Origin of the sequence: Streptomyces sp. NA04227, from assembly GCF_013364195.1 — a bacterium.
Lineage (GTDB): Bacteria > Actinomycetota > Actinomycetes > Streptomycetales > Streptomycetaceae > Streptomyces.
Map to the genome: position 1 here is coordinate 4,489,038 of NZ_CP054918.1, position 56,508 is coordinate 4,545,545.

Consider the following 56,508-nt stretch of genomic DNA (forward strand, 5'->3'; position numbering starts at 1 on the left):
GGTGGCGGGCTTGAGGTCGGGGGCGCCGCTCGCCTTGATCAGCGCGAGGTCCTTGGCGCTGTCGGTGCCGACGACCTCGGCCCGGTACGACTTGCCGTCGTTGGTGGTCACCTTGATCTGCGAAGCGCCCGCCACGACATGGTTGTTGGTGACGATCTCGCCGTCCTCGGTGACGATCACCCCGGACCCGGTCGACTTGCCGCCCGGCGTCGCCGCCGTCACCTCCACGATGCTCGGACTGACGGCCGCGGCCACTCCCGCCACGGTGCCCTTGCCGCCGGTCGCCACGCTGGTGCCGTTCACGGTCTGCGGCGAGCCCGCCGAGGACGAGACGGAGGCCGACTCGCCGGTCAACTCCTGTACCGCGTAGGCCGTTCCGCCGCCCACCGCGGCGGCCACCAGGGCCACGGCGGCGAGCAGGGCGACGGGGCGCCGGGCGCGCGGGGCCGCCGGACTCGCGGATGCGGCCGCCGGGCCCAGGTGGCCGAAACTCGCTCCCGACCCCGCGTCGGCTCCCGCTCCCGACTCCGCGTCGGATACCGCTCCCGCCTCCGCGCCCCGGGGTGCTCCCCAGGCCTGCGGGGACCACCGCGGGTGGTGGGCCGGGGGTGCGGGATACCCGCCCCAGCCGGTGCCCGGGGCCGGGCCGCGCTGCTGCTCGGAGGGCGACGACCCCACAGGGTCGCCCTGGTCGTGGGCGCCGCTCAGGCGGGAGTTCTCGTTCATGGTGACCACGCTCGTCGCCGGAGATGAGAACTGTCTGAGTACCGCCTGAGAAGCCCGGCAGAAGTGTGTATGCCCCATATAAGGGGCGGCACCTCGCGGGGGAGTGCGCGGAGGGGCGGGGCCTACGGGGGGAGGGGTGCGGGCGGGCGGTTCCCACGAAGGTCCGGAGGTCGGCCCCGGAGGTCGGGCCCGAGGCCGCACAGCGCCCACGGCTCGCTCAACTCCCGGAAGGGCACATGACTTGAGCGCGCCGATAGCGGCGTAAGGCGGGATTTCCGGCCGACTTCTGTGAAGTTCCTGTGCTGGCATGTCCTCGCCACTTAAGCTCACCGCGCCGAAGACGGCTCCGCGCTCCGGAGCCGCGCCGGTCCACCACTTTCACCGCGTCCTCCGCCACCTTCCGCTGGTACTGCGCCCTTCCTCCCCGGTGACCGCCGGGAGCCGGGCGACGGCCGGGAGGCAGGGCGAGGGGACGTCGACCCACTCGGGAGACTGCGTGAAACCTGTTCTGCGTGGTCGTGGCAGACGGGCCCTTACGGGACTGTCCGCCGCCACCGTCGCCTTCGCCCTGGGCTGTGCCGGTGCGCTCGCCGCCGTCCAGCCCGCCGCCGCGGCCGACGGGCCGCACGGCCTGCCGGAGGCGGGGCTCGACCGGCCCGCCCCGCCGCGGCCGTCGAAGGCCACCGAGAAGGAACTGCGCGAGCGGCTGCTCGCCGCGCAGGAGCACAACGCCACCCGGGAGCCGGACGGTTCGGCCCGCAAGAAGCCGGGCGTGAGCCCGTACATCATCGGCGGCAGCGAGACCACCATCGAGCAGGCGCCGTGGATGGTCCAGCTCGGCTACCACGACGAGGCCACCGGCGACTCCTACTTCTGCGGCGGCGCCCTGGTCGCCCCGAACAAGGTGCTCACCGCCGCGCACTGCGTGGCCGGTCTGGACTGGGCGCGCAACGGTGCCGTGCTCGCGGGCGCCACCGACCTGGACGACACCACGAACGGCACCCTCGTCGGCGTCCACGGCCAGTGGAGCCACCCGCGCTACAACCCGCAGACCATCAAGGACGACATCGCCGTCCTGACCCTCTCCACCCCGCTGGACCGCGCCTGGCTGCGCCTGGCCGCCTCCCACGACAGCGGCCTGTACAAGCCCGGCACCACCGGCACCGTCTACGGCTGGGGCCTGACCTCCGGCTCGGGCCAGCTCGCCACCAAGCTGCGCAAGGCCCAGCTGCCGATGGTGGCCGACTCGACCTGCGACTCGGCGCTCGGCGGGATCATCGGCGAGGACGTGTTCGCCGAGGGGTCCATGGTCTGCGCGGGCACCCCGGCCTCCGGCGGCGACGAGGGCACCACCAGCCCCTGCAACGGCGACTCCGGCGGCCCGCTCGTCGTCAACGGCCGGATCGCGGGCGTCGTCTCCTGGGGCGTCGAGGGCTGCACCGCCAAGGGCGCCTACCCGGTGTTCTCCAAGGTCAGCTCGTACACCTGGGCCGCGCAGCCGCGCATCGACGACGCCGACCTGACCTTCGACGGCCGGACCGACCTGCTCGCGCGTACGCCCTCGGGCGGACTGTTCCAGCAGAACAGCACCGGCAACGGCCTGACGCAGCGCGAGTTCCAGAGCCACGGCTGGGAGACGGCCAGTTGGGGTCTCCAGGCCGACCTGGACCGCGACTGGTACCAGGACCTGATCATCCGGGACAGCGTCGACGGACGGCTGTACCGCAGCTACCTGGACCATGGCAGCTGGACCTGGAAGTGGGCCCGGATGACCAGCGTCTGGGGCGGCTACCGGTCGTACGCGATCCCGGGCGACCTGACCGGCGACGCCCGCCCGGACCTGGTGGCCGTGGACGCCAACGGCGACACCTACCTCTACCCCGGCAAGGGCAACGGCGAGTTCAACGCCAAGATCAAGGTGGTCAGCGGCTCCTGGAAGGGCGTCAAGGTCTACGGCCACGGCGACCTGACCGGCGACGGCAAGCCCGACCTGCTCGCCAAGGACAGCGCCAACACGGTCTGGCTGTACCGCGGCACGGGCAACGCCAAGGACCCGTGGTCCGGCCGTATCAAGGCCCGTACCGGCTGGAACTTCTCCGCGATCGTCACCAGCGGCGACCTGACCGGCGACGGCATCGCGGACCTGCTCGCCCGCGACCCCGGCTCCAACGGCACCCTCTGGCTCTACAAGGGCACCAACAAGGCCTCGGCCGACCTCTTCGCGCCGCGGGTGAGCCTGGGTACCGGGTTCAATCAGTACAACCTGTTGTTCTGACCGCACTGTTGGGCGTTGAGCGGCTTGTCCCATGGGTGCTTGTCCCAAGGATGATCGTCCCAAGGGTGTTCGTCCGATGGGCCGCTCATCGGGTGGACGTTCACCCGCTTTGCATTCCGACCGTCAATTCGCTTGTTCTTCAAGCGGGTTGGCGGTCGGGCGCATTTTCGGGCGGTCAGTGGTTTCGGGGCTTTCGACGCGCGTCGAATCGGGGGACTCGTACGACGAACGCCGGTCGCACGAGTCGTACGAGTCTCATGGGTGTGCTCATCCCATGGACGTTCATGGGCTCAACGCCCGAGGAGATCGTCGTTCATGGGATTGGCGCTCATGGGATCGGTGCTCGTGCGATCGACGGTCATCGCACAAAGACTCAAAAGCTTCATCGGACCGACGGTCATGTCATGAACGTCCATGTCATGAACGCCGATCCCATGAACGCCGATCCGATGAACGCCCGGAGGTGAGTCGGCGCGGCTCGGCCGGCCCCGCCTCAGCCCCCGCAGCCGCAGGACCGTCGTACGACCAGCCGGGACGGGAAGAGCTTGAGGCGTTCGCGGCGGGAGCCCGCGACGCGCAGGTTGTCGTCGAGGACGAGGTCGACGGCGGCGCGTGCCATGGCCGGGCGGTCGCTGGCGACGGTGGTCAGCGGCGGGTCGGTGAGGCCCGCCTCCTTGACGTCGTCGAAGCCCGCGACCGCGAGTTCGCCGGGTACGTCGATACGCAGCTCGCGGGCCGCGCGCAGGACGCCGATGGCCTGGTCGTCGGTGGCGCAGACGATCGCGGGCGGGCGGTCCGGTCCGGCCAGGAGGCCCAGCGCGACCTGATAGGCGTCGTAACGGTTGTACGGGGCCTGGAAGAGGCGGCCCTCGGTGGAGCGCCCCGCGTCCCGCATCGCGCGCCGCCAGCCCTCGATGTGGTCGGAGACCGGGTCACCGACGGCGGGGGTCTCCTCGGTGCCGCCGAGACAGGCGACGTAGGGGTGGCCGTGGTCGAGCAGGTGCTGGGTGGCGAGTTGCGCGCCGCCCACGTCGTCGGTGACGACGGCGACGTCCTCGATGGCCTCGGGGCGGCGGTGAAGCAGCACGACCCGGGCGTCCCAGGCGTCTATCTCGACGGCGGCGGTCTCACTGGGGCCCTGGCTGACCAGGATCAGACCGGAGACCCGCATCCCGAGGAAGGCGCGGAGGTAGTGGACCTCGCGCTCGTCGAGGTAGTCGGAGTTGCCGACGAGGACCATCTTTCCCCGCTCGGCGGCGGCCTGTTCGACCGCGTGCGCCATCTCCGCGAAGAACGGCTGGCGCGCGTCCGGGACGATCATGCCTATGAGATCCGTGCGGCGCGAGGCCATGGCCTGCGCAACACGGTCCGGCCGGTACCCCAGCTCCTTGATCGCGGCGAGTACTCGCTCACGTGTTGCCGGGGCGACCGGCCGGGGTCCGTTGTTGATGACGTAGCTCACGACCGCGGTCGAAGTACCCGCCAGTCGCGCCACATCGTCCCGCGTCACCTTGGCCACCCGGAAAGTCTACGCGGACGCCCCTACTTCTTTGCAGGCCGGACCGCTGCTTCCGCTTCCGCGACGACCCGCGCGGCCGCCGCCTCATCCACCTCGCCCCGGTTTGCCCCGGACTTGTCGGCCGAGCCGCCGGACTTCGCCTCACCTGCGGAAGCACCGCGATCGGGCTTCTCGGGGGTGACGAAGCGGTAGCCGACGTTGCGGACGGTGCCGATCAGCGCCTCGTGCTCGGGGCCGAGCTTGGCCCGCAGCCTTCGCACGTGCACATCGACCGTGCGGGTGCCGCCGAAGTAGTCGTACCCCCAGACCTCCTGGAGGAGCTGGGCGCGGGTGAAGACCCGGCCCGGGTGCTGGGCGAGGTACTTCAGGAGCTCGAACTCCTTGAAGGTCAGGTCGAGCACCCGGCCCTTGAGCTTGGCGCTGTAGGTGGCCTCGTCCACGGAGAGGTCGCCGTTGCGGATCTCCATCGGGGAGTCGTCGGTGGCGATCTGCTGGCGGCCCATCGCGAGCCGCAGCCGGGCCTCGACCTCGGCCGGGCCCGCGGTGTCGAGCAGCACGTCGTCGATGCCCCAGTCGGCGGTGACGGCGGCGAGGCCGCCCTCGGTGACGACCAGGACGAGCGGGCAGCCGGGTCCGGTGGAGCGCAGGAGCTGGCACAGGCTGCGTACCTGCGGCAGGTCGCGGCGGCCGTCGATCAGGATGACGTCGGCGCCGGGGGTGTCCACCAGCGCGGGCCCCTCGGCTGGGGCGACCCGGACGTTGTGCAGCAGCAGGCCGAGCGCGGGGAGCACCTCGGTCGAGGGCTGGAGTGCATTGGTCAGGAGCAGGAGAGAGCTCATCGGTCCCCACCCGCCCCGGTGGTCATGTGCACGGTTCGCTCGCCCATCACGTCGGTTCCTCCTCGGTCCCTTCGAAGGCGTTACCTCCGGGCCGCCGGGCCCGGCTGGTGCGGCACTGCTTCCTACGGTGCGGCGCGGTGCTGCCGCTGTGCCTGGCGTCGGCGCCCTTGCCGACCGACGGTCCGTTCCGTCGTCACGCTGCTCTTCACACGAAGGTGTCCGGCTCGTCATACCGCGGATTCCCCGGGGAAACCCCCGCGACGCCGCTCGTATACGAGTCCTTGGCACCGTCTCACCAAGCACAAAAGGACCCGGGGGCTTCGCTGCCCGGATCCTCTGCCCAGCAGAATAGCCCACATGGGTTGCGGTGCGGCAGGTCGAATCGAGGGCTCTTCTGTGCGGCCTGTCACTGCACATGCCCAGCTCGGAGCGCTCCATACCTCGGACGGGGTGGCCCTGGAGGCCGCCCATCACCCCGGTCCCGAGCCCGGCGGCGACCTCGCGGTGGTCCTCGCACACGGCTTCACCGGCGCCCTCGACCGCCCGCATCTGCGCCGCGCCGCCGGGGTCCTCTCCCGCTACGCGCCCGTGATCACGTTCTCTTTTCGCGGCCACGGAGGTTCCGGCGGCCGCTCGACCGTGGGCGACCGCGAGGTGCTCGACCTGGAGGCGGCGATCGCGTGGGCGCGCGAGCTCGGTTACCGGCGCATCGTGTCCATGGGGTTCTCGATGGGCGGGTCCGTGGTGCTGCGGCATGCGGCTCTGGAGCGGGAGCGCCGCGCGGGCGAGTTGAGGGACGAGGGAGAGCAGAGGGATCAGGGAGCTGAAGGAGCTCAGGGAGCTGAGGGAGATCAGGGTCGGGCGGGGCATCGGGGGCACGAGGGGTGCGAGGGGCGTGCGGGGGGCGCGCGAATTGTGGCCGTGGTGTCCGTAAGCGCCCCTGCGCGCTGGTTCTACCGGGGGACGGCGCCGATGCGGCGCCTGCACTGGATGGTGCTGCGCCCGGAGGGCCGGATCGTCGGGCGGCTTGGTTTCGGTACCCGGATCCACTCGCGCCACTGGGACCCCGTCCCGCCGTCCCCCGTCGAATCGGTCCCGCACATCGCGCCGACCCCGCTGCTGCTCGTGCACGGCGACCGCGACCCGTACTTCCCGCTCGACCACCCCCGGATGCTGGCCGCCGCGGCCGGTGCGAACGCCGAGCTGTGGGTGGAGCCCGGCATGGGCCACGCGGAGAACGCGGCGCCCGACGCGACACTGGCGCGGGTCGGGGAGTGGATACTGCGGGCGGCGGCGCGGGACCGGGACGGACCCGAACCCGAACCGAAGTGAACCGAAACTGAACCGATCCAACGCGTAACGCATACCGACGGAAATGAAGGAGGCGCGGCACATGGCGACCGGGACCATCCGCTACTGGGCGGCGGCGAAGGCCGCGGCCGGTGTGGACGAGGAGCCGTACGAGGCGGCCACGCTCGCCGAGGCACTGGCCGCCGCGCGCGAACGGCACCCCGGAGAGTTCGTCCGCGTGCTCCAGCGCTGTTCCTTCCTCGTCGACTCGGCGCCCGTGGGCGGCCGCGAGCATGAGACGGTACCGCTGGCCGAGGGCGGCACGGTCGAAGTGCTCCCGCCGTTCGCAGGAGGATGAGCACGCCATGACCAACCAGCCCTACGAGGGTGCGGGCCCGGTCCCCGGCACCACCCCGTACGACGACCCCGCCTACGGCACCCCACCCCACGCCGCACCGCCCGCGCCCGCCCCCGGCTACGAGGGCGGGGTCCCGCAGGCCCGGTACGAGGGCCAGACGCAGGGGCAGCCGCAAGGCCGGACACAGGGTCAGCCGCAGGGCTACGGCTCCGAGCAGGCTTACGGCTCCCAGCAGGGGTACGGCCCGGAGCAGGGATACGGCCAAGGCGGCGGCTACGGGTGGAACGGACAGGCCCAGTCCGGGTACGAGGGCGCGTCCGGCTATGAGGCCCCGCCCGGCTACGAGGCCCCGCCCGGCTATGAGGACCCCGGCAGCCAGGCGGCGTACGCAAACGCCGCCGGTGACGGGTACGCGACGGACCCCGCCTATCCGGCCGCCGAGTCGTACGGCGCCGCGTCCGCCGACCCGTACGCCCAGGGCGGCACGCAGACCGCCGCGTACGCACAGCCCACGTACGAAACGCCCTACGAAGAGCCCACCGCCCCCACCACTGCCGACCCCAGCCCCGCCCCCGGACCCGACCCCGGACCGGATCCCGAACCCGCCCCCGCCACCCCCCTCACCGCCGCCCAACTCGCCCGTGCCGAGGGCCGTTCGCCGATCATCGAGCCGGGGTTGCAGCCCGCGGGGCTGACCGCGTTGCTCGCGCTGCTGCTGTGCGGGACGGCGGCGGTGCACGAGCTGGCGCTCGTGGTGCCGCTGGTGGTGCTCCAGGCGGTGACGGCGGCGGGCTGGTTCCGGCTCAACGGGATGTGGCCCGCGCGGCAGGGCATCCTGCTCGCCTTCGTCGGCGGGCTCACCGCCGATGTGGCGGTGCTCGCGGGCGGGCGCGGGAACGCGCCGGTGGCGATCCTCGGTTCGGTGGCCCTGTTCACGCTGTTCACGCTGGTACTCCAGCTCCGCAGCGGAGCCGGTGCCGACGAGCGGATGACGGCGCTGATGGCGACGATCACCTCGGCCGCCCTCACCATCGTCGCGGCCGGGCATCTCGCCGCGGAGCCGGAAGCGGTCGCGATCGGCGGGGCCTCGGTGGCGCTGGTGATACTGGTACGCGCGCTGCCGCTGCCGACCGCCGCCTCGGTCCTCCTCGCCCTGATCGCCGCCGGTGTGATGGGCGCGCTGACGGCGGGCGTCGGCTCGCTGGCCGGAGAGACCAGCGCCGTCGACGGCACGGTGACCGGACTGGCGGCGGGCCTGTGCGCGCTCGTCGGCCACCGGGTGGCGAGCTACGACTACCCGTCCCGCTTCGTCCACATGACCGCGGGCGTCGCCCTGCCGCTCGCGGCCGCCGCCCCCGCGGTCTACCTGACGGGTCAGCTCCTGGGCTGAGACGGATCGGTGCCGGAAGGCGATACGGGGCCGGAGGCGAGCCAACTCCCGGGCCGAGAAGGTCATTTGGGTACGCACCGTCCGTGAGCCTTCACGGACCGTACGAGCGCACCCGTCCGCAACCCCCTTCCGTCACAGCTGATCGACAAGATTCGGTCACCCCGGGCCGGGCCCCGACCCCGGGTTAGGCTCGCCCGGGCAATGACCTCTGAGGTGGGGGAAAACGGAACATGCGCGCGCTGCGAATAACGCTGATCGTTCTGACGGTCTTCGCGGGCCTCTTTGTGGCGGCCGACCTGATCGCCGTCAACTACGCCGAGGGCAAGGCGGCCGAGAAGGTGCGCGTGAACGAGGGTCTGGACAAGGACCCGGACGTCTCGATCAAGGGCTTCCCCTTCCTGACGCAGGCGCTGGACGGCACCCTCGACGAGGTCGAGATCGGGATGGACGACTACCGCGCCGAGAACCAGAACCCGGACGGCAAGGGCCCCGACACGATCCTGATCAAGAGCCTCGACGCGACCATGCACGAGGTGAAGTTCTCCGACGACTACAGCTCGGCCACCGCCAAGAGCGCCACCGGCACCGCCACCATCGACTACCCCGAACTCCTCAAGGCCGCCCAGGTCGAGCCCATGGAGCTGGCGCCCGGTGTGACCGCCCATGTGGTGGGCCTGTCCGACGGCGGCGACGGCCGGATCAAGGTCGAGGTGCGCGCCACGGTGTTCGGCCAGCCGCTGCCCGACCCCCTCTATGTGATGAGCACCGCACGCGTCGAGAACGACGTGGTGAAGGTGCACGCCGACGCGCTGCCGAAGATCCCGGTCAAGGTCGCCGAGGGCAAGGTCCGCAGCATCACCGACTTCCAGCAGCCGATCACCGGCCTGCCCACCGGCATCCACCTGGACAAGGTCGAGGCCGCGAAGGACGGCGTCGAGGTGTCCGTGAAGGGGACCGACGTCCGACTGGTGGGCTAGCCCACAACCACTGTGTTCGCCGTTCGCCGTTCGCCGTTCGCCGTTCGCTGTGAGCCGGGCCCGTCTCGTACGGGGCCCGGCTCCCTCGTTTTCACCTGCTCCTGTGCTCCGGTACTCGCCCGTTTCCGCGTACGAAACCTCCAAGCCGTCCGTATCCCGAGACGGTCCCGTCCGCACCTCAGATGTGAAGCGGATTACGGCGGGCGGCGACCCCGTGGAGGCTTGGCCTCCGCGGGTGGTGGTCTCGAAGTGCGGATGATCGCGTCTCAGTATCCGACACGCCGGTGACACGGCCGCCCGTCCATCCCTACGATCGCACTCATGCAGTGCACCCAGAGCCGTTCCCGTCACCGGGGACAGGCGGACCTCACGAAGCGGCGGGCAGTCGACCTGTGTCGCGTCGCCGCCATGCTCTGTCGCACTTTCTGAGCGGACCGCGAGGTCCGCGCCCTCACCGGCCCGCCGCCGTGCTGGCCTTCCCGGTACCCCCGTACCTCCCCTGTACGCACACCGTCGTGCCCCCCGACCGGGCGCCGACGCCCCGTACACCCTTGTAGCGCACGCCCCGCCGCCCACTGCCCCGGAGGAGAAGAAGTATGAGCCGCAGCGACGTCCTGGTAGACGCCGACTGGGTCGAGGCCAACCTCGACGACCCGAAGGTTGTCATCGTCGAGGTGGACGAGGACGCCTCCGCGTACGACACGAACCACATCAAGAACGCCATCAAGATCGACTGGCAGAAGGACCTGCAGGACCCGGTCCGCCGCGACTTCGTGGACCAGGCGGGCTTCGAGAAGCTGCTGTCCGAGCGCGGCATCGCCAACGACGACCTCGTGGTCCTCTACGGCGGCAACAACAACTGGTTCGCCTCGTACGCCTACTGGTACTTCAAGCTGTACGGCCACGACTCCGTCAAGCTCCTCGACGGCGGCCGCAAGAAGTGGGAGCTCGACGCCCGCGAGCTCGTCGCCGAGATCCCGTCCCGCCCGGCCACCGAGTACAAGGCCAAGGCCCAGGACACCTCGATCCGCGCCTTCCGTGACGACGTCGTCGCCGCGATCGGCAAGCAGAACCTGGTCGACGTGCGCTCGCCCGACGAGTTCAGCGGCAAGCTGCTCGCCCCGGCGCACCTCCCGCAGGAGCAGTCGCAGCGCCCCGGCCACGTCACCGGCGCCCGCAACATCCCGTGGTCCAAGAACGCCAACGACGACGGCACCTTCAAGTCCGACGAGGAACTCAAGTCCCTCTACGAGGAGGAGAAGGTCGACCTCGGCACCGACACCATCGCGTACTGCCGCATCGGTGAGCGCTCCGCGCTGACCTGGTTCGTGCTGCACGAGATCCTCGGCGTCCAGAACGTCAAGAACTACGACGGCTCCTGGACCGAGTACGGCTCCCTCGTGGGCGTGCCGATCGAGCTCGGCGCCAACAAGTAATCCGCCGACCCGTACCAACACAGAGAAACGGAAAACCAGACATGTGTGGAGCGAAGGCCGGCGGCCCCGACCCCTCGACGATCAAGCCCGGTGAGACCACCATCCAGGGCCAGGTGACCCGCGACGGCGAGCCCGTCACCGGTTACGTCCGCCTCCTGGACTCGACCGGCGAGTTCACCGCCGAGGTGCCCACCTCGGCGACCGGACAGTTCCGCTTCTACGCGGCCGAGGGCACCTGGACCGTGCGTGCCCTGGTGCCCGGCGGCACCGCGGACCGTACCGTCGTCGCCCAGACCGGCGGCCTCGCCGAGGTCGCGATCGCGGTCTGAGACCGGATCCGGGACCGACACCGGGGCCGCGCGAGCGGCCCCGGCAGTGGCCGGGCCTGAGCCCCGCCGCTCACCATCTGGCCGCCCCACGGCGGTCGGGAGCGTGCCCCTCCCCGGAGCACGTTCCGCAGCACGGTCGCAGGGCCGCACCCCAGGGTTGGACGCCTGGCGGGGGTGCGGCCCTGCGGCATGTCCGCGGGCCGGGCCGTAGGACGTGTCAGCCGTAAGAGGTGTGAGCCGTAAGGTGTGTCGGCCGTGAGACATGTCAGTGGAACATGCCAATCGAGAGCGGGCCGGACATGTCCGCGCACCGGTCGCGACGCGGCCGCCGGTCCGCCCTACCCTGGAGACATGTACGCGCGCAGGCGGCATGTGTACTTCACGATGATGGGGATCTGTCTGACCCTCTTCGTCCTGGCCTGGGCCCTTGTGTCCAGGTGGTCGACCACGGCCGCCGTCGCCATGTGCGCGGTGGCCATGGTCATCCCGCCGGTGGCCGCGATCGTCGCCAACCGCAAGGGACCCGAGGACCGCTGGTGGGACGAGGAGCCCGGGCAGCCACGCGGCACCGGCCGCTCCGGCGACACCGCGAAACGCCCCCCGGACTCACCCGACAAACTCCGCCCCGGCCCCCACCGCGACCCCGAGTCCGAGGCCTGGTGGGAGGAGCTGGACGGCAAGAAGCGCCGCCGCTGAGTCCGTGAGCAGCCGGTGAGCGGCCCGCGAGCCCGGGGCCGCCCCTGTCGCCGTTGCGTCCGTCGTGCCGCCCGTCGCTGCCGTCCGCCGTCGCCTCCCGTCAGTAGACGAGCGCCTGGGTTCCCTCGCCGAGCGCCTCCTGTACGAAAACCTGTGCACCCGCAATCCGTACACCCTTGAGTACGTCGTCCTCGGTGATGTCCCGACGGGCCGCGCACTGGGTGCACAGCGTGACCTTGCCGCCCGCGAGGAGGGAGTCGAGCAGGTCGGGGAGGGGTGCCGCGTGCGGGAGTTCGAACTCGGCGGCCCGGCCGGGCAGCGCGAACCACGCCGACTCGCCCGTCAGCCACAGCGAGACGTCGACCCCGCTGGCCACGGCCACCGAGGCCACCGTGAAGGCCTGCGAGCAGCGTTCGGGGGCATCGGCCCCCGCGGTCACCTTGATTACCAGCTTCTTCGCCATGACTCCGCATCGTAGCGACGCCCGTACGGCGGTACCTCGGGAGGAAGGCCGGGGCCCGGCGGATTAAACTGTCCGCGGATGCAAACGTTCGCCGTGCGACCCCCAGACACTTACGGAGCACCCTGTGCTTGAGGCCTTCTTCTCCGCCCTGCTGATCCTGGTCTGCCTCGCCGTTCTCGGCTTCGCGGGCCTGACGGTCAAGAAGCTGTACCAGGGCCAGCGCTGACCGGGCACCCGTAAGATCGGGGTCGAGCCCACAACCGACCCAGGGAACGACTGCACCTGATGATCGAGATCCCGTCCGACCTGAACAAGAACCTGGTCCCCCTCGCCTTTCTGCTCGGCGACTGGGCGGGCGCGGGCGTCTTCGACTTCCCCGGCGCCGAGAAGTGCAACTTCGGCCAGGAAGTCAGCTTCCACCACGACGGCCGGGACTTCCTGGAGTACCGCTCGCACACCTGGGTCCTGGACTCCGAGGGCAAGAAGGTCGCCCCGCTGGAGTCGGAGTCCGGCTACTGGCGCATCGACGACAACCGCAAGGTCGAGGTCGTCATGGTCCGCGACCAGGGCATCGTCGAGGTCTGGTACGGCGAACTGGCCGACAAGAAGCCCCAGATCGACCTCGCCACCGACGCCGTGGCCCGCACCTCCGCCTCCGGCCCCTACAGCGGCGGCAAGCGCCTGTACGGCTACGTCAACGGCGACCTGATGTGGGTCGGCGAGAAGCAGACCCCCGACGTCACGCTCCGCCCCTACATGTCCGCCCAGCTCAAGAAGGTCGTCACGCCCGAGGACGTGGCGGCGTGGGCGAAGGACCTGGGGGACCTGCCGGACGACGGGATCGCGTTCTTCAAGTAGTACGGGTACAGACCCCCGGCCGCGTTGTGTGCGGCCGGGGGTTCGGCGTGCCTCAGGCGGCATGCGGACGGACAGAGGCGGACCTGAGGCGTTCCCCCGCGCTGCGGCGCACGACCTCAATGTCTCGGCAGAGACTCGATGTCCTGCGCCCGCGCGTCCCATTCCAGGCCGCCGCCCGGTGGCCGGAGCTGGAAGAGGCCGCCTTCTCGGCCCATGACCACGCCGACACGGTCACGGTTGGTGTCGCGAACGGTCTCGCCGACGACGGGAACGTCACTCATGAGCTCGGCCCTGCCCCGCACGGGCGCCCGGAGCTGTTCCCCCGCCCTCATCGGCCTCCTCGTCTCCATCAAAGTCATCGACGTCATCGAAGTCATCGGCGGTGGGGACGCCGAGCCGCGTGCCCCGACTGTGCGCGATGCGCAGGGAGTTGCGCAGGGACTCGGCGAGACCGTTCATCAGCCAGGGGAGATCCTCCGTAGGCAACTCGCCATTACGGCACAGTAGTTCGCGCAGGTAGGCCAAGTACTCGGCCCCGGCGTCCAGTTGTTCGGCCTCCATCTTGTCGGCAAGACGGGACACCACGCCGTTGCCGCCCTCGTCGGGGATCAGGTAGCTGGGGCGACCCAGGGAATCGGACCAGGGCAGCAGTCGTACGGGGCGGGCGTGGCTGATCATGACGGCGCCTCCTCGCGATGCTCGAAGAACCAGCCGTTGCCGTGGTTCACGTCGTCAACCTCCCGGGAGCCGATGCTCACCCCCGGACATGCAGCGAGTCGCGGGGGTCTTGTGAGGCCAGACGCTAAAGCGACCGTACGAGGTGGAACAGTGACGCACTGTGCCACTTTGGGTCGGCGCTGGGACGCTGTGTCCTACCCGTCCAGATTGAGACGGTCCGCCAATTCCGTAACCGGTGAAGTACGGCGCCGCTCGCGGCTGCGCAATTCGGCAACGATGCGCCGTGAGGTGGCGTGGTAACGCATCCATTCCGGCGCGTCGCCCTCCGCCCGCAACAATGCCTGGGTGGCTGCTTCCTCGTTTCCTACGTCCGTATGGGCCAGGGCCCGGTCTACGTGAAAACGGGCGCGCCAGGTGGGGGGCAAGGTGTGAAGGTTCGGGACTGAGCGGGCGGTGCGTAGCGCTTCGGTGCTCTCTTCCATTTCGACATAGAAGTTCACCTTCGCGACGCCCATGTTCGCAGGACCGAAGGGAGTGGCGTAGTCGAGTCGGTCCTCGCCGATTCGCGCGGCTGCCGCACCGGCCATGTTCAACAGCTCGTGTACCGCGGCCTGTTTCTCCTGCCGGACCGCCGCTGTCGCCGCTCGCAGGAGCAGAATCCCCCACAGCGCCAGATCTGCCGGATCCGAGTGAAACCCTGGATTCATCAGCTCGGCACGGCTCATCGCCACGCGCTCAGCGTCTTCAAGTCTTCCTTGCTTGGTGAAGATCCATGAGAGGCATGAGATCGCCACCACTTCCAGATGGGGGTCGTCGCCCTTGCTCGCGGCAGCCATTGAACGTTCAAGCGCGGTGAACCCGGCATCTTCCCTGCCGAGAGCCGCCAGGGTGGTGGCAGCTACCTGATACGCCTCGGCGAGAACCGAATAGGCAGCCGCGGAATCGGCGCCGGTGTGAAAGTGCGCCGCAGCCCTGGCGTCAGTAATGAGCTGCGGCAGCAGAAGACCGATTTCTGCCATACGGCCATCGCGGCGGATTCGCTCGGTCGATTTCAGAGACCTTCGCAACGCCGCGACACTCGGGGGAGTTTCGGGATCCGGCTCCGATCCGAAGAAGTCGGACACAGGGGAGATGGCTTGGCGTAGTGCCAGTACGGAGGGCAGCTCGGCTTCGTTGTTCACCTCGAAGGTGACAGGTTGGCCGACCAGTATGGACGGCTCGACGTCCAGGGCACGGGCCAGCGAATTCAGCGTGGCGAGGCGGGCTGTCTGTCGACGTCCTTGTTCAAGTTTTCGCACGATATCGACGGACAGCCCGGCCCGTTCGGCCAGTTGTTCCTGCGTCAGCTTGCGCCTGAGCCTCAGCCGGGCGATCCGGTCCCCGATGCCGGTTTCCTCGCGGAACTCCATAGCCACTCCCGCCGGAAGGTCGTGGCTCCCCAGACTACGCATGGGCCCGGTACCCGCCGAGACCATGCCTCTGCCACACCCTCAAGTCGCCCCTGTACGGACAGAGTTGCGCGAGTTGGGCACTGCACTGTGGACTCCCGGCATGACGAAGCCGGTTCTGTACCTGATCGCGTGCGCCGCCGGACCCGCGCAGTACGTCGACGAGGGAGTGCGCGCAGCTCAGGCGGCAGGTTGGGATGTATGTCTGATCCTGACGCCGTCGGCTGCCCGCTGGTGGGAGTCGCGTATCGGCGAGCTGGAGGAGCTGACGGGGCGGCCGGTGCGCTCGCAGTACAAGTTGCCGTGGGAGTCGGACGCGCTGCCGAAGGCGACGGCGATGCTGGTCGCACCGATGTCGTGCACCACGCTGAACAAGTGGGGCGCCGGGATCTCGGACACCCTCGCGATCGGGCTGCCGTCGGAGGCCGTGCACATGGGTGTGCCCGTGGTGGCGATGCCGTACTTCAACCAGGCTCAGGGGGCACAGCCCGCGGTCGCGCGTTCCGTGGCGACACTGCGGGAGCAGGGGGTGGTGGTGCTCGACGGACCGCAAGGGTACGAGTCGCACCCGCCGAAGCAGGGCGACCCGCGCAGTTTCCCGTGGAGGCGAGCAGTGGATGCGGCGGGACACGCAGTCAGCTCGCGCCCGGTATGACGGAAGGCTCTCACCACCCGGTCTGCATTACTTTCCGTGACGCTCCGCCACGGAAAGTCCCTCCGCACCCGAGCGTAGCCCCTTCTACACTGGCCTCGTGGTGGACACCGACTGGAAGACCGACCTGCGGCAGCGCGGATACCGGCTGACCCCGCAGCGCCAGCTCGTGCTGGAGGCCGTCGACCACCTGGAGCACGCGACGCCGGACGACATCCTCGTCGAGGTGCGCAGGACGGCCTCGGCGGTCAACATCTCCACCGTGTACCGGACCCTGGAGCTCCTGGAGGAGCTGGGGCTGGTCTCGCACGCCCACCTCGGGCACGGGGCGCCCACGTACCACCTGGCGGACCGGCACCACCATCTGCACCTGGTCTGCCGGGACTGCTCGGACGTGATCGAGGCCGATGTGGGCGTGGCCGCCGAGTTCACCGACAAGCTGCGCGGGGCCTTCGGTTTCGACACCGATCTCAAGCACTTCGCGATCTTCGGGCGCTGTGCGCGGTGTACGGCGAAGTCGGCCGGTGGCGACCCGGTGGCGGGTACGGACCCCGCGGCGGGCGAGGACCCCATTCCGGCCAGTGGCGACGAGTCGTAGGCTGGCGGGGTGGATATGAAGAGCCCTCTGCTCAGCCTGCCCGGTGCGGTACCCGGTGAAGGCGCCGACGAAGGTGTCGCCGCGCACTACGGCGATCTGTTCCGCGAGCAGCGTGAGCTGGCCGCCGGGAACGGGTTCGTCGACCTCTCGCACCGCGGAGTGGTCAGCGTCTCCGGCGACGACCGGCTGAGCTGGCTGCACCTGCTGCTCACCCAGCACGTCAGCGACCTGCTGCCCGGCCGGGCGACCGAGGCGCTGATCCTGTCCGCGAACGGGCACATCGAGCACGCGCTCTACCTCGTCGACGACGGCGAGCGGGTGTGGATGCACATCGAGCCGGGCACCCAGGAGGCGCTGATCGCCTATCTGGAGTCGATGAAGTTCTTCTACCGGGTCGAAGTCGCCGACCGTACGGACGAGTTCGCGGTGGTCCAGCTGCCTGCCGGCTCCATCGTCGAGGCCCCGGCGGGGACGGTCGTACGCGAGACCGCGTACGGGCGCGACCTGTTCCTGCCGCGTGCGGAGCTGGAGTCGTTCGCTGCCGCGCACGGACCGGCCGCCGGGCTGCTCGCGCACGAGGCGCTGCGGGTCGAGGCGCACCGCCCGCGGCTCGGCTTCGAGACCGACCACCGCACCATCCCGCACGAACTGGGCTGGCTGGACACGGCCGTTCACCTCCAGAAGGGCTGCTACCGGGGGCAGGAGACCGTCGCCCGGGTGCACAACCTCGGCAAGCCGCCGCGCCGTCTGGTCTTTCTCCACCTGGACGGCAGCGAGGTCCATCTGCCGCCGCACGGCGCCGAGATCCGTCTCGCCGCCGACGGCCCCGACGGCCGCAAGCTCGGCTTCGTCACCACCTCGGTACGCCACCACGAGCTGGGCCCGATCGCCCTCGCCCTGGTCAAGCGCAACGTTCCCCTCGACGCGGAACTCCTCGCGGAGAACACGGCCGCGGCACAGGAAGTCGTCGTCGAGCCCTGAGGGGCGTGCGCCGAGCCCTGAGGGGCGTCGGCGGTACGTCGGCACGCGTCCCCCTGGATCCGGAACCCGGAATCCGGAATCTTCCGGGTTCCGTGGGCGCCCCGACTCCTTCATTCTTTACGCGCGAGTCTCACGAGTTGAGAACGCCGAAGATGCTGAGAGCGTCCGGTGCGGGGCGGGGCGGGAGTCGGCTGCACGGCTATGATCCACTCGCTTGTTCACGGGGGAATGAGGCGGGGGATGGACGTGCGGGGAGAGATCCGTGCGGCCGCGATCGGGCCGTTTCGGCCGCTCGCGCCGCTGGGTCAGGGCGGGATGGGCCAGGTGCTGCTCGCGGCGGCGCCGGACGGCAGGCTCGTCGCGGTCAAGCTGGTGCACGAGGACCTGGCCGAGGACGAGGGGTTCCGGGAGCGTTTCCGGCGCGAGGTGGCGATCTCCCGCCAGGTCGCGGGGGTCTACACCGCGCCGGTGGTGGACGCGGACCCGCAGGCGCCGGTGCCCTGGCTGGCCTCCGCCTTCGTACCGGGGCCCTCCCTCGCGCGGGCGCTGGAGGTGACCGGTCCGCTGCCCGTGGAACCGGTGCGGCAGTTGGCCGCCGGGCTGGCGCAGGCGCTGGCCGAGGTGCACCGGGCCGGACTGGTGCACCGGGACCTGAAGCCCTCGAACGTGCTGCTCGCCGAGGACGGCGTACGCGTCATCGACTTCGGTATCGCCCGGGCCGCGGAGGGCCAGACCAAGCTGACGCACACCGGGGCGATGGTCGGCTCGCCGTTGTTCATGGCGCCGGAACAGGTGCGGGGCGAGCCGCCGACCGCGGCCACCGATGTGTTCGCGCTCGGCTCGACCCTGGTCATGGCCAGTACCGGACGCTCGCCCTTCGAGGCCGGTTCCGTACCGGGAATCCTGTACAAGGTCGCCCACGAGGAGCCCCAACTCGACGGCGTGCCAGTGGAGTTGCTGCCGCTCGTCGAAGCCTGTCTGGCCCGGGACCCGGAAGCCCGGCCCACTCCCGCGGAACTCCTGGAGCGGATCGGGCCGGTGTCCTTGGGCGTTCGCCCCTGGCCGGGTGAGGTGTACCGGCTCCTCGACGAACAGCGCACCGAGATCGCCGGGTTGACCTCGGCAGCGGAGGCAGAGGCACAGGCGCGGGCACAGGCGGCGGAGGCAACACAGGGGATTGGAGCGGGACTTGGGTCTGTACCGGGGCTCGTACCCGGCCCCGGACCGGTCCCGCCGCCCCCCGCCGTGCCACCCGCCGTACCCGCTTCGGAAGTCGCGTCGTCCGCCGGGCATCCCCGGCGCGGTGGCCGGTTCGCGGCGATCGCCACCGTCGCCGTGGTGGCGGCCGTCGCCCTGCTGCTCGTCCTGCTCGAACCGTGGGCGGGCAACGGCGACGACGCCAACGACCGGGCGGACCGGGGCGTACAGGAGGGGCAGTCGGCGGGGCCGAGCGGTTCGCCCACCGGTGAACCGTCCGGCGGATCGTCCGCGGCACCCGAGGGGCCCGCCCCCGAGGAGAGCGTTCCCACGCCCGGGACCACACCGCTGTCGAAGGTCCCCGACCGCTACGGCCGCGACCTGCCCGAGTGCAAGGGGGTGAACGCCAACCTTCCGGTCACCGCCCCGGACGGCTTCGGGCCGCCGGCCGGGAACGGCCTCTCCGACCAGGACGTGGGCGGCCAGAAGCACCGCGAGAGCATGTGCGTCTGGGACAGCCGGGTGGGCGACAAGCTGTACGTGGTCTGGTACTCGTACGCCTCCGTGCCGGGCGGCGCCACCGGCGCCGAGCAGGCAAAGGAGAACTACGAGACCTTCTACCAGACGGACGGAACGGCCGAAGGGCGCCTGAAGGACCCCGGGTTCGCCGAGGAGGGGTTCGAGGCCGGGGCCGGTGTCGGTGACACCAACTGCGTGTCCCACTACCGGGACGTGAACATGCGCATGTTCGTCTCGGTGCACGGCAACACCTATCCGCCCGGCAAGTGCGAGGCCGTCGCCACCGCGCTCGCCGAGTCCGCGATGGCGGCGGTGAAGCGCACATGAGGCCGCTGCGTACCTCGGACCCGGCGACGGTGGGGCCCTACCGGCTGCTCGCGGAGATCGGCCGGGGCGGGATGGGCCGGGTGCTGCTCGCGGCGGCGCCCGACGGGCGGCTGCTCGCCGTCAAACAGGTGCATGCCAGGTTCGCCGCCGACGAGGGCTTCCGGGCCCGGTTCCGGCGCGAGGTCGCGGCCACCCGTAAGGTCTCCGGCGCCTTTACGGCGGCGGTGCTCGACGCCGACGCGGACGCCGAACGGCCTTGGCTGGCCTCGGTGTTCGTGTCCGGGCCCGCGCTCGGCGGCGCCGTGGAGCAGTCCGGTCCGCTGCCCGTGGAGGCGGTACGACGGCTGGCCGCGGGACTGGCGGCGGCGCTCACCGAGATCCACCGGGTGGGCCTGATCCACCGGGACCTCAAGCCGGAGAACGTGCTGCTCGCCGAGGACGGCGTACGCGTCATCGACTTCGGTATCGCCCGCGCCGCCGAAAGCGCCGACGCCACCGGACTGACCGGAACCGGCTGGGTGGTCGGCTCGCCCGCCTTCATGTCGCCCGAGCAGGCACAGGGCGAGGAGCCGACTCCCGCGAGCGATGTCTTCTCACTCGGCGCGGTACTGGCCATGGCGGCCACCGGCGCCAGCCCCTTCGAGGGCACCTCGGTGCCGCAGACCCTCTACCAGGTCGTCCACTCCGAGCCCGAACTCTCCGCCGTACCAGCGGAGTTGCTCCCGGTCATCGAGCCTTGCCTGGCCAAGGACCCCGGCGCGCGTCCGGCTCCGGCGGAGGTGCTCGCCCTGGTCGGCGCTCTTGCGCCACGGCAGCACCCCTGGCCGGAGTCCGTGCATCGGATGATCTCCGGGCGGCAGGCCGAGATCGATGGGTTGTCGGGGCGGTCAGGGGAGGCGGGTGCGGCAGGTGGGCCGGGCGGGACAGGCGGGATCGGTGAGACGCTCGGCCTCCGGCCCGCGTCAATGACCCCGACCCCGACTGCTCTCGCGACCGCGTTCGTCGCCGAGCACGAGCAGGCGACCGTGAGCGCGCCCGCCGCACCCGGCACGGCGGTGCTCACCCAGCTGTCCGGCTCCTCCCCGTCCTTCCCGTCGTCCCCGTCGTCCCCGTCGAGTACGGGCCGGAGGCGAAGTGCCCGATGTACGGCGGCACTTGTGGCCCTCGGACTCGTCCTGGTGGCGGGCGCCGGGGTGGGCGTCTACGCGGCGACGGCGGACAGCGGGTCCGGCGAACCGCGCGCCGGGGCGTCCGCGCCGGGCGAGCACGATGCCGGGCCCGCGGCCGACCAGCAGCCCGAGGACGAGAATCTCTCAGACCAGCATCCCGCCGACCAGCAGACCGAGTCCCCGTCGACGACGCCCGACAAGTACTCGATGGCACCGGTGTGCGCGGAGGCCGCGCCCCAACTCCCGCTGCCCGAGCGGGACAAGAGCCGGGACCGCTACAACGAGCTCTCGCAGGGCGCCAACACCACCTGCGGCTGGGCGGAGCCCGGCGTTTACTCGGCGGACGCGGTGGTCAGCTGGGAACTCAACCGCACGGTCCGGGGCAGTACGGACAGCGGCACCGAAACCCAGCGCGCGCGGTTCCGCGACCTCGCCGAGGGTGAACGGCCGGAAAAGGGGCTCGACTTCGGTGACGAGGCCTTCTGGGACCAGCCCGACGCCTCGGACTCCTACGGGTCGGATTTCACCTGCGACCTGACCGTGCGCGACGGGAACCTACGGGTGAGCGTGGGCCTCGGCGGCGAGACGTTCCCCGCGGGTGACTGCGAGGGGCGCGCCGAGGAGATCGCCCGTGCGGCGCTGAAAGCCATGCCGCGAGGGTGAGTTGGGGCTCGCCCCCTCGGATCCCGCCGCCGTCAGATCTCGACGAGCACCGTGAACGGGCCGTCGTTGGTGAGCGAGACGCGCATCTGCGCGCCGAAGCGGCCGGTCTCCACCGAGGCGCCCAGGGCGCGGAGTTGGGCCACCACCTCGTCGACCAGGGGCTCGGCCACCGGGCCGGGGGCGGCGGCGTTCCAGGTGGGGCGGCGGCCCTTGCGGGCGTCGCCGTAGAGGGTGAACTGGCTGATCACCAGGAGGCCCGCGCCCGTGTCCGAGCAGGAACGCTCGTCCTTCAGGATGCGAAGCGACCAGAGTTTGCGGGCCAGTTGGGCCGCCTTCTCCTTGGTGTCCTCGTGTGTGACGCCGACCAGGACGCACAGGCCCTCGCCCTTGATCTCTCCGGTGGTGACCGGTCCGTCCGCGCCGTCCACGACGACGCTCGCCCCGTCCACCCGCTGTACCACTGCACGCATGGCCCCCATCATGCCGTGCGCCCCCGCCCGCTCCCCGTACGCGTCCCGTTGCCCCGGTAACCCCCGTACGGCGGCGTGGGCGGATGGACGGACGGCCATCCGGGGATGATCCGGGTGACTCGGACACATGGGACCCACCCGGAGTGGCACCATGCACACACTCGGTGCCGAGGGCGCCGGGAGGGGACGGCTGCGGCCGGACCGCGCGGGCGGGCCGGGCAGCGGAGGCGAAGGCGGAGGCAGGGGCAGAGATGAGCAGACCGACCACCGGGCAGCGCCCGGACGCGTGGGCGCGTCCGGTACCGGGATCGACAGCGGCATCGACACCGGCATCGACGCCGCAGCCACCGCGGCAGCGCACCGTGAGCCCCGCCGGGAGCGCGGCGGCGGCGAGTGTGACAGCGGCGAGTGCGGCGGGGCCCGCCGGGCCGGGCGCGGGGGAGGAGATGCTGCGGCCGGGCCATCCGCGTGCGCTGGAGCTGGCCGAGCTGCGGTCGCTGCGGCAGGAGGCACAGCGGGCGGAGGCCGACCTCAGCTACGTACGGCGGCTGCTCCAAGGCCGTATCGACATCCTCGGCGCGGAGCTGACCCGCCGGGCCTCGCCGTGCGGGCGGGAGTGGGCGCCCGCCGAGGCGGGTTTCTCCGGCCGTACGAGCGCGGGCGAGGGGACGAGTACGAGCGTGGGTGTGGGCATGGGCACGGGTGCGGCGGACCGGCTGCTGTCCGCGCGGCTCTCGCTGATCCTCGCGGACAAGGGGGCGCCGCAGCGGTCCTCCGCGCGGCATGTGCGGGTGGGCGCTCCGCAGGGCGAGGAGTACCGCAGGCTCGCGCACGAGACGCTGGACGAGGTGGGGCTCTCCGACCTCGGGGCCCGTACGGACGAGGAGCTGCGGGCGGCGCGCGGGCGGCTGCTGCGCTGTGAGCAGGAGGTCTCCGGGCGGCGCCAGGAGCTGCAGCGTACGGCGGACGAGTGCGGGGCGGAGATCACCCGCAGGTACCGTGAGGGGGAAGCCCAAGTAGACGACCTGCTTGCGTGAGCCGTACGGAGATCCCGGGCGGTGGTGCGCCGCGGGTCCCGCCCAGGACCTGTGGTCCCCCGACCGGAAAGGCCCACCATGCCCCCGTCGTTCGCAGCAGGCAGCCTCGACGAGAACGCCGAGATATCCGGCCCGGCGCCGGTGCTCGCCGAGGTCGTCCGCTCCGGGTTCCTGGAGGGACGGCACCGCGGTTCCCTGGTCGTACTCGACGCCGGGGGCGAGGTCGAGTTCTCGCTCGGCAACCCGTCCGCGCCGGTCTTCCCGCGCTCGACGAACAAGCCGATGCAGGCGGCCGCCGTACTGCGGGCCGGGCTCGCCCTCGCGGGCGAGCGGCTGGCGCTGGCCGCCGCGAGCCACTCCGGGGAGGCCTTCCACCTCGAACTGGTCCGGCGGATGCTGGCCGAGCAGGGGCTGCGCGAGGACCAGCTCCAGTGCCCGCCCGATCTGCCGCTGGACCCTCAGGAGGCGGAGAACTACCTCGCCTCCGGCCAGGTGCGCGACCGCGTGGCCATGAACTGCTCGGGCAAGCACACCGCGATGCTCGCCGTCTGCCTCCAGGCGGGCTGGCCCACCGAGAACTACCTCGCCGAGGACCACCCGCTCCAGCTCCTGGTGCGCACCGTGATCGAGGAGGCGGCAGGTGAGCAGGTCACCGCGGTCGGCACCGACGGCTGCGGCGCCCCGCTGATGGCGCTCTCGCTCACCGGCCTGGCCCGTTCGTACCGCCACTTCGTGAGCGCCGCCGACGGCTCGGCCGAGCGCCGGGTCGCCGACGCGATGCGGGCCCACCCCGAGTACGTGGCCGGCACCCGTCGCCCCGACACCTGGCTGATGCGCGCGCTGCCGGGCACGCTGTCCAAGATGGGCGCCGAGGCCGTACAGGTCGTGGCGCTGCCGGACGGCCGCGCCCTCGCCTTCAAGATCGACGACGGTTCACTTCGGGCACTCGGTCCGGTACTCGCGCGGGCGCTGCGGATCGCCGGGGTGGACGACCCGGTGCTGGAGCGGATCGGCCGGGCGCCGTTGCTGGGTGGCGGGGCCGAGGTGGGGGAGATTCGGGCGGCGTTCTGAGGTGGCGCTCTGAGTTGCGGGCAGGGCAGATGTTGGCTGCGTGGTGCTGAGCCGGGCGGGCAGGGCGTCGAACCTGCGTCCCTCTGCGGACGGTGCCAGCAATCGAAGGGGCCCGTACGACTCGTGGGAGACCACGGGGGTACGGGCCCTTGTTGTCGTTTTCGGCACCTGCTCTTTCCTCGGCGCCGAACGCGCACTTCTACTTCCAACTCACGTGCGCACCGCACGCATGGCCTCGTCCAGTACGGCGCTCAGCTCGCGCAGCGCTTCCTGTGCGACGACGGAATCCTCGTGCTCCAGGTGTTGCTCGGCATGGGTGTAGCGGGCGGACAGGTCCGGGCGGCGGGCGATCTCGATGTCTCTGGCCCAGCGGAGAATCCAGCCCCGAACGGGGCTCAGCGACTGCCACTCGACAGCCTTGGCGAAGGCGTCGTCCTTGGAGGCGCGCATTTCCTCTAGGCGCCCGGGCGCGACCACCGCCAGAGCGGCGCGCAGTGCCTCGGGGGTCTGCTCCGGGCGTGGAATCAGCTCATGCCCGTGGTCGCTCTGCGTGCTCATGATGTCCTCTCGGGTGCCCGGTCACGTTCTGCGTGTCTGTTGGCCGCCGGAAATTCGTGCGACAGGCAGGCGGGGCCCCGCTTAGCGTGGCCGCATGAGCCGTGATGACGCTGCCCCCGTGGAGATTCGCCCTGTCCATGAGGACGAGTACGCCGACTGGCTGCGGTCCGTCAACTCCGGCTTTCTGACCGCTCCGGCGACGCCGTCCCCGGAGCGGGTCGCGGTGCTCCGGCAGTGGGCCGATCTCGGGCGGACGCAGGGGGCGTTCGACGGGGGCAGGATCGTCGGGAACTTCCGGTCGTTCTCGCAGCGGCTCACGGTGGTCGGCGGTGCGGACGTGCCCGCGGACGCCGTCACCAATGTCGGGGTCTCGCCCACGCACCGCAGGCGCGGGATCCTCAGCCGGATGATGGCCGCCGACCTCGGCGCCGCCCGCGACCGGGGCGATGTGGTCGCCACCCTGATCTCCGCCGAGTACCCGATCTACGGGCGCTACGGCTTCGGCCCCTGCGCCTCCGTCGCACGCTGGGACGTCGAGGTGCCGCGCGCCGGGCTCGACCCGCGCTGGTCGGCGCCGGACTGCGGCGGCCGTATCGACCTGGTGGACGTGACCGAGGTACGCAAGCACGGGCCTGAACTGCACGAACGGCTGCGGGCGTTGAGGCACGGCGTGGTCGACCGCCCCGCCCGCTGGTGGGAGCGGTGGACCGGCCAGCACCCGATGCCGGAGGAGCCGTGGAAGGAGCCCTTCTACGCGCTCTACCGCTCGCCCTCGGGCGAGGTCGAGGGCCTGGTGGCGTACCAGGCCGACGGTACGTGGCACGACGGCAAGCAGCCGATGGAGCGGGCCACCATCGACGACCTGATCGCGCTCAACCCCGACGCCGAGCGCGCCCTGTGGCACTTCGTCTGCTCGATCGACTGGATCACCCGCATCCGCACCGACTACCGCGCCCCCGACGACCTGCTGCCCGACCTCCTGCCCGACCCGCGCGCCGCCAGGATCGGCGTACTCGCCGACTGGCTGTGGGTACGGCTCCTGGACGTCGAACGCGCCCTGAGCTCCCGTACGTACGCCACCGCCGGAACCCTCGTCCTCGACGTCACCGACCGCAGCGGGCTCGGCGGCGCGGGCCGCTACCGTCTGGAGACGGACGGCCCGTCCGCGAGCTGCGTACGCACCACCGACGAGGCCGAACTCACCTTGGACATCGCCGACTTGGCTTCGGTCTGGCTCGGCGAGGTGTCGGCGGACCGGCTGCGGTTGCTGGGGCGCGTGGCCGAGGGGCGCGAGGGTGTGGTGGAACGGGCGGACGCCATGTTCCGTACTGCGCGGCGTGCTTGGTGCCCGGATGTGTTCTGAGCCGATGCGTTCTGAGCCGGATGTGTTCTGAGCTGGGAGCGTGCTGAGCCGGGGGGCGCGCTGAGCGGGCGGACGCGGGGTCAGGGCAGACGTACGACCTCGCCGGTGGTGGCACTGGTGCGGGCGGCGTCCAGTACGGTCGCGGTGGTCACGGCGTCCCAGGGATCCACGGGGAGCGGACGGGTGCCACGGACCGCGGCGGCGAAGGCCGGGTAGAAGAGGTCCCATTCGCCACGGGCGGACGGTGCCGGCTCGGCGTGGTCGCCGCGCAGCACCCGGCCCCAGCGCCGCTCGGGCTCGATGCCCCAGCGCTCGCCCTCCGAGGCCGGGGAGGCACCCGCGACCAGCAGGTCTTCCTGGCCGTCCACGCCGTCGACCACATACGTCCCGGTAGTCCCGGTGGCGCGGAAGCGCGGGCCGGGTGCGCCCTGCCGCCAGCTGCCGGACAGGTGTGACCGGGCGCCGTTCCGGTGGGTCAGCGCGACGAAAACGTCCTCGTCGAGAACGTCCCCGTCCAGCCCCGTGCCGCCGTCGCTGCTCCGCATCTCCGCGTACACCCGCTCGACCGGACCGGACAGGACGAGTGCCTGGTCGACCAGGTGGCTGCCGAAGTCGAGCAGGGTGCCGCCGCCCGCGGCCGGCGGGCCGGGCTCGGGCTGGAACCGCTCGAAACGCGACTCGAAGCGGGTCAGAGTGCCGAGCGCGCCGTCGGCCACGAGTCGACGCAGAGTCAGGAAGTCGGAGTCCCAGCGCCGGTTCTGATAGACCGTCAGCTGAACCTTCAGCCGTTTTGCCAGTTCAACCGTCTCCCGCGCCGAAGCGGCGTCGAGCGCGAACGGCTTGTCGCAGACCACCGCCAGGCCCAGCCGCAACGCCTCCTGGGCCAGCGGAATGTGTGTGGCCGCCGGGGTGGAGATCGCGACCGCCTCGGCTCCCGCCCGGGCCAGTTCCGTCAAGGAGTCGTACGTGGGCCGGTTGAGCTCGTCGGCGATCTGCTTGCGGCGCTCGGGAGAGGTGGTGACCACCCCGAGGAAGTCACAGTCGGGGGCCGAGGCGAGCAGCGGCGCGTGGAAGTACCTGCCGCCGAAGCCGTAGCCGACGAGTCCGATCCGTATGGGCGCGTCCGTCATGTGTGGTCCTTGCCGTCGTCGATCTCGTGAAGCCGGTGGCGGTGACGCCTCGGCGGACCTTGGGGTCCGGGGGAGTCTGAGCCCGACCGAGGGGCAACATATTTACACAGAATCCAACATGAGTGAACAGTGTGGCGGTGCCTTGTTCAGGCCCGTTGCTAAGGCCTCCGCTCCTCGCCTTTCACCCCTTGACGTGCGGCGCCCACGCCAACGGCGAGACGTACACCCGGAGTTCGCTCAGTCCGGGCAGTGGCGGCAGTGGGCGTACCCGCCAGTCGCGGGCGAAGGCCGGGACGCGGGATCCGGCGCGTACCACCACGGCGACCGGGCGCCGGCGGGCCAGTGCCGCCAGGCGGGCCTCGGTGAGGCTGCGGTCGTGGCCGGTGGTCTGGCGGGCGGTGCAGCCGGTGCGGTGGGCGAGGCGTACCGCTTCCGGGCCGCTGACCACGCAGGGGGCGCGTACGCCCTGGCGGTGCAGCGTCGCGGCGGCCGCGCCGAAGGCGGTCCGGCTCTCGCGCAGGCGCTTCGCGGCGCCGCTCAACACCGCGTACTGGACGGCGAGATGGCCCACGAGCAGCAGGGCGAGGACGGCTGCGACCAGAGGGCGGGAGCCTGGGCGCGGGGCGGTGGCGAGCCAGGTCAGGCCGAGTGCGGCGGGGAGGGAGAGCAGGGCGTAGGCGGGGAGCAGGAAGCGTGGCGCCGCGTAGCCGATGAGCAGGAGGTAGGGCACCGCGAGGGACAGGCCGGTGAGTGTCGGCAGGAGGATGCGGGCCGGGAAGCGGTCGCGTACGGCGGCCAGTGCGCCGACGGCGACGAGTACCGGCAGGGCGAACCACCAGAGCGCAGTGACCGGATGGCGCCAGGGGCCGCCGCAGGGGCGGCAGAGGGTGCGGCCGTTCAGGGTGCGTACCTGGTCGTCGAAGGCGAGGTGCGGGCCGAGGTGGCCCTGGATCTCGCTGGCGCGGTGCAGGCGTGCGCCGAGTCCGCCGTAGCTCGTGTACGCCTCGACGACCCACTGCGCGCCCCCGGCCGCCGTGCCCACCACGAGCGCCGCGAACAGCGCCGGGCGCCGCCACCTCCGTACGCACAGGGCGGCGAGCAGCAGCGGCAGGCCGAGCCACAGCGCGTCCGAGGGTCGCATCAGCGCGATGAAAGCCATGGCGGCGGCGAGGCCCAAGAGGGGGGCGGTGGGGGAGTGGGTGCCCGAGGTTCTGGGGTTTCCGTGGTCGCTGGCGCTGGCGTTCCCGGAGCCCCCGGCGAACCTGTCCCACGCGTCCGGCCCGGCCGCGTGCAGAAAGCACCCCACCGCGCACATCGCGCCCAGCGCCACCCACAGGTTCGGCATCGCCTGCGGGCCGTAGAAGACGGTGACCCACAGCCCCGCGAAGAGCGCGCCCGCGAGGGTCACCACCGCGGGCGGCAGCAGTCTGCGCCAGACCATCAGCGCGCAGAACAGGGCGGCGCCCGAGAGGACGGCCAGGTAGGCGCGGAGGGCGGGGACGGAGGAGGTCAGTGCGGTGACGGGGGCGATCAGGAAGGTGATGCCCCGGGAGCGGGGTGCGCTGAAGTACGCGGGCTCGGCGCCGGTGCCGAGTTGGCTGATGTACACCGTCTCGTCCCAGCCGAGGCCGGAGCCCGGCAGTACCACCACGAGCTGGACCAGGGTGAAGGCGGCGGCGACGGCCGCGAACCACCACGGGGCGCGGGGCCCGGCACGGCGTACGTCCAGGGGTACGGGTCCGCGCACCAGGTACTCCACCGGTGAGGTCCGCGTCATGGGCTCACGCTGCACCGGTCGCGCGGTGGCCGCCACGTGGCCGGGGCAGTCGGGGGGCGTACCGCCGCTGCTCCCGCCGGGTCTACGGCGTGATCGCCCCAAGGAGTGCCCGTGAGCACAGGCTCCGTACCTGGTCACGGGAGAGCCGGGGGTCGTCGACCCAGTCGAGGCAGACGGCGACCATGAAGGCCAGCCAGCCGTGGACGGCCAGGCGCAGGGCGTGCGGGTCCTCGGTGAGGGGCGTCAGGGTCGGGTCGGCGCCGAGGGCGTCGACGATCTGCCGTTCGTGCGCGGCCATCGCGCTGCGGTAGACCTCGCGTACCAGGGGGTCGCCCGTGGCCTCGGCGCGGTGGAAGGCGCGGAAGCCCTCGGCGTGGCTCTCCACGTAGGCGAGGAACCGGTCGATGCCGGTGTCGAGTTGCTCGCGGACCGGGATGCCCGGGATCGCGGCCGTCTGGCGCAGCATGCGCGCGCTCTCGTGGCGGACGACGGCGGCGAAGAAGTCCCGTTTGTTCGGGAAGTAGTGGTACAGCAGCCCGCGCGAGACGCCCGCGATCTCGGCGACCCGCTCGATCCAGACGTCGTCGTACGGACTCTGCGCGAAGAGCGTCGCGCCGACGGACAGCAACTGCTCCCTGCGTTCCTCCGTACTCAGACGGCGTCGGGTGCGCTGCCCGGGATTCGAGGTCATGGTTGTCAGCTTACTTACTTGACGTGAGTTCAATAGTGCGCCCAGACTGGTGTGCCAGTTATTGAATCCACGTACAACAAGCCTGACGGGCATGTGGTGGGCGGAGGAGCGGGCGATGGTGCGGACGACGAAGTCGGAGCCGGGTCCGGGCGCGGGGGCGAGTGCACAGGCAGGGGCAGGCGGGGTGGCGGAAGCCTCCGGGCCCGCGCCCGACTCCGCGACGTGCCCCGTGACCCGCCCCGTGGCGGATGACGGGGCGGATCACGGGACGGGTCACGCGGCCGCCCCCGCGCCGCACCCCAAGGGCTTCCGGAACGCCGCCCTGGGGTGGCCGGAACTCGACCGCATCCCGCACCCGCCGCGCCGACTGCCGTTCGCCGGTGATCTGCTCGGCGCCAATCTGCGGACGCCGGTGCAGGACTCGGTGCGCCTGGGGCGGGCGCTCGGGCCGATCTACCGGCGCAAGGCCTTCGGCAAGGAGTTCGTCTTCGTGGCGGGGGCGGAGCTGGCGGCGGACATCGCGGACGAGTCGCGGTTCGCCAAGCACGTCGGGCTCGGGGTCGCGAACCTGCGGCCGGTGGGCGGCGACGGGCTGTTCACGGCGTACAACCACGAGCCCAACTGGCAACTGGCGCACGAGATCCTGGCACCTGGGTTCAGCCGCGAGGCGATGGGCGGCTACCACCCGCTGATGCTGGACGTTACGCGCAGGCTCATGGAGCACTGGGACGAGCGGGCCCGCGCGGGCGCGTACGCGGACGTGCCCGGCGACATGACGAAACTGACCCTGGAGACCATCGCCCGCACCGGATTCGGGCACGACTTCGGCTCCTTCGACCGGGACCGTCCGCACCCCTTCGTCTCCGCGATGGTCGGCACCCTCGCCCACGCCCAGCGCCGCAACGTCGTACCGCGCGCCCTCGCCCCCATGGTCATGCGCCGCGCCGAGCGCCGTGGCGCGGCCGACATCGCCCTGCTCAACAGCACCGTCGACGAGGTGGTGGCGGCCCGCGCCCGCGGCGCCGCCGGACAGGGCGACCTGCTCGACCGGATGCTGGAGGTCGCGCACCCGGTCACCGGCGAGCGGCTGTCGCAGGAGAACATCCGGCGCCAGGTGATCACCTTCCTGATCGCCGGGCACGAGACCACCTCCGGCGCGCTCTCCTTCGCCCTGCACTACCTGTCCCGGAATCCCGGGATCCTGGCCCGGGCCCGTGCGGAGATCGACCGCGTCTGGGGCGACGTTCCGGAGCCCGGCTACGAACAGGTCGCCAAACTGCGGTACTTGCGCCGGGTCCTGGACGAGTCCATGCGACTGTGGCCCACCGCGCCCGGCTTCGCCCGGGAGGCGCGCGAGGACACCGTGCTCGGCGGCGTGCACCCGATGCGGCGGGGCGCGTGGGCGCTCGTCCTCACCATGCTGGTGCACCGCGACCCCGTCGCCTGGGGCCCGGACCCGGAGACCTTCGACCCCGACCGCTTCGCCCCGCAGGCGGTCCGCTCCCGCCCGCCGCACGTCTTCAAGCCCTTCGGCACCGGCGCCCGCGCCTGCATCGGCCGCCAATTCGCCCTGCACGAGGCCACGTTGGTACTCGGCATGCTCCTGCGCCGCTACGACCTCCACCCCGACCCCGCCTACCGCCTCCGCGTCACGGAGCGGCTGACCCTCATGCCGGAGGGGTTGCGGTTGCGGCCGGTGCGGAGGTGAGGGGACGCGGGTCGGCAGCCGAGGGTAAGCAGCCGCAGTGAGCCAGTTTGGCTGTGTGGCTTGGGAGTTACGTGACTAAAGCGGTCAACTCATCCGTATGCCTTGGGTGTTACGCGGCCGAGGTGAGCAACTTCCCCGCCGGAGTGGTGAGTTCTCGGCCCAGAAGTGCGCGCAGGGTGGAGTACCCGGCGGTGTCGCCGACCAGGACGCCGCCGAGCAGGGTGCGTCCGTCGGGGCCGAGGACGAGCTTGGCGTAGGTGCCCGCCGCGGCGTCGGCGTGGGTGAGCCGCAGGGCGCCCGGGGTGGTGGCGCGGACGTCGCCGAGGGAGGCCACGTCCACACCGAGCAGCTTCAGCTCGGTGGCCGTCGCGCCCCCCGTGAACAACGCGCCCTCGTCGCCGAGCAGTTGGCGGGCGACCGCCTCCGCCATCCGGTTCGCGGGCGCCACCAGGCCGTACGCCCGTCCGTCCACCGCCGCGCAGTCGCCGATGGCCCAGATGTGCGGGTCCTCCGTACGGCAGCGTTGGTCGGTGAGGATGCCGCCGCGCTCGGCCCGGGCCAGGCCCGCGCTCTCGGCGAGTTCGTCCCGGGGGCGGACTCCGGCCGCGAACACCACCAGACGCGCGGGCAGTTGGGTGCCGTCGGAGAGTTCGACGCGGTGTACCCGTCCGTCGGGTCCGGGCTCGACCTGTGACACCGCCGTACCGCAGTGCACGTCCACGCCCAGCCGCGTCACGAGACGGCCGAGCAGCGCACCGCCCTCCGCGTCGGTCTGGGCGGGCATCAGATGCGGCGCGGTCTCGACCACGTGCGGCCGTACGCCGAGATGGCGCAGCGCGTTCGCCGCCTCCAGGCCGAGCAGCCCGCCGCCGACGACCACTCCGGTCTCCACGCCGGCCGCGGCAGTGCGCAGGGCGGCGATGTCGTCGAGGGTGCGGTAGGTCAGGCAGCCGGGCAGCTCACGGCCGGGGACCGGCGGGACGAACGGCCGTGCACCGGTGGCGAGTACGAGCGCGTCGTAGCCGAGCCGGGCGCCGTCCGCGCAGGTGACCGTACGCGCCGCCCGGTCGATGCCGGTCACCGTGGTGCCGGTGCGCAGCTCGGTGTGCGGCCCGTCAAGGGCGGACAGTGCGAGGGCGGCGGGGCTGCGCCCCTCGGCGCAGGAGGACAGGGCGATCCGGTCGTAGGGCGCGTGCGGCTCCGCACCGAGGACGGTGACCTGCCAACGGCCCTCGGGGTCTTGCTCCCGCAGTTCGGTCACCAGCCGGTGGGCGGCCATACCGGCGCCTACGACCAAGAGGGTGCCGGTGCGGGGGCGGGCGGGGATCGGGTCGGAAGCGGCGCTGGCGGAAGGCGAGTTGAGGGAGTCTGCGCAAGGCGCGTGGGCGGCGGTGGCGCTGGTCATGCGGCGTCCTCTGTCAGCGGCGGCCGGGAGGCGGGCTCCGGCGACGACGGCCCGGAGGCGGAATCTTGTGCGGAATCTTGTGACGACGGCCCGGAGGTGGAGACGGATCCCGGTGGAGGTGCGGCGGCCAGGTCCGCGCACAGCCGCCGTACATCGTCGGCGCAGCTCCCGCAGCCGGTGGTGGCGCGGGTGCGCGCGGTCAGTGCGGGGAAGTCCCGGGCGCCGTCCCGCCAGGCGCCGCGCAGTGCCGCGCGGGTCACGTTGTTGCAGTGGCAGACCAGCGCGTCGTCCGGCAGTTCCCCGCCCGCCCCGCTCAGCGCGGGTACGCCGAGCAGCAGCGCGAGGTGGTCGGCGGGCACCGGCGCACCCGAGTCGTGCAGATGCGCGACGGCGGCGGCCCCACGCGGCAGCCCGTACAGCACCGCCCCCGCGAGCCGTCCGTCGCGCAGGGCCAGCGCCCCGTGCCGCTCCCCGTCCGGGTCCGAGAGCGTCACCAGCGGTGCGGCCCCCGCGAGCGTGCCGAAGCTGAGCACATCCAGCCCGGGAGCGCTGAGCCTGAGGAGGGGGCGGGTGCCCGGGAGGTACGTCACGTGAGAGGTCGAACTCGGGCCGGAAGAAGCCGAGTCGGGGCGAGCGGGGGTGGCGGGACCACGATTGGAGGGACCAGGGAAACCAGGGTTGGCGGGGCCGGGGTTGGCGGGACCAGGACCGTGCGCGAACCACTTCGCGAGCACCTCGGCCTGCCGCAGCGCCGCCGCGTCGTCGCCGGTACCGGCAGGGCTGGTGGTGGCTCGGCCGGCAGCGAGCCCCGGTCGCCCTACACCCGCCAACTGCCCACCGACATCGGCCCGTTCATCGGCCCGGGCCTCCCTCTGATCTCCGGCCCGAGCCTCGCTCTGATCTCCGGCCCGAGCCTCGCCCTGATCATCGGCCCGAAGCTCGGCGCAACCCCCCACCGCGTACACGAAGGGATCCGCCGTACGCAGCCCCTCGTCGACGAGAACGCCGGTGCGGACCGGGAGTCCGGCCGTCCGGGCGAGGGCGGTGCGCGGGACGGTGCCGGTGCACAGGAGGAGGGATTCGGCGGCGACGGCGGAGCAGTCGTCCAGGACGAGTTTGCCGTGGGACCAGGACACGGCCCGGCGGCCGGGGAGCAGTTCGATGCCTTCGCGTTCGAGCCGGGCCGCGAGCAGCCCGCCCGCGACCGTGTCCAGCGCGCCGTCGAGCGGATGGGCCGCCTCGTGGACGAGGGTGACCTCGCGTCCGGCACGGCGCAGCGCAAGGGCCGACTCGACGCCGCGTGCCGAGCCGCCGATGACGGCGACCGGCCCGCTGCGCGCGGCGGCCCGCGCCCAGTCGGCGGGACGGTCGAGCGTGATCGCGCCTTCGGTCAGGGCACCGTCCGCCGTCCGTACGCCGAGGACGTCGGGTATGTGGGCGGCCGCACCGGTCGCGAGTACGAGCCGGTCGTACGCGTACGCCTGCCCGTCGCCGGTGTGTACCAGGCGCCGCTCGCGGTCGATGCCGGTGACGACCCCGGTTCCGCGTACGACGTCCGCCGGGAGCGCGGGCAGGGCCGCGGCCTCGGGCGGCAGCGTGCCGTCGAGTACCGAGGGCAATAAGGCGACGTGGCAGGCGGGGCCGCCGGCGCCCGTGCTCAGGAGGGTCACCGGGCCCGGGTGCCCGTGGTGGTGCAGCCGCTCGGCGAGGTGATGGGCGGCGGAACCGTCACCGACGACGACTGTCCGGCTCACGTTTGTCGGGCTCACGTTTGTCGGGCTCACGCCTGTCGGGCTTACGCCTGCCCGGCCAGTTCGGTCCGTCCGGTTGGTTCGGTCCATCCGGCTCGTTTGGTCCGTCCGGCTCATGCGGGGACCGCCGTGACGTTCACCGCGCACACTTTGAACTCCGGCATTCTGCTGCGTGGGTCCAGCGCTGCATGAGTCAGCAGGTTGGCACGTCCCTCGCCCGGAAAATGGAACGGCAGGAAGACGGTGTCCGTACGCAACGTGCCGTCTGTGCGCACCCTCGCGACAGTGCTCCCGCGCGCCGAACTGATCCGCGCCAGTACGCCGTCGGCGACCCCGGCCCGCTCGGCCGTGTCGGGATGCATCTCGACGAACGCCTCGGGAGCGGCGGCCATCAGCTCGGGCACCCGGCGCGTCTGCGCACCCGACTGGTACTGCGCGAGCACCCGCCCGGTCGTCGCGTACAACGGATAGCGCTCGCTGGGCAGTTCGGCCGCGTCCCGGTGCTCGACGGCGGCGAAGAGCGCCCGCCCCGACGGCCGCGCGAAACGGTCGAGGAACAGGCGGGGGGTTCCCTCGGCGTACGGGGCAGCGGGTGCCGAAGCCACGTGGCCCGGCTCAACACGCGTGCTACTGCCCGTAGTTGCCGTTGTAGCTGTAGCTGTAGCTGCACCCACCCCGCCCCGGCCTCCGTCCCCGCCCTCCTCGGCAGGACAAGGCCAATGCACCGCCACCCCGGTATCCAGCCGCTCATGACTGATCCCGGAGTAGTCCGCCGGACCCCCCGCCGTGGCGCGACGCAGCTCCTCGAAGACCGCCCGAGCGTCGGTGGGAAAGCGGTCGGCGGGCTGGCCGAGGCGTACGGCGAGTTCGCTGAGGACGGTCAGTTCGTCCCGTACCTCCGTGGGGGGCGGCAGGAGTCGGCGCCTGCGCAGGACGCGGCCCTCCAGGCTGGTCATGGTCCCCTCCTCCTCGGCCCACTGGGCGACCGGGAGGACGACGTCCGCCATACGGGCCGTCTCGGAGGGCACGAAGTCGGCGACGACGAGGAGGTCGAGGGCGGCGAGGCGGGCCGCGACGCGGTCGGCGTCGGGGGCCGAGACGACCGGGTTGGAGCCGAAGACCAGCAGGGCGCGCGGGCCGCCGTCGGTGCCCAGCGCGTCCAGGAGCTCGAACGCGCTGCGGCCGGGGCCGGGCAGGTCCTGCGGAAGGACGCCCCAGACGTCGGCCACGTGTGCGCGGGCCGCCGGGTCGACGAGCAGCCGGTAGCCCGGGAGCTGGTCGGCCTTCTGGCCCATCTCGCGGCCGCCCTGCCCGTTGCCCTGGCCGGTCAGGCAGCCGTAGCCGCTGCCCTCGCGCCCGGGCAGGCCGAGCGCCAGCGCCAGGTTGATGAACGCGGAGACCGTGTCGGTGCCCTTGCTGTGCTGTTCGGCGCCGCGCCCGGTGAGGATGTACGCACGCCGGGCGTTGCCCAACAGCCGTACCGCTTCCCGGAGTTCGGCCACCGGCACCCCGGTGACCCGCTCCGTTCGCTCGGGCCACCAGGCGGCGACCCGTCCCCAGGTCGCGTCGAAGCCCTCGGTGCGCTCCGCCACGTACTCCTTGTCGACGACGCCCTCGGTGACCGCGAGGTGCAGCAGTCCGAGGGCGAGCGCGAGGTCGGTGCCGGGCGCGGGCTGGAGGTGCAGGGCGGCGCGGGCGGCGGTACGGGTGCGGCGCGGGTCGATCACGATCAGGTCGGCGCGGTCGAGGTGCCGCATCAGCGGCGGCATGGTCTCGGCCGGGTTGGCGCCCGCGAGCAGCACCACCTCCGCCTCGCCGAGGTCGGTCACCGGGAACGGCAGCCCCCGGTCGACCCCGAACGCCGCGAGCCCCGCGGCCGCCGCCGAGGACATGCAGAACCGGCCGTTGTAGTCGATCTGGCTGGTGCCGAGCGCGAGCCGGGCGAACTTGCCGAGCAGATACGCCTTCTCGTTGGTGAGCCCGCCGCCGCCGAACACGGCCGCGGCATCCGCGCCGTGCCGCTCGCGGACCCGGTTCAGGCCCGCGACGACGGTGTCCAGCGCGGTGTCCCAGTCCGCCGGGACCAGGTTGCCGTCGGCGCCGCGCACCAGCGGCGTACGGAGCCGGTCGGGGGTGTCCAGGACGGCGGGTGCGGTCCACCCCTTCTGGCACAGTCCGCCCCGGTTGACCGGGAACTCGGCGTCGGGCTCGACCCGTACGCCCTCCGGTCCGGTGGTCAGTCGTATTCCGCACTGCAATGCGCAATACGGGCAATGCGTGGCTACGCCGGTACGCGCGCCCTCGAACATGACAGTCCCCCCGTGGCCGTCGTGCCGTTCCCCTCGGCGTGGGAAGCTTCCCACGATCCGCCCGTACCTGGCTGCGAGGTGGATCACCACCCCCCTCCCTCGCGAAGGTGCCACTTGTCCGATTGGTCGGATGCTGTGGAGGGGTTTGCGGGGGAATGCCGGGCGGGGGCGCGGACCCGGCGGTGCCGCGTCAGCGACGCAGATCACCGCGAACGCGGGTGCCCCGCCGTTGTGCGAAGGGGTACGCTCTGATGAGCTGTCTAAGTTACCGCTTAGTAGCAGCAGGTTTCCGCCGGTCGGACCGGTGGCAGGCCGGTCACCACACCAACCGCAGCACACCAAACCTACGTCCATCAGCCCCACCGGGACGGTTCGAGGAGCCCCCATGCAACTCGCCGCGATCGTCGTTTCGCTGTCACTCAGCGCGGTCGGCATTGCATTGTTCGTGCGCGCCTTCTGGCACTTCTTCCGCTTCTTCAGCCTGGGTGCGCCGCTGCCGGAGAACGCGAACCGCCTGGACAACCCCTGGCAGCGCAGCGTGACGCTGGTCAAGGAGTTCCTGGGCCACACGCGGATGGCGCAGTGGGGCCTGGTGGGCTTCGCGCACTGGTTCGTGGCGCTGGGCTTCTACACCCTGGTGCTGACGATCCTCAACGCCTACGGCCAGCTCTTCGAGCCGGACTGGGTGCTGCCGATCATCGGCGGCTGGCTGCCGTACGAGATGTACATCGAGTTCATCGGTACCGGCACCACCCTCGGCATCATCACGATGTTCGTGATCCGGCAGCTCAGCCTGCCGACGAAGCCGGGCCGCAAGTCCCGCTTCGCGGGCTCGAACCGGGCGCACGCCTACTTCGTCGACATCGTCATCTTCCTCATCGGTCTCTCGGTGATGACGCTGCGCGGCCTCGAAGGCGTACTGCACCACGCGGACTACGGCCCGGAGAACTACGTCTCCTACGGTCTGACCCTCCTCTTCGAGGGCATGGCCACCGCCGACGTCGAGACCCTCGTCTACTTCTTCGCCATGCTGAAGCTGGGCGCCTCGTTCATCTGGATGATCACGGTCAGCCTGAACCTCGACATGAGCATCGCCTGGCACCGGATGCTCGGCTTCCCCAACATCTGGTTCAAGCGCGAGTCCTCGGGCCGTACCGCCCTGGGTGCGCTGCAGCCGATGTCCTCGGGTGGTAAGCCGATCAATTTCGAGGACCCGGGTGAGGACGAGGTCTACGGTGTTTCGCAGGTGGAGCAGTTCTCGTGGAAGGGTCTGCTGGACTTTTCCACGTGTACGGAGTGCGGGCGTTGTCAGTCGCAGTGCCCGGCGTGGAACACGGGCAAGCCGCTGTCGCCGAAGCTGCTGATCATGTCGCTGCGGGACAACTCGCATGCCAAGGCGCCGTATCTGCTGGCCGGTGGCGGCAAGACCGTCGAGGGTGAGGAGAAGGGCAGCGAGGAGCAGCTCGCCGGTGTCCCGGCCGCGGCTCTCGCGGAGGCGGAGCGGCCGTTGATCGGTACCGCCGAGGAGAACGGCGTGATCGACCCGGACGTGCTGTGGTCCTGCACCACCTGTGGCGCGTGTGTGGAGCAGTGCCCGGTCGACATTGAGCATGTGGACCACATCGTCGATATGCGGCGTTACCAGGTGATGATCGAGTCCAGCTTCCCGTCTGAGGCGGGGACGATGCTGAAGAACCTGGAGAAGAAGGGCAACCCGTGGGGGTTGGCGAAGAAGCAGCGTCTGGAGTGGACCAAGGAGGTCGACTTCGAGGTCCCGGTGGTCGGTAAGGACATCGAGGACCTGTCCGAGGTCGACTACCTGTACTGGGTGGGCTGCGCGGGCGCTCTGGAGGACCGGGCGAAGAAGACCACCAAGGCCTTCGCCGAGCTCCTGCACATCGCCGGGGTCAAGTTCGCCATCATGGGCGGGGATGAGAAGTGCACGGGTGACTCCCCGCGCCGTCTCGGCAACGAACCCTTGTTCCAGGAGTTGGCGATGGAGAACGTCGCCGCGCTGAACATGGCCTTCGGCGAGGAGACCGACGACGACGGCAAGGTGACCGCCGAGTCCAAGAAGCCGAAGTCCGCGAAGAAGATCGTCGCGACGTGCCCGCACTGCCTCAACACCCTGGGCAACGAGTACCCGCAGCTCGGCGGTGACTACGAGGTCATCCACCACACCCAGCTGCTGCAACACCTCGTGGACGAGGGCAAGTTGATCCCGGTGACGCCGGTCGAGGGGATCATCACCTACCACGACCCGTGCTACCTGGGCCGTCACAACAAGATCTACACGCCGCCCCGCGAGATCATCGCCAAGGTTCCGGGCCTCAGGAACGAGGAGATGCACCGTCACAAGGAACGCGGCTTCTGCTGCGGCGCGGGTGGTGCGCGGATGTGGATGGAAGAGCGGATCGGCAAGCGCATCAACAACGAGCGCGTGGACGAGGCACTGTCCCTCAACCCGGACATCGTCTCCACCGCCTGCCCGTTCTGCCTGGTCATGCTCACCGACTCCGTCAACGGCAAGAAGAACGACGGCGTCGCCAAGGAGAGCATCACCGTCGTCGACGTCGCCCAACTCCTCCTCGACTCGGTCAAGACGCCGGGCGAGCCCGCCGGTGAGGCGGAGTCCGAGGAAGTCCCGGAGCCCGAGCCGGTGAAGTAGGGCCGTAACGCCGTACAAGCGAAGAGCCAGGGCCGGAACCGCAACTCGCGGTTCCGGCCCTGGCTTTGGTCTTTGGTCTTTGGCTGTGGTCTTTCCCGGCGTACCGAAGCGGCAACGGAACCGGACTCGGAAACGGAAACGGACACGAAAACGGGGCGCCGCCCACAAGCAGCGCCCCGTTCCCGCACGTCCTACGCGTCGAAGTCCAGCCGTACGTGGTCCGAGGCGGGGCGGGCCTGGCACGGGAGCGTGTACCCGGCGTCCTGTTCCTCCTGGGTCAGGGCGTAGCGACGGTCGAGTACGACCTTGCCGTCGGTCACCCGCGCCCGGCACGAGCCGCACAGGCCGTCGCGGCAGGAGTACGGGGTCTCCGGCCGGTGACGCAGTACCGCCGCGAGGAGCGAGGCGTCCTGGGGGGTCATCTCGGCCTCGGTGCTGCGGCCGTTGAGCCGGGCGGTGACCCGTGCGCCGCCGCCCTCGGTCTCGGCGCCGCGGGGTGCGCGGTCCTGTGCGTCGGGGTCCGTCGAGAACAGCTCGCGGCGGACGCGGGACGCGGGGGCGCCGAGCTCCCGCAGCACCTCGTCCGCGGATTCCACCAGGCCCCAGGGGCCGCAGAGGTAGAAGTGCGTACGAGGGTCCTCGGGCAGGGCGCCGAGTCCGGCCAGCAGACGCGGCAGCTTCACGGCGTCGACGCGGCCGGAGAGGAGCTCCGACTCGCGCTCCTCCCGGGACAGCACGTGCAGGACGAAGAACCGGCCGGTGTGGCGGTCCTTGAGGTCCGCGATCTCCTCGGCGAGGAGGGTCGAGCGTGCCGTGCGGTTGGCGTAGACGAGCGAGACCTTGCACGACGGGTCGTCGCGCAGGGCGGCCGCCGCCATGCTCAGCAGGGGCGTGATGCCGCTGCCGCCGCCGATCAGGACGTGGTGCGCGCCGGGCCGGTCGACGAGCGTGAAACTGCCCTTCGGCGGGCCGACTTCGAGGCGGTCGCCCCGGGTCAGCCGCGTCACGGCGTGCTCGCCGAAGCCGCCCGGGCCGAGCTGCTTGACGACGATGCGCAGGGTCCCCACCGCCGCGGAGCCGGGCGGCTGGCAGATCGAGTAGCTGCGCCGGATCTCCTCGCCCGTGCCGTCCGCGCCCAGGTGGTGGCGTACGGCGATGTGCTGGCCGGGGCGGTGGGTGAAGGTGGCGGCCAGCCCGTCGGGGAGCCCGAGGGTGACGGCCACGGCGGTTTCGGTGAGCCGGTCCACCTGGTGCACCGGCAGCGAGTGGAAGCCGGGCGCGGGCGCGGCCGGGGTCGGCAGGTTCCGGTCGCGGCTCGGTGTGCTGGGGGTACGGACTGCTCCGTCTACTGGTGTCATATCGCCTTCATGTGGCCGAAGGTCTCCCGGCAGGCGACGCACACCAGCACGGACTGGCAGCGCGTCACCCCGAAGGGGCTCTGCGGCCGGGTGGCCGTCGAGCCGCAGTGCGGACACACCGCGCCGGTGCCGAGCCGTACTTCCAGCGGCGCGGTCCGGCTGCCCGGTGGTGAGATGCCGTTCTCGGCGAGCTTGCGCCGCCCCTCGTCGGTGATCCAGTCGGTGGTCCAGGCGGGTGCGAGAACGGTCCGCACGCGCCCGTCGGGGTGCCCGCAGCGGGCGAGTTCGGCCTTGATGTCCGCCACGATGATGTCCATGGCGGGGCAGCCGGTGTACGTGGGGGTGACGACGACCTCGACGATGCCGTCCGGCGCCTCGGCCACCTCCCGTACCACCCCGAGTTCCGCCAGGGTGATCAGCGGCAGCTCCGGGTCCGGAACCGCACCGACCCGCTCCCGTACCTCCTCGGGAGCCAGCCGCTCGCGCATGGCCGCCGTCACCAGGTGCCTCCGGGATACTGCCGGTGCACCGCCTGGAGTTCGGCGATCAGCGGTCCGAAGCCCTCGGTGTGCAGGCCCTGCCGGCCGCCCTGGGAATGCCAGTTGGGCTTGGGCAGGGTCAGCCCGGCGCGGGTCAGGACGGCGCCGACGGCCGCGTCCCAGTCCGCGCGCAGGCTCGCCGGGTCGACGGCGACACCCGCCGCGACGAGCCGCGCGGTGACCTCGTCGGCCGCGAACAGCTCGGCGATGTACGGCCAGACCCGGTCCAGGCCCGCCTGCATCCGGCGGTGGCTCTCCTCGGTACCGGTGCCGAGGCGGACCGCCCACTGCTCGGCGTGCGTGCAGTGGTAGGCGGACTCCTGGACGGCCTTGGTGACGAACGCGGCGAGCACAGGGTCCGCGGAGCCCGCGAGCGCGGTGTAGAGCAGCCGGGTGTGGTGGGCGAGGCAGAGCTGACGCGCGATGGTGACCGCGTAGTCGCCGTTGGGGATCTCCGCGAGCAGCACGTTGCGGAACTGCCGCTCGGTGCGGGTGAACGCGAGGGAGTCCTCGTCGCCGCCGCCGGTCAGCTCGGCGGAGTACGAGAGCAGGGTGCGGGCGTGGCCGAGCAGGTCCAGGGCGATGTTGGACAGCGCCAGGTCCTCCTCGATGGAGGGCGCCCGGGTCACCCAGCCGGAGAGCCGCTGGCACAGGATCAGGGCGTCGTCGCCGAGCGCGAGCGCGTAGCGGGCGGTGTCGCGCTCCAGGGCGGCGGTGTCGTGCGGGATGCCTTCGACCGCCACGTCCGCGACCGGCGCGTCCACAACTGCCGTGTCCCCGGCCGCCGTTGCCTCAGTGGCCATGGTCACCGCCGCCCGCCGGAGCCGCGTACTGCTCGGAGAGCCGGTACGGCTTGCCGGTGCCGTTGCTGAACAGCGGCTCCTTCTCGTCCGGCGAGGTGGCCCGGATGTCCGCGGAGCGCACCACCCAGATCGAGGACGGTTCGCCGCGCCGGGTGTACAGGTCACGGGCGTTGGCCATGGCCAGGTCCGCGTCGGCGCCCAGTACCGAGCCGACGTGCTGGTGCCCCAGGCCGCGGCGGGTTCTGACGAAGACCTCCCACGGCGTCTCGACCGCGGTGGTCACGGGTGTGCTCATGCCGGATTCCCCCTGTTCTGTTCGGCGGCCGGTCCGGCCGCCGGTGTCTGTGCTGCTTGCGCTGCCTGTGCTGCCTGTTCCGGCTGTTCGGCCTGTTCCTGCTGCTCGGCCTCCCGCCGCGCCGCCGCGACGGCCGCCTCGCGTACCCAGGCGCCGTCCTCGTGCGCGGCGCGCCGGTGGGCCAGGCGCTGGCGGGCGCACTGGGTGTCGTCGCCGAGCACCTCGCGGTACTGGTCCCAGCTCACCGGGGTGAAGTCGTAGTGCCCGGTCTCGGCGTTCCAGGCCAGGGCCGGGTCGGGCAGGCTCAGGCCCAGTTCCTCGGCCTGCGGTACGCAGATGTCCACGAACCGCTGGCGCAGCTCGTCGTTGGGGTGGCGCTTGATGCCCCAGGCGATGGCGCGCTTGGTGTGGGCGGCGCCGAAGGAGGCGGCGCGGTCCTTGCTCCCGGGGGTGTCCGGCGGGCCGAACATCAGCGCCACGGCGGGCAGCCACCAGCGGTTGACCGCGTCCTGCGCCATCTCCCGCTGCTCGGGCGTGCCCTGGCACAGCGCGCGCAGCTGGTCGAAGCCCTGCCGTACGTGGAAGGTCTCCTCCTGGCAGATGCGCAGCATGGCGCGGGCGTACGGGCCGTACGAGGTCCGGCACAGCGGGACCTGGTTGATCACCGCGGCGCCGTCCGTCAGCCAGGCGATCGCCCCGGTGTCCGCCCAGCTCAGCGCGGGGTGGTTGAAGGTGCCCGCGTAGCGCTGGCGGCCGTTGTGCAGGGCGTCGAGGAGTTCGGCGCGGCTGACGCCGAGGGTCTGGGCCGCCGCGTAGAGGTAGAGCCCGTGTCCGGCCTCGTCCTGCACCTTGGCGAGCAGGACGGCCTTGCGGCGCAGCGAGGGGGCGCGGGCGATCCAGGCGCCCTCCGGCTGCATTCCGATGATCTCGGAGTGGGCGTGCTGGGCGATCTGCCGTACGAGCATGCGCCGGTAGCCGTCCGGCATCCAGTCGTGCGGCTCCACCCGTTCGTCGTTGCGGAGCAGTTCCTCGAACCGCTCCTCAAGGCGCTCGTCGAGCGCGGCGTCGGCGGTCATCATCAGGCCTTCCCTGCGGTGGTCACGGACTCTTGACTGTCGACGGCCGCGGGTGCGGCCGGTGTTGCCTGGGAGGTCGGTGGCTCGTCGCGCTCCTGAAGGCCGCTCAGGAAGCGCTGGTGGAAGCGGCGCAGCGGGCCGGGCGCCCACCAGTTGGCCTGGCCGAACAGCGCCATGAGGGACGGCACGAGCAGTGCGCGGACGAGCGTGGCGTCGATGACGACCGAGGCGGCCGTGCCGAGGCCGAGCTGCTTGATGAAGATCAGCCGGGACAGCATCAGCGCGCCGAGCGGGATGCAGAACAGCACCGCGGCGAGGGTGACGGTGCGGCCGACCTTCTCCAGGCCGGTGGCGATGGCCTCGCGGTCCGGCAGGCCGTTGTCGACGCCCTCCTTGATGCGGGAGAGCAGGAATACCGTGTAGTCGGTCGACATGGCCAGGGCCACCGCGAGCAGGATGATGAGCATCGTCGGCTGGAGCGCGCCCTGGCTGGTGAAGTCGAGGGCGCCCGCGAAGTGGCCGTCCTGGAACACGAAGATCAGCAGGCCGAGGGTGGCGGCGAGGGTCAGCAGGTTGGTGATTACGGCCTTCAGCGGGAGCACCACCGAGCCGGTCATCGCGAACAGGATGAACAGCGTGGTCAGCGACATCAGGCCGAGGGCGAGCGGCAGCCGGTCGCCGAGGCTGGTCATCATCGCGTCGTACAGCGCGGTGTTGCCGGTGGGCACCGTCGGATACGGGGCGGCCACCTTCTCGATCGCGTCCAGGGTGTCCTGGGCGGCCGTCGAGAGCGGGGCGTCCTTCAGGGCGACCTGGGTTTCCCACATGCCGTCGCCGATCGGGCGCGGCGGCGTGACGTCGGCGACGCCGTCGACCTTGCCCAACTCCTTGCTGTAGGCGGCGAGTTCGGTGCCCGCGTGCTTGGGGGCCTTCGAGATGAGGTGTACCGGCGACTGGAGCGAGCCGGGGAACTCCTTCTCCAGCGTGGTGTAGACGCGGCCCGCGTCGGAGTCCTCGGGCATCGAAGCGGCGTCGATGCCGGTGAACTTGATGCCGAAGGCGGGCAGCGCGAGGACGAGCAGTACGGCACTTGCGGCGAGGGCGGCGCTGACGGGGCGGCGCATCACGCCGTGCGAGAAGCGGTACCAGCGGCCGCCGGACTCGCTGCCCGTGCGCGGCTCCTGGGCGCGCTGCCAGCTCTTGGGCGCCCACTTGTTGACGCGCTCGCCGAGCACGGCGAGCAGGGCCGGAAGCCCGAGCAGCGCGAAGAGCAGCGCGCCGAGCGAGGTCGCGATACCGGCGACGCCCATCGTGTACAGGAAGCGCTGCGGGAAGACGAGCAGCGAGGCGAGCGCCGTGGCGACGGTCAGGCCGCTGAACAGGACGGTACGGCCCGCGGTGCGCAGGGTGCGGGCGATGGCCTCGTGGGTGGAGTGACCCGCGCGCAGCTCCTCGCGGAAGCGGGAGATGATCAGCAGGCTGAAGTCGATGGACAGGCCGATGCCGAGCGCCATCACCAGGTTGAGCGCGAAGACCGAGAGGTCGACGACGGTCATCACCGCGCCGAGCACACCGAGCGCCACGGCGATGGAGACGAGTGCGCCGCCGAGCGGGATCAGTGCCGCGATCAGGCCGCGGAAGATGAACAGCAGCAGGATCAGCAGGACCGGGAAGGCGAGCGCCTCCGCCTTGCCGAGGTCCTCGCTGGAGATCGCGCTGGCCTCGACGTTCGAGGTGGTCGGGCCGCCGAGGGTGACGTGTTCGCGCAGCTGCTTGTCGGCGTCCAGGGCGTCCTGGGTCTTGGTGACCGCCTTGGTGACGGCGTCACCCGGCGCGAATCCGCTGACGGTGGCGACGAAGTAGGTGCTCTTGCCGTCCTTGCGGACCATCGCCGGGTTCTTCGCCGAGACGTAGTCCACGACGTCGGCGACCTCGGGCCGCTTCTCGATCAACTCGACGGCGCGCCGCAGCACTTCGGGCCGCTCGCCGGAGGCGGGATCGACCGGTTCGTCCAGCTCGACGAGGACCACATAGCCCTGTTCGAGGTTGGCGCCGGTCGCCTTCTCCACGTCGTCCAGGACCCGGACGGCGGTGGACTCGGCGTCGTCGTAGTCGTCCACGCCCATGGTCATGGACGTCATCTGGGAGCCGCCGCCCGCCAGGGCGACGAGCGCGAGAAGTCCGACCGTCCAGAGCAGACGCCTGGGCCCCTTCTCCAGCAGGTTCAACAGCCTTGCGAACACGCCAAATTGCCTTTCGTACGGAACTCGGGGGGTGGGGGTGAGGCGCGGCTTCGGGCCTTCGGGGACGTGCAACCCCCCAGGTGAGATGAGGGAGCGGCACGCGCTCGCTATCCCTGGCCGGGCTATGGGCTAGGCCACACCGTCTTTTTCGGAGGCGAGGGATTGCCCGGGCCCTGGGCCGAACTCTCTTGATGTGCGTGCCGCTTCGGCGCGCGGGCTCCGTGCCCCTTCGACACACCGTTCCGCCCCGAGCGCCCCACCGTGCGCCGCGGCGACCACCGACTGCCTCCATCGCCAGGAAGGACCGCGCCACCATGGCTTCTGACGTCCGCGTCACCGCGCCGCCGCCCGAGGGGGGCGCCGCGGGGTCAGCGCCGGATCCCGCGCTGCTGCCCTGGCTGACCGCGATCCGCGACCTGGTGCCGATGCCGGACGAGTACCGCAGGCTGCGGGTGGGCCGGGACGAGGCGCGCGCCCTGCTCGGCTGCAAGGACGAACTGCTCGACAGGCTCGCCGAGAACGGCCTGGCCCACGAGGGCTCCGGCGCCGGACTCCGCTTCGACTACCACGACTTGGCGAACGTGGCCCTGTACTCGGGCGCCACCGCCAGCGTGCCGCTCGCCGGTCAGCGGATGATGCTCCGGTTCGCCTCCGGCACCCCCGACACCTGGACCCCGCCGCGCCACTGGACGCTGGACTGGCGGCTGCGCTGTCGCGACGCCGCCTGCCCGGGCGGTAGTTGGCGGATCGCGCTGCCCACGCCCGAGGTCTTCGGCGGCAGCCTGGACGTACTGGACTGCGAGCAGCCCGCCGTGCGCGAGGACGGTCACCTCCTGGTGGAGAACGCCTCCTCGCTGCGTCTGACCGGCAAGGTCACCACCTCCGGGTGGCGCAGCAAGCTGCTCTCGGCCGACGCGCGGCGCCACTTCGAGGACCTGGTGGGGGAGTTGCGGGACGGCCCGTACCGCTTCCAGTGGATGCACCCGAGGCTGCGCACCGACGAGGCCGGGACCAAGCGGCTCGGGATCATGGACTGCACGGTCTGCTCGCTGGAACTCCAGCGCCGCGCGGAGGCGAACGGGCTCACCACCCGTACCCGGCGCGGCCGCTACCTGGGTGTGCTCGACGCCGAGCACGCCTGGTGCGAAGTCCTGGACGAGGACGGGCGGTTCAAGCCCGTCGACCCGGTCTTCGCGGTCCTCTCCGAGCGGCACCGGCCGCCGCACGAGGAATTCACCGACTTCTGCGCCGGCTCCGTCCCGAGCCGGTTCCTGCCCTGGTCCGTGCCGGCCGGCGAGCCGCTTGCCGTGCACGACTGCCCCGTCTCCAACGGGGCCTGGGACAACACCTTCAGCGGCACCACAGCGAAAGGCAACGCATGAGCACCGTACGGGAAATGCTCGTCGAACTGACCGGCATGACCGAGTTCGGCGGCGGTGAGATCGCCGACGACGCCAACCTCAGCGCGAGCGGCGTCGACTCGGGCGACCTGGTCCGCCTCGTCCTGCTCATCGAGGAGCGCACCGGCGTGGAGGTCACCGCCGAGGACATGGACGACCTGTCCTCCATCTCCGACTACGAGCGCCTGATCGCCGACCGCCGGGCCGCAGAGGGAGCCGCCTGATGTGGCTCAGCCAGGTCCTGCACCGCAACCGGCAGTGCTTCGGTGACCGTACGGCGCTGATCGACGCCGAACGCTCGGTCACCTGGGCCGAGTTGGACGACCGGACCACCCGGCTCGCCCAGGGGCTCGCCGCGCTCGGTGTCGCCAAGGGCGACCGGGTCGCGGTCCTGTCCCTGGACCGTATCGAGGTCCTGGAGTCGTACTTCGCGCTCGCCAAGCTCGGCGCGCTGTTCGTGCCGCTGAACCACAGCCTCACGGCGAGCGAGGTCACCGGCATGGTCCGGCGCACCGGCGTCGGCGTGATCCTCGGTGAGTCCGCGCTGCTCGACCGTCACCCCGAACTGCCGGTACGGCTGCGCCTCGCGGTGGACGGGCCCCGGTACGCGGAGCTCACCGCGCCCCGCGCCGAGGGCGAAGAGGGCACCGACGAGGAGCTCTTCGAGCTGCCCGACGTCGCCGACAGCGACCTCGCCGCGATCCTGCACACCTCGGCAACCACCGGGCGGGCCAAGGGCGTTACGGTCGATTACGACTCGTTCCGCGGTATCTCGCTGGGCTGGCTGGCCTCGGCCCGGCCGACCGACGACATGGTGCTCGTCAACTGCTGCCCGCTCTACCACGGCAGCATGACGATCACGCTGACGTACATGGCGGCGGGCGCCACCGTCGTGGTGATGCCGGGCTTCACACCGCAGCGCGCGCTCGCGGCGATCGAGAAGCACCGCGCCACGCACGTCTGGCTGGTCCCGCAGATGCTGCGCTTCCTGCTCCAGAGCAAGGGCTTGGCGAGCACCGAACTCGGCTCCGTACGCGAGGTGATGTACGGGGCGGCGCCGATGCCCGTCGAGGTGTACGCGGAGGCCGTCGAGCGGCTCGACTGCGGCTTCCGGCAGGTCTACGGCATGACCGAGGTGGGCGGCCCGTTCGTCACCCTCGGCCCCGACGACCACCCCGCCGGCGGCATCGACGCACCGCTGCCCGCGGGCCGGGTCATCCCCGGTATGTCGGTACGGGTGCTCGACGACGAGGGCACCCAACTCCCGGACGGCTCCGTCGGCGAGATCACCGTGCGCGGCCCGGGCCTGATGCGCGGCTACTGGAACAACCCGGCCGCCACCGAGGAGATCACCGCCGACGGCTGGATCCGCACCGGCGACCTCGGCTACCTCGACGAGACGGGCCTGATCCACCTCGTCGACCGGCGCAAGGACCTGATCCTGCGCGCCGGGCAGAACGTCTACCCCGCCGAGATCGAGCGCGCGCTGCTCACCCACCCGCTGGTGCGCGACGCCGCGGTGATCGGCGTCCCGGACGCGGACTACGGCGAGGTGCCGCTCGCGTACGTCGTCACCGGACCCGACGGGACCGGGGACCAGGCCGCCGACGAGGCGCCGGCCGTCACCCGCGCCGAGCTGACGGCCCACCTCGCCGCACGCCTCGCGCCCTACAAACGCCCCCGGCACCTGGAGTTCATCGACCAGGTACCCCGCAGCCCCGCCGGAAAGATCCTCAAGAAGCTGCTGCGCGCCTAGGACCCAAGGCCGTGTCCACCTCTAGGCCGGAAGGAAGGCCATGACCAGCGCACCGACGCTCGACCTGCGCTACACCGCGGAGACCACGCTCCGCGTCTCGGACGACACCGAGCTCTACTACGAGATCCAGGGCGACGAGGGACCGCACCTCACCCTGATCAACAACTTCTTCATCATCGCGCCGATGTGGCGCAACTTCACCGCCGAACTGGCCAAGCGCAACCGGGTCCTGACCTACGACCTGCGCAACCAGGGCGCGTCCACGGTCTGCCAGGACATGAACTGGGACGACCACGTCGAGGACCTGAAGCTGCTGCTCGACGGCCTCGGTATCGAGCGCACCCATCTGCTCGGCACCTCGGCCTCCGGCTTCATCGCCCGTGACTTCGCGGCCCGTTACCCCGAGCGCGTGGACGGCCTGATCCTGACCGGCCCGTCCTGCGCACCCTCGGACGGCATCCGCCGCCGGGCCACCGAGCGCGCCTGCATCAACTCCCTGGAGCTGGGCGGCACCAAGGCGCTGTGGGACCACCTGTACTCGGTGGTCTTCAGCGAGGCGGCGATGCGCGAGATGGGCGCGGCCGGATACCTCGGCCTGCGCTCGGCGTTCACCGCCATCCACCCGCCCGGCCCGATGCTCACCAACCTCAAGTGCGCCACGCAGGTCACCGACGGTCCCGAACTCCTCGCCGCCGTCAAGCAGCCCACCCTGCTGCTGCTCGGCGACAAGGACGAGATGTGGAACGAGCAGCTCGGTGCGGAGGCCGGACGCCTCATCGAGGACTGCGAGGTCGAGTGGATGCACGACGTCGGCCACCTCCCGTACATGGAGGACGGCGACGGCTTCCAGGCCAGGGTCCAGCGCTTCCTCGACTCGCTGGCCGCACGCGACGCGGCGGTGGCGCCGCAGACCGGTGAGGTCCCGGACCCGGCCGCCGGCCCGGCCGCCGAGGCCGCCGCTCCGGGTGCCGCTGCGGTGGCCGCCGCTGCCGGGGACGACGACGAGCCGCTGATCGCCGCGCTCTGCGCGCTGCTGCGCGAGGTGGTCGCCGACCGTGCCGACCTGCCCGAGACCGGCCTCGCCGACACCGAGCTGAACACCATCGGCCTGGAGTCGTGGGCGTTCACCATGCTGCTCACCCGGATCGAGGAAGAGCTGTCCGTCGAGTGGGACATGGACGTGCCCACCGACGTCTTCGAGAGCCTTCGCAGCATCGCGGACCACCTGCGCGCCCACCACAACCCGACGCTTCCCACCACCTCCCAGGAGTCCGCACAGTGACCGCCACCCACGCTCCCGCCGCACACGTCATCACCGGCGCGACCGGCTTCGTCGGCGGCGCCTTCGCGCTCGAACTGCTCCAGCAGACCGCCGACCGCCTGGTGTGCCTGGTCCGCGGCGAGGACGACCGGGCCGCGACCCGCCGTCTGCACGACGCGCTCGGGCACGCCGCCGAGATGTACGGCGTGCCCGACCTGCTGCCCTCGATCCTGGAGCGCACCCGCGCCGTCGCCGGGGACATGACGGACGAGGCGCTGCCCGAGTACGCCGAGCGCTTCCGCGCCGCCGCGGGCGACGCCGAGTTCGGCACCTTCTGGCACGTCGCCGCCTCCCTCAAGTACGAGGACCGGCACGCCGACGAGATCAACCTGATGAACGTCAGCGGCACGCGCAACGTCCTCGCGCTCGCCAAGACCCTTGGTCAGCCGGTGTTCAACCACGTCAGCACCGCGTACGTGGCGGGCAAGCGCACCGGCCTGCAGTACGAGGAGTTCCCCGGCGACACCGACTCGGCCAACAACGTCTACGAGTTCACCAAGACCATCGGCGAGCAGGAGGTCGCGAACTCCGGTCTGCCCTGGCGGGTGCTGCGCCCGTCGATCGTCATCGGCCACGCGAAGACCGGCGCCGCCACCAGCTTCACCGGCATGTACGGCTTCGTCTCCTCCGTACTGCGCTTCCGCCGCGCGGTGGAGAAGGAGTTCGGCAACCTGCTCCAGCACCGGCAGGTGCCGATCATCGCCGACCCGGAGATCGAGTGCGACCTGGTCCCCGTCGACCTGGTGGCGCGCAACGCGGTCACCATCGGCCGCGAGGGCGCGCTGAGCACCGTCTACCACCTCAACAACGCGGGTTCGCCGAAGGTCGGCGAGGTCATCGAGGAGGTCTTCGAGCTCGCCGGGCTGCGCGCGCCGCGCTTCGTCGCCGACCGGGGGCTGCTCACCGAGATCGACCTGAAGCTCGACGAGGGCATCCAGTTCTACGCCTCGTACATGATCAACGGGAAGCACTTCGACCAGAAGAACACCGAGTCCGTCTGCGGCGAGGGCAGCCAGCGCTTCGACGTGGACCGCGCCGAGGTCCGCCGCTTCGTGCAGTGGTACCTGGAGCGCATCCAGTCCGACGGCCGCGCCTCGGCCCCGGCCCGCGCCGCCTTCGCGTACCAGGACGGGCGCCAGCCCGCCGCGAGCACGCAGGGCTAGTACCGAAAAGCGCCAACCCGGCGGGCGGCGTTCGCCCTTCGTGACCCGGGACGACACCCGACATCCGATGTCCGCTGACGTCCGAGGTCCCGTTCCCGCGAACGCCGCCCCGCCCGGGGCCAGTTGAGCCCCATCCCGGTCGGCTCCCGGCCCGCCTTCGCACCGACGGCGCCCCCCACCGCCTTCGGCGCGCCGGGCACCGGCACCCGTACACCGCCGTACGCACGCCGCGCATGCCGCCCGCCGACCTCATCGCCCGAGACGCCGCACCGTCTCCCGTCCTCCCGGAGGAGACCGCACATGTCCCTGCCCGACGACCTGCCGAAGCCGGGGAAGCTGTTCACGCTGGGTCTGATCACCCAGCAGGCCGCGCAGAAGTTCCCCGACTCGCTGTTCTACCTCGACCGGCCCTTCGACGTCGCACCCGAGCTGGGCCTGCGGCCGACCTACGCGCAGGTCGCCGAGCTCGTCGAGGACCTGGCCGCCCGGCTGTACGCCGCGGGCGTGCGCCCCGGTCACACCGTGGCCGTGTACAAGAGCCACAACGCCGACATCCTCTTCCTGGCTTGCGCCATCGGCCGGGTGGGCGCGGTTCCCGCCATGCTCGCGCCGTTCCTGGAGTGGCCGACCGTGGTGAAGATGATGGGCCGGCTGAAGCCGGACCACTTCCTCACCGACCCGGCCACCCTCGCGCTCGCCGGGGACAACCTCGCGGCCCTGCGCGCCAGCGCCCCGGCCGTCCTGCTCACCCACGGCGAGGGCGAAGGGCTGCCCTCGGTCGCCGCCACCGTGCCCGGCCAGGCGCCCCCGTACCCGGACATCCCCGAGGACGCGCCCGCGCTGATCACGCACACCTCCGGCACCACCGGTGTGCCCAAGCTGGTGGCCGCCGCCAGGCGCGGCACGCAGCTGCCCATCAACACCCAGGCCAAGATGGCCAAGCTGCTGCGCTACCGCGAGACCTTCGCCATGTGCATCTCCTTCGTGCACGCCCGCACCTACGCGGCCCTCGCCACCGCCATGCAGCTCGGCATCGGCATCGCGCCGCTGTCGGACCCGGACCCGGCCAGCGTCGGCAAGGTGCTCACCGAGGCCCGCCCCGGCTGTGTCGAGGCGCACCCCAACATGTACCTGCACTGGGAGGAACTGGCGGGCATCCCGGACGGCCCCTTCGAGCGGGTGCGCATCTTCATGAGCACCTTCGACGCCATCCACCCGCGCAGCATCCGTACCCTGCTCGGCGCGAGCAAGCGGCGCTCCCCGCTGTTCATCCAGACCTACGGGCAGACCGAGACCGGCCCGGTCACCATGCGGATCTACACCCGCCGCAACATCGACAAGGCCGACGGCCGCTGCGTCGGCTTCGTCTTCCCCGGCATGACCAAGGCTCGTATCCGGCCCCGCCCGCAGGACCAGGGCACCCGCAACGGCTACATCCAGGCCCGGTCCTCCGGTGTCGCGCTCACCTACGTCGGCCAGCAGGAGCTGTACGACGAGCGCTGCGAGGCGGGCGACTGGTGGAACCTCCAGGACATCGGTTACAAGACCCGCTGGGGCTGTGTGCACCTGATGGACCGCGAGTTCGACCAGGCGGACGGACTCGACAGCCTGCTCGCCGCCGAGGACACGCTGATCGAGGCGCTGCCGGAGCTGACCGAGGCCGTCTTCGTCCGGGTCGGCGAGACCGTACGTCCCGTGGTGACCACCCGTCAGGACCGGCCGCTGGACCGCGCCGCCTGGCAGGCCGCCGTCGCCGACCTGCCCGGGCTGGCGGAGCCGATCCACGTCGCCTGGAAGTACATCCCGCACACCGCGACCTGGAAGGTGAAGCGCAACGTCCTCGCCGCCGGTCTGACCGACGGTTCGATACCGGCGCTGGACGGGGTGCGGAGCTGAGATGACCACCCATCCGCTGCCCGTTCCACTGCCCCGGGAGTGGACCACCGGCGCGGGCGTGCGCGTCGAGCGCACCCGTACCGCCGTCGACGGCGAGTCCGCCCTGCGCGAGCTCGAACACGCCCTCGACACCCGCAGGGGCGCCGTCCTGCGCTCCGACTACGAGTCCCCCGACCGCTACCGCCGCCACGCCGTCGGCTACACCGACCCGCCGGTCGAGATCGTGCTGCGCGGGCTGCGCACGGTCGAGGTCCGTGCGCTCAACGCCCGCGGCGAGGTGCTGCTGCCGGTGCTGCGCACGGCGGCCCAGCGGACGCTTCGTGAGATCCGCGAGCTCCAAGTCACCGACGAGGGCGGCGAGTTCGGCGGCCCCGGCTTCGCCGGAGAGGTCCGGGCCACGCCGGGCCAGGACCTCTTCAGCGAGGAGGACCGGTCACGGCGGCCGGGCGCCTTCGACTTCGTGCGTGCCGTGCGCGACGCGCTGTCCGGCCCGGCCGGGGACTTCCTCGGCCTGTACGGCGCCTTCGGCTACGACCTGGTGCTCGCCTTCGACCCGGTACCGCTGCACCAGAGCGGCCGCTCGGCGGCCCACCGCGATCTGGTGCTGCACCTGCCGGACGAGGTGATCGTCACCGACCCGGCGGCGGGCACCGCCTGGCGGCACAGCTACGAGTTCACCGCCGAGGGCCGCAGCACCCACGGCCTGCCCCGGAACACACCCGCCGAGCCATTTCGCACCGGAGCACAGGCGGCCGACGGGGACCACGCGCCCGGCGAGTACGCCACGCTGGTCCGCGCCGCCCGCGAACGCTTCCGCGCGGGCGACCTGTTCGAGGTGGTCACCAGCCGTACCTTCGACCGCCCCGTCACCTGCCCGCCCTCGGAGCTGTTCCGGGCCCTGTGCGAGCGCAACCCGTCCCCGTACCAGATGCTCGTCAACCTCGGTGAGGGCGAGCATCTGGTGGGCACCTCGCCGGAGATGTTCGTACGGGTGCACGCGCGGGCCACCGCCGACGGCACCGGCTGGCGGGTGGAGTCGGCGCCGATCAGCGGCACCGTGGCCCGTGGCCGGGACGCCCTGGAGGACGCCGAACAGGTCAAGGCGCTGCTCGCCTCCGAGAAGGAGGAGGCGGAGCTGACCATGTGCACCGACGTGGACCGCAACGACAAGTCGCGGGTCTGCGAGCCGGGCACCGTCCGCGTCATCGGCCGCCGCCAGCTGGAGATGTACTCGACGCTGATCCACACCGTCGACCACGTCGAGGGTGTGCTGCGGCCCGAACGCGACGCGCTGGACGCCTTCCTCAGCCATATGTGGGCGGTGACCGTCACGGGTGCGCCCAAGCACGCGGCGGTCGCCTTCCTGGAGGAGCACGAGCGCTCCCCGCGCCGCTGGTACGGCGGTGCCGTGGGCCGGATCGGCTTCGACGGCACCCTGGACACCGGCCTCACCCTGCGCACGGTCCATCTGCACGACGGCCGCGCCCGGGTGCGCACCGGCGCGACGCTGCTCTACGACTCGGTGCCCGAGGCGGAGGAGCAGGAGACCGAGCTGAAGGCGAAGGCGCTCCTGGAGGTGCTCGACGCCCTGGCCTCCGGTTCCGGGGCCGCTGCGAGCGCCACGGCAACTCCGCGTGCGGCGAAGGCAGTTGGGGACGCGGGCGATGCGGCGTACCGCCCCCGCGTGCTGCTCGTGGACCACCAGGACTCCTTCGTGCACACCCTGGCCGGGTACTTCCGGCAGGCGGGCGCCCGGGTCTCCACGTACCGCAGCGGTTTCGACAAGTCCCTTGTCGCGGACATCGATCCGGACCTGATCGTGCTCTCGCCCGGCCCCGGCCGCCCCGAGGACCACGACACCGCGGGGACCCTGCGGATCGCCGAGGACCACGGGATCCCGGTGTTCGGGGTCTGCCTCGGTATGCAGGCCCTGGTCGAGTACCTGGGCGGGCGCCTCGCGGTGCTCGACCGTCCGTACCACGGCAAGCCCTCGGAGGTCTCGGTGGTGGACGGCGGCGGCGCACTGCTGCGCGGACTGCCGCCGCGCTTCACCGCCGGGCGCTACCACTCCCTGTACGCCGACGCCGCGAGCCTGCCGCCCGGCCTGCGGGTGACCGCCCGCTGCCCGGATGGTGTGGCCATGGCCGTCGAGCACGAGACCCGTGCGCTTGCCGGTGTGCAGTTCCATCCCGAATCCCTGATGACGCAGTTCGACGATCACGGACAGCGGCTGATCGGCAATGTCCTGGCGCGACTCGCACGGCGGCCGGAGCCCGTCGGCGGCGTGCCCCGCGCGTGAGAAAGGTTTTGACGAGCAATGACTGACACCGCTGAGCAGATCCGCCGGACCTGGCAGGCCCCGGGCGAGCTGCACCCCGACGACCGCCGCGAGTTCGGCGCGATGCTGCGCTACTGCCTCGACGGCACCGACGAGACCCGGATCGACCTGGACACCGTTCCCCGTATCGAGTTCGGCGCCGTGGACGCCGCCGACGCCGACCGCGTCGAACGGCTCCTCGGCGAGGCGTTCAAGCGCTTCGCGGGCGCGCCCGGGCAGCGCCCCGACCGCACCCGCCTGGACAACTGGGACCTGAAGGCCGAGCCCGCGGCGCCCACCGCCACCGGGCCGCTCGGCACCACCCCCGCCGACGGCCGTATCGGCCCGGGCCTGTTCGTCAGCGGCCCGCGCAACGCGCTGCTCATCCGCTCCCTGGAGCGGCTGCTCGGCAAGATCGCCGCCCGGCTCGGCGCCGACGAGTACACGGTGCCCGCGCTGCTGCCCTGGACCACCCTGGAGAAGGCCGGCTACACCGGCAACTTCCCGCAGCACATCACCGCCGCCGGTGTGGTCCGCCCCGACCTCGACGCCCTCGACCGCTTCGGCAAGGCCACCGATGTGGCGGGCCGCGCCGCCGAGTTGGAGTACACCCCGGTCGCGCTCGCGCCCGCCGTCTGCATGGGGCTCTTCGAGCGTTTCCAGGGCGCGCGGCTGACCGAGCCGCTCACCGTCACCGCGACCGGCCAGTGCAGCCGTTACGAGGGCAAGGCCACCGCCGACACCTCGCCGACCCGCCGCTGGTCGTTCAGCATGCGCGAGATCGTCTACGTCGGCGACCGGCCGGGCGCCCGCGCCTTCCACGGCCAGGTCCTCGCGGAACTGCTCGCCCTCGCCGAGAACCTCGGCCTGCCCTGCAAGGTGCAGCCCGCCTCGGACCCGTTCTTCACCTCGGCCCGTCCGCAGATGGCCCAGTACCAGGCGGCCATGGACGTCAAGTACGAGCTGGTCGGACGGATGGCGCACGACGGCTCGGGCGTCGCCGTCTCCTCGCTCA

General features: G+C 71.6%; 49 protein-coding genes (2 of these 49 running past the window's edge). 28 read left to right on the forward strand and 21 right to left on the reverse strand.

What is annotated here, in order from left to right:
* Positions 1 to 726, reverse strand: the 5' portion of a protein-coding gene (locus HUT18_RS19095) for a S1C family serine protease (RefSeq protein ID WP_176101829.1). It extends 441 nt beyond the left edge of the window; only the first 726 of its 1,167 coding nucleotides appear in the window; the start codon lies at positions 724 to 726; its stop codon lies beyond the left edge, outside the window.
* A 496-nt stretch (positions 727 to 1,222) separates the two neighbouring features.
* Between HUT18_RS19095 and HUT18_RS19100 the strand changes: the two genes are divergently transcribed.
* Positions 1,223 to 3,001, forward strand: a complete 1,779-nt coding sequence (locus HUT18_RS19100; protein ID WP_176101830.1) for a trypsin-like serine protease — start codon at positions 1,223 to 1,225, stop codon at positions 2,999 to 3,001.
* Between the two features lie 493 nt (positions 3,002 to 3,494).
* Here the strand turns inward: HUT18_RS19100 and HUT18_RS19105 are convergent, their stop codons facing one another.
* Entirely contained in the window at positions 3,495 to 4,520 is a 1,026-nt protein-coding gene (locus HUT18_RS19105; RefSeq protein WP_176101831.1) for a LacI family DNA-binding transcriptional regulator, read from the reverse strand.
* A 23-nt stretch (positions 4,521 to 4,543) separates the two neighbouring features.
* The gene (locus HUT18_RS19110; protein ID WP_176101832.1) at positions 4,544 to 5,359 is read right to left on the reverse strand and encodes a response regulator transcription factor; all 816 of its coding nucleotides are present in this window, start codon (positions 5,357 to 5,359) and stop codon (positions 4,544 to 4,546) included.
* A gap of 357 nt (positions 5,360 to 5,716) precedes the next feature.
* Between HUT18_RS19110 and HUT18_RS19115 the strand changes: the two genes are divergently transcribed.
* The 8 genes from HUT18_RS19115 to HUT18_RS19145 all read left to right on the forward strand — a co-directional run bounded on the left by HUT18_RS19115 (position 5,717) and on the right by HUT18_RS19145 (position 11,835).
* Positions 5,717 to 6,691, forward strand: a complete 975-nt coding sequence (locus HUT18_RS19115) for a S9 family peptidase (protein ID WP_254878697.1) — start codon at positions 5,717 to 5,719, stop codon at positions 6,689 to 6,691.
* 61 nt (positions 6,692 to 6,752) lie between these two features.
* Positions 6,753 to 7,007, forward strand: coding sequence for a MoaD/ThiS family protein (locus tag HUT18_RS19120; RefSeq protein ID WP_176101833.1), 255 nt, complete (start codon positions 6,753 to 6,755; stop codon positions 7,005 to 7,007).
* Positions 7,008 to 7,014: 7 nt separating this feature from the next.
* Positions 7,015 to 8,397: a hypothetical protein gene (locus HUT18_RS19125; protein ID WP_254878698.1), complete on the forward strand. Its 1,383-nt coding sequence runs from the start codon at positions 7,015 to 7,017 to the stop codon at positions 8,395 to 8,397.
* 230 nt (positions 8,398 to 8,627) lie between these two features.
* Entirely contained in the window at positions 8,628 to 9,374 is a 747-nt protein-coding gene (locus HUT18_RS19130; protein ID WP_176101835.1) for a DUF2993 domain-containing protein, read from the forward strand.
* A gap of 321 nt (positions 9,375 to 9,695) precedes the next feature.
* A complete protein-coding gene (locus tag HUT18_RS34345) occupies positions 9,696 to 9,803 on the forward strand; it encodes a putative leader peptide (RefSeq protein WP_368661542.1) in 108 nt (35 codons plus the stop codon).
* A 167-nt stretch (positions 9,804 to 9,970) separates the two neighbouring features.
* Entirely contained in the window at positions 9,971 to 10,810 is an 840-nt protein-coding gene (locus HUT18_RS19135) for a sulfurtransferase (protein WP_176101836.1), read from the forward strand.
* 41 nt (positions 10,811 to 10,851) lie between these two features.
* Positions 10,852 to 11,139 (forward strand): DUF1416 domain-containing protein, encoded by a 288-nt coding sequence (locus HUT18_RS19140; RefSeq protein WP_176101837.1) that lies wholly within the window; start codon positions 10,852 to 10,854, stop codon positions 11,137 to 11,139.
* A gap of 351 nt (positions 11,140 to 11,490) precedes the next feature.
* Positions 11,491 to 11,835 (forward strand): DUF3099 domain-containing protein, encoded by a 345-nt coding sequence (locus HUT18_RS19145; protein ID WP_176101838.1) that lies wholly within the window; start codon positions 11,491 to 11,493, stop codon positions 11,833 to 11,835.
* Between the two features lie 100 nt (positions 11,836 to 11,935).
* Here the strand turns inward: HUT18_RS19145 and HUT18_RS19150 are convergent, their stop codons facing one another.
* On the reverse strand, positions 11,936 to 12,298 hold the full coding sequence (locus HUT18_RS19150; RefSeq protein ID WP_176101839.1) for a DsrE family protein: 363 nt from the start codon (positions 12,296 to 12,298) through the stop codon (positions 11,936 to 11,938).
* A gap of 285 nt (positions 12,299 to 12,583) precedes the next feature.
* On the opposite strand from HUT18_RS19150, the gene HUT18_RS19155 reads away from it, so the two are divergent.
* Positions 12,584 to 13,156, forward strand: a complete 573-nt coding sequence (locus tag HUT18_RS19155; RefSeq protein ID WP_176101840.1) for an FABP family protein — start codon at positions 12,584 to 12,586, stop codon at positions 13,154 to 13,156.
* A 116-nt stretch (positions 13,157 to 13,272) separates the two neighbouring features.
* On the opposite strand, the gene HUT18_RS19160 is transcribed toward HUT18_RS19155, so the two are convergent.
* The 3 genes from HUT18_RS19160 to HUT18_RS19170 all read right to left on the reverse strand — a co-directional run bounded on the left by HUT18_RS19160 (position 13,273) and on the right by HUT18_RS19170 (position 15,243).
* A complete protein-coding gene (locus tag HUT18_RS19160) occupies positions 13,273 to 13,437 on the reverse strand; it encodes a hypothetical protein (RefSeq protein WP_176101841.1) in 165 nt (54 codons plus the stop codon).
* Entirely contained in the window at positions 13,430 to 13,834 is a 405-nt protein-coding gene (locus HUT18_RS19165) for a hypothetical protein (RefSeq protein WP_176101842.1), read from the reverse strand. The genes HUT18_RS19160 and HUT18_RS19165 overlap by 8 nt, the downstream gene beginning before the upstream one ends.
* 194 nt (positions 13,835 to 14,028) lie before the next feature.
* Complete coding sequence (locus HUT18_RS19170) at positions 14,029 to 15,243, reverse strand: helix-turn-helix domain-containing protein (RefSeq protein WP_176101843.1); 1,215 nt, start codon at positions 15,241 to 15,243, stop codon at positions 14,029 to 14,031.
* A 142-nt stretch (positions 15,244 to 15,385) separates the two neighbouring features.
* On the opposite strand from HUT18_RS19170, the gene HUT18_RS19175 reads away from it, so the two are divergent.
* The 5 genes from HUT18_RS19175 (at position 15,386) to HUT18_RS19195 (ending at position 21,388) form a co-directional block, all read left to right on the forward strand.
* Positions 15,386 to 15,937: a flavoprotein gene (locus HUT18_RS19175; protein WP_176101844.1), complete on the forward strand. Its 552-nt coding sequence runs from the start codon at positions 15,386 to 15,388 to the stop codon at positions 15,935 to 15,937.
* Positions 15,938 to 16,034: 97 nt separating this feature from the next.
* A complete protein-coding gene (locus tag HUT18_RS19180) occupies positions 16,035 to 16,532 on the forward strand; it encodes a Fur family transcriptional regulator (RefSeq protein ID WP_176101845.1) in 498 nt (165 codons plus the stop codon).
* 15 nt (positions 16,533 to 16,547) lie between these two features.
* Positions 16,548 to 17,513 (forward strand): folate-binding protein YgfZ, encoded by a 966-nt coding sequence (locus HUT18_RS19185; RefSeq protein WP_176104642.1) that lies wholly within the window; start codon positions 16,548 to 16,550, stop codon positions 17,511 to 17,513.
* A gap of 240 nt (positions 17,514 to 17,753) precedes the next feature.
* Positions 17,754 to 19,556, forward strand: coding sequence for a serine/threonine-protein kinase (locus HUT18_RS33880; protein WP_254878699.1), 1,803 nt, complete (start codon positions 17,754 to 17,756; stop codon positions 19,554 to 19,556).
* Entirely contained in the window at positions 19,553 to 21,388 is a 1,836-nt protein-coding gene (locus HUT18_RS19195; protein WP_176101846.1) for a serine/threonine-protein kinase, read from the forward strand. Before HUT18_RS33880 ends, HUT18_RS19195 begins: the two co-directional genes overlap by 4 nt.
* Before the next feature lie 32 nt (positions 21,389 to 21,420).
* Here HUT18_RS19195 and dtd read toward each other — a convergent pair whose 3' ends face one another.
* Entirely contained in the window at positions 21,421 to 21,858 is a 438-nt protein-coding gene (gene dtd, locus HUT18_RS19200) for a D-aminoacyl-tRNA deacylase (RefSeq protein ID WP_176101847.1), read from the reverse strand.
* Positions 21,859 to 22,304: 446 nt separating this feature from the next.
* Here dtd and HUT18_RS19205 point away from each other — a divergent pair, with 446 nt between their 5' ends.
* Positions 22,305 to 22,895 (forward strand): hypothetical protein, encoded by a 591-nt coding sequence (locus HUT18_RS19205; RefSeq protein WP_254879051.1) that lies wholly within the window; start codon positions 22,305 to 22,307, stop codon positions 22,893 to 22,895.
* A 78-nt stretch (positions 22,896 to 22,973) separates the two neighbouring features.
* Entirely contained in the window at positions 22,974 to 23,966 is a 993-nt protein-coding gene (locus HUT18_RS19210; RefSeq protein WP_176101849.1) for an asparaginase, read from the forward strand.
* Positions 23,967 to 24,176: 210 nt separating this feature from the next.
* Here HUT18_RS19210 and HUT18_RS19215 read toward each other — a convergent pair whose 3' ends face one another.
* Positions 24,177 to 24,524, reverse strand: a complete 348-nt coding sequence (locus HUT18_RS19215) for a hypothetical protein (RefSeq protein WP_176101850.1) — start codon at positions 24,522 to 24,524, stop codon at positions 24,177 to 24,179.
* Between the two features lie 94 nt (positions 24,525 to 24,618).
* Between HUT18_RS19215 and HUT18_RS19220 the strand changes: the two genes are divergently transcribed.
* Positions 24,619 to 25,887: a GNAT family N-acetyltransferase gene (locus tag HUT18_RS19220; protein WP_176101851.1), complete on the forward strand. Its 1,269-nt coding sequence runs from the start codon at positions 24,619 to 24,621 to the stop codon at positions 25,885 to 25,887.
* A gap of 80 nt (positions 25,888 to 25,967) precedes the next feature.
* Here HUT18_RS19220 and HUT18_RS19225 read toward each other — a convergent pair whose 3' ends face one another.
* From HUT18_RS19225 to HUT18_RS19235, 3 genes are all read right to left on the reverse strand, one after another.
* On the reverse strand, positions 25,968 to 27,017 hold the full coding sequence (locus tag HUT18_RS19225; protein ID WP_217710504.1) for a Gfo/Idh/MocA family protein: 1,050 nt from the start codon (positions 27,015 to 27,017) through the stop codon (positions 25,968 to 25,970).
* Between the two features lie 181 nt (positions 27,018 to 27,198).
* Complete coding sequence (locus HUT18_RS19230; protein ID WP_254878700.1) at positions 27,199 to 28,794, reverse strand: hypothetical protein; 1,596 nt, start codon at positions 28,792 to 28,794, stop codon at positions 27,199 to 27,201.
* Between the two features lie 82 nt (positions 28,795 to 28,876).
* The gene (locus tag HUT18_RS19235; protein ID WP_176101852.1) at positions 28,877 to 29,485 is read right to left on the reverse strand and encodes a TetR/AcrR family transcriptional regulator; all 609 of its coding nucleotides are present in this window, start codon (positions 29,483 to 29,485) and stop codon (positions 28,877 to 28,879) included.
* A gap of 115 nt (positions 29,486 to 29,600) precedes the next feature.
* Here HUT18_RS19235 and HUT18_RS19240 point away from each other — a divergent pair, with 115 nt between their 5' ends.
* On the forward strand, positions 29,601 to 31,193 hold the full coding sequence (locus HUT18_RS19240) for a cytochrome P450 (protein ID WP_254878701.1): 1,593 nt from the start codon (positions 29,601 to 29,603) through the stop codon (positions 31,191 to 31,193).
* A 109-nt stretch (positions 31,194 to 31,302) separates the two neighbouring features.
* Here the strand turns inward: HUT18_RS19240 and HUT18_RS19245 are convergent, their stop codons facing one another.
* The 3 genes from HUT18_RS19245 to HUT18_RS19255 all read right to left on the reverse strand — a co-directional run bounded on the left by HUT18_RS19245 (position 31,303) and on the right by HUT18_RS19255 (position 36,658).
* Positions 31,303 to 32,598, reverse strand: coding sequence for an NAD(P)/FAD-dependent oxidoreductase (locus HUT18_RS19245; protein ID WP_176101853.1), 1,296 nt, complete (start codon positions 32,596 to 32,598; stop codon positions 31,303 to 31,305).
* On the reverse strand, positions 32,595 to 34,352 hold the full coding sequence (locus tag HUT18_RS19250; RefSeq protein ID WP_176101854.1) for an FAD-dependent oxidoreductase: 1,758 nt from the start codon (positions 34,350 to 34,352) through the stop codon (positions 32,595 to 32,597). Before HUT18_RS19250 ends, HUT18_RS19245 begins: the two co-directional genes overlap by 4 nt.
* A gap of 110 nt (positions 34,353 to 34,462) precedes the next feature.
* Positions 34,463 to 36,658 (reverse strand): molybdopterin oxidoreductase family protein, encoded by a 2,196-nt coding sequence (locus HUT18_RS19255; RefSeq protein ID WP_176101855.1) that lies wholly within the window; start codon positions 36,656 to 36,658, stop codon positions 34,463 to 34,465.
* A 385-nt stretch (positions 36,659 to 37,043) separates the two neighbouring features.
* Here HUT18_RS19255 and HUT18_RS19260 point away from each other — a divergent pair, with 385 nt between their 5' ends.
* Positions 37,044 to 39,326, forward strand: a complete 2,283-nt coding sequence (locus tag HUT18_RS19260; RefSeq protein WP_176101856.1) for a (Fe-S)-binding protein — start codon at positions 37,044 to 37,046, stop codon at positions 39,324 to 39,326.
* Between the two features lie 191 nt (positions 39,327 to 39,517).
* On the opposite strand, the gene HUT18_RS19265 is transcribed toward HUT18_RS19260, so the two are convergent.
* The 6 genes from HUT18_RS19265 to HUT18_RS19290 are packed head-to-tail and all read right to left on the reverse strand — an operon-like array spanning position 39,518 to position 45,640.
* Positions 39,518 to 40,684 carry a 2Fe-2S iron-sulfur cluster-binding protein gene (locus HUT18_RS19265; RefSeq protein ID WP_176101857.1) on the reverse strand — a complete coding sequence of 389 codons (1,167 nt, stop codon included), beginning with the start codon at positions 40,682 to 40,684 and terminating at the stop codon, positions 39,518 to 39,520.
* The gene (gene paaD / locus HUT18_RS19270; protein ID WP_176104646.1) at positions 40,681 to 41,172 is read right to left on the reverse strand and encodes a 1,2-phenylacetyl-CoA epoxidase subunit PaaD; all 492 of its coding nucleotides are present in this window, start codon (positions 41,170 to 41,172) and stop codon (positions 40,681 to 40,683) included. Before paaD ends, HUT18_RS19265 begins: the two co-directional genes overlap by 4 nt.
* Before the next feature lie 8 nt (positions 41,173 to 41,180).
* Positions 41,181 to 42,026, reverse strand: coding sequence for a 1,2-phenylacetyl-CoA epoxidase subunit PaaC (paaC, locus tag HUT18_RS19275; protein ID WP_176101858.1), 846 nt, complete (start codon positions 42,024 to 42,026; stop codon positions 41,181 to 41,183).
* Positions 42,016 to 42,321 (reverse strand): 1,2-phenylacetyl-CoA epoxidase subunit PaaB, encoded by a 306-nt coding sequence (gene paaB, locus HUT18_RS19280; protein WP_176101859.1) that lies wholly within the window; start codon positions 42,319 to 42,321, stop codon positions 42,016 to 42,018. Before paaB ends, paaC begins: the two co-directional genes overlap by 11 nt.
* On the reverse strand, positions 42,318 to 43,400 hold the full coding sequence (gene paaA / locus HUT18_RS19285; RefSeq protein ID WP_176101860.1) for a 1,2-phenylacetyl-CoA epoxidase subunit PaaA: 1,083 nt from the start codon (positions 43,398 to 43,400) through the stop codon (positions 42,318 to 42,320). The genes paaB and paaA overlap by 4 nt, the downstream gene beginning before the upstream one ends.
* A complete protein-coding gene (locus tag HUT18_RS19290; protein ID WP_176101861.1) occupies positions 43,400 to 45,640 on the reverse strand; it encodes an MMPL family transporter in 2,241 nt (746 codons plus the stop codon). Before HUT18_RS19290 ends, paaA begins: the two co-directional genes overlap by 1 nt.
* 314 nt (positions 45,641 to 45,954) lie before the next feature.
* On the opposite strand from HUT18_RS19290, the gene HUT18_RS19295 reads away from it, so the two are divergent.
* The 8 genes from HUT18_RS19295 to HUT18_RS19330 all read left to right on the forward strand — a co-directional run.
* Positions 45,955 to 47,022, forward strand: a complete 1,068-nt coding sequence (locus tag HUT18_RS19295) for a hypothetical protein (RefSeq protein ID WP_176101862.1) — start codon at positions 45,955 to 45,957, stop codon at positions 47,020 to 47,022.
* Positions 47,019 to 47,264 carry an acyl carrier protein gene (locus HUT18_RS19300; RefSeq protein ID WP_176101863.1) on the forward strand — a complete coding sequence of 82 codons (246 nt, stop codon included), beginning with the start codon at positions 47,019 to 47,021 and terminating at the stop codon, positions 47,262 to 47,264. Before HUT18_RS19295 ends, HUT18_RS19300 begins: the two co-directional genes overlap by 4 nt.
* Positions 47,264 to 48,796, forward strand: a complete 1,533-nt coding sequence (locus HUT18_RS19305; RefSeq protein WP_176101864.1) for a class I adenylate-forming enzyme family protein — start codon at positions 47,264 to 47,266, stop codon at positions 48,794 to 48,796. Before HUT18_RS19300 ends, HUT18_RS19305 begins: the two co-directional genes overlap by 1 nt.
* 40 nt (positions 48,797 to 48,836) lie before the next feature.
* Positions 48,837 to 50,078: an alpha/beta fold hydrolase gene (locus HUT18_RS19310; protein WP_176101865.1), complete on the forward strand. Its 1,242-nt coding sequence runs from the start codon at positions 48,837 to 48,839 to the stop codon at positions 50,076 to 50,078.
* Positions 50,075 to 51,280 (forward strand): SDR family oxidoreductase, encoded by a 1,206-nt coding sequence (locus tag HUT18_RS19315; protein ID WP_176101866.1) that lies wholly within the window; start codon positions 50,075 to 50,077, stop codon positions 51,278 to 51,280. Before HUT18_RS19310 ends, HUT18_RS19315 begins: the two co-directional genes overlap by 4 nt.
* A 300-nt stretch (positions 51,281 to 51,580) precedes the next feature.
* Positions 51,581 to 53,176 (forward strand): class I adenylate-forming enzyme family protein, encoded by a 1,596-nt coding sequence (locus HUT18_RS19320; RefSeq protein ID WP_176101867.1) that lies wholly within the window; start codon positions 51,581 to 51,583, stop codon positions 53,174 to 53,176.
* Position 53,177: 1 nt separating this feature from the next.
* Positions 53,178 to 55,475: an anthranilate synthase component I gene (locus tag HUT18_RS19325; RefSeq protein WP_176101868.1), complete on the forward strand. Its 2,298-nt coding sequence runs from the start codon at positions 53,178 to 53,180 to the stop codon at positions 55,473 to 55,475.
* A gap of 18 nt (positions 55,476 to 55,493) precedes the next feature.
* On the forward strand, positions 55,494 to 56,508 hold the 5' portion of the coding sequence (locus HUT18_RS19330; RefSeq protein WP_176101869.1) for a hypothetical protein. The gene runs 167 nt beyond the window's last position; 1,015 of the gene's 1,182 nt are visible here — the first part of the coding sequence; it begins with the start codon at positions 55,494 to 55,496; the stop codon falls past the right edge of the window.

Coding starts and splice junctions, on each gene's coding strand:
- HUT18_RS19110 (WP_176101832.1), bottom strand. CDS start 5,359: ATGAGCTCTCTCCTGCTCCTGACCAATGCACTCCAGCCCTCGACCGAG.
- HUT18_RS19115 (WP_254878697.1), top strand. CDS start 5,717: ATGGGTTGCGGTGCGGCAGGTCGAATCGAGGGCTCTTCTGTGCGGCCT.
- HUT18_RS19120 (WP_176101833.1), top strand. CDS start 6,753: ATGGCGACCGGGACCATCCGCTACTGGGCGGCGGCGAAGGCCGCGGCC.
- HUT18_RS19125 (WP_254878698.1), top strand. CDS start 7,015: ATGACCAACCAGCCCTACGAGGGTGCGGGCCCGGTCCCCGGCACCACC.
- HUT18_RS19130 (WP_176101835.1), top strand. CDS start 8,628: ATGCGCGCGCTGCGAATAACGCTGATCGTTCTGACGGTCTTCGCGGGC.
- HUT18_RS34345 (WP_368661542.1), top strand. CDS start 9,696: ATGCAGTGCACCCAGAGCCGTTCCCGTCACCGGGGACAGGCGGACCTC.
- HUT18_RS19135 (WP_176101836.1), top strand. CDS start 9,971: ATGAGCCGCAGCGACGTCCTGGTAGACGCCGACTGGGTCGAGGCCAAC.
- HUT18_RS19140 (WP_176101837.1), top strand. CDS start 10,852: ATGTGTGGAGCGAAGGCCGGCGGCCCCGACCCCTCGACGATCAAGCCC.
- HUT18_RS19145 (WP_176101838.1), top strand. CDS start 11,491: ATGTACGCGCGCAGGCGGCATGTGTACTTCACGATGATGGGGATCTGT.
- HUT18_RS19150 (WP_176101839.1), bottom strand. CDS start 12,298: ATGGCGAAGAAGCTGGTAATCAAGGTGACCGCGGGGGCCGATGCCCCC.
- HUT18_RS19155 (WP_176101840.1), top strand. CDS start 12,584: ATGATCGAGATCCCGTCCGACCTGAACAAGAACCTGGTCCCCCTCGCC.
- HUT18_RS19160 (WP_176101841.1), bottom strand. CDS start 13,437: ATGAGTGACGTTCCCGTCGTCGGCGAGACCGTTCGCGACACCAACCGT.
- HUT18_RS19165 (WP_176101842.1), bottom strand. CDS start 13,834: ATGATCAGCCACGCCCGCCCCGTACGACTGCTGCCCTGGTCCGATTCC.
- HUT18_RS19170 (WP_176101843.1), bottom strand. CDS start 15,243: ATGGAGTTCCGCGAGGAAACCGGCATCGGGGACCGGATCGCCCGGCTG.
- HUT18_RS19175 (WP_176101844.1), top strand. CDS start 15,386: ATGACGAAGCCGGTTCTGTACCTGATCGCGTGCGCCGCCGGACCCGCG.
- HUT18_RS19185 (WP_176104642.1), top strand. CDS start 16,548: ATGAAGAGCCCTCTGCTCAGCCTGCCCGGTGCGGTACCCGGTGAAGGC.
- HUT18_RS33880 (WP_254878699.1), top strand. CDS start 17,754: ATGGACGTGCGGGGAGAGATCCGTGCGGCCGCGATCGGGCCGTTTCGG.
- HUT18_RS19195 (WP_176101846.1), top strand. CDS start 19,553: ATGAGGCCGCTGCGTACCTCGGACCCGGCGACGGTGGGGCCCTACCGG.
- dtd (WP_176101847.1), bottom strand. CDS start 21,858: ATGCGTGCAGTGGTACAGCGGGTGGACGGGGCGAGCGTCGTCGTGGAC.
- HUT18_RS19205 (WP_254879051.1), top strand. CDS start 22,305: ATGCTGCGGCCGGGCCATCCGCGTGCGCTGGAGCTGGCCGAGCTGCGG.
- HUT18_RS19210 (WP_176101849.1), top strand. CDS start 22,974: ATGCCCCCGTCGTTCGCAGCAGGCAGCCTCGACGAGAACGCCGAGATA.
- HUT18_RS19215 (WP_176101850.1), bottom strand. CDS start 24,524: ATGAGCACGCAGAGCGACCACGGGCATGAGCTGATTCCACGCCCGGAG.
- HUT18_RS19220 (WP_176101851.1), top strand. CDS start 24,619: ATGAGCCGTGATGACGCTGCCCCCGTGGAGATTCGCCCTGTCCATGAG.
- HUT18_RS19225 (WP_217710504.1), bottom strand. CDS start 27,017: ATGACGGACGCGCCCATACGGATCGGACTCGTCGGCTACGGCTTCGGC.
- HUT18_RS19230 (WP_254878700.1), bottom strand. CDS start 28,794: ATGACGCGGACCTCACCGGTGGAGTACCTGGTGCGCGGACCCGTACCC.
- HUT18_RS19235 (WP_176101852.1), bottom strand. CDS start 29,485: ATGACCTCGAATCCCGGGCAGCGCACCCGACGCCGTCTGAGTACGGAG.
- HUT18_RS19240 (WP_254878701.1), top strand. CDS start 29,601: ATGGTGCGGACGACGAAGTCGGAGCCGGGTCCGGGCGCGGGGGCGAGT.
- HUT18_RS19245 (WP_176101853.1), bottom strand. CDS start 32,598: ATGACCAGCGCCACCGCCGCCCACGCGCCTTGCGCAGACTCCCTCAAC.
- HUT18_RS19255 (WP_176101855.1), bottom strand. CDS start 36,658: ATGTTCGAGGGCGCGCGTACCGGCGTAGCCACGCATTGCCCGTATTGC.
- HUT18_RS19260 (WP_176101856.1), top strand. CDS start 37,044: ATGCAACTCGCCGCGATCGTCGTTTCGCTGTCACTCAGCGCGGTCGGC.
- HUT18_RS19265 (WP_176101857.1), bottom strand. CDS start 40,684: ATGACACCAGTAGACGGAGCAGTCCGTACCCCCAGCACACCGAGCCGC.
- paaD (WP_176104646.1), bottom strand. CDS start 41,172: ATGCGCGAGCGGCTGGCTCCCGAGGAGGTACGGGAGCGGGTCGGTGCG.
- paaC (WP_176101858.1), bottom strand. CDS start 42,026: ATGGCCACTGAGGCAACGGCGGCCGGGGACACGGCAGTTGTGGACGCG.
- paaB (WP_176101859.1), bottom strand. CDS start 42,321: ATGAGCACACCCGTGACCACCGCGGTCGAGACGCCGTGGGAGGTCTTC.
- paaA (WP_176101860.1), bottom strand. CDS start 43,400: ATGATGACCGCCGACGCCGCGCTCGACGAGCGCCTTGAGGAGCGGTTC.
- HUT18_RS19295 (WP_176101862.1), top strand. CDS start 45,955: ATGGCTTCTGACGTCCGCGTCACCGCGCCGCCGCCCGAGGGGGGCGCC.
- HUT18_RS19300 (WP_176101863.1), top strand. CDS start 47,019: ATGAGCACCGTACGGGAAATGCTCGTCGAACTGACCGGCATGACCGAG.
- HUT18_RS19305 (WP_176101864.1), top strand. CDS start 47,264: ATGTGGCTCAGCCAGGTCCTGCACCGCAACCGGCAGTGCTTCGGTGAC.
- HUT18_RS19310 (WP_176101865.1), top strand. CDS start 48,837: ATGACCAGCGCACCGACGCTCGACCTGCGCTACACCGCGGAGACCACG.
- HUT18_RS19320 (WP_176101867.1), top strand. CDS start 51,581: ATGTCCCTGCCCGACGACCTGCCGAAGCCGGGGAAGCTGTTCACGCTG.
- HUT18_RS19325 (WP_176101868.1), top strand. CDS start 53,178: ATGACCACCCATCCGCTGCCCGTTCCACTGCCCCGGGAGTGGACCACC.